Raw genomic sequence first — 53,302 nt, 5'->3', positions numbered from 1 at the left:
ACGAGGGTTTGCCGGAACTGGCCTATCCCTTTCACGATCGCGACGTCGTCGTCACCTCCTGCGGGCGCCTCTGCCTCCACCGCAAGAGAATCAATATCTCCCTGGTGTTGGCCGGCCAGAAGCTCGGCATCAAGGAGGTCGACGAGGGCATTTGGCTCGTCAGCTTCATGCACTATGATCTTGGATATTTCGACCTGGAGCAGAAGACCCTGCAGCCCCTCGACAACCCGTTCGGCACGAGGTTGTCACCCATCTCTTAGGTACGATGCGTTACCCATCTCTTCGGGCTGGACATTCGGATAGACTGGCGGAAGGGGTGGGATTCGAACCCACGGTACCCTTGCGGGCACGCCGGTTTTCAAGACCGGTGCCTTAAACCACTCGGCCACCCTTCCCTCGTAACAATCCCAGGGAGTTAGCTTAGCTTCGGACTGAGCGCAACGCGAACTTGGACCCAATTTGGACCTATCGGTACGATGCCCGCGGTCTGTTACCGATTGCCGATTCGCGTCCACAGATGAGGGCACCCGGGCTAAACCGCAGCCTAGGGCCTATTTCGGCAGGCATTCCACGTTGTAGGCGATGATGATCTGAGCTGGATCCGCTTTACCCAGGCTCTTGAGATCCTCCAAGCCGCTTCGGAGCTTGGCGCCCGCCTCGCTCAAGCTTCCTTCAAGCGTGACTTTGGCCTTCCGGCACCTCTCTTCGTTGGAAAACTCCTGGAAGACAACTGTCGGAAGGAGTCGCCATTCCGCCTTGTCGTTCGTCGCGGCAGGACTGATCGAGTAGGAAAAGACATACATCAGCACCCACATCGCTTTTACTCCAGCTTTGGCCGGCTCGATCCGTGCGCACCTGGATGGTCGCGCCTGGACGCACCTCAGCAGGCTATTGCTGCCACCCCGCCTTACTTGGAGGGCGCGCGATCAAGCCGCGATCGCTGCGCCCTCATGCGCTTGATCTCTTGACGCAGGTCTTCACTCTTTTCGTCACGCTGCTCTCCGCTCGATTTGATCTGATCATCTTGACGCAACTTTTCGAGAGCTTTCTCGACCGAGAGTTTGTTCGTTCCGGCCATAACCGACCTCACTTGCGCTTCTGCGTTCATCAATAGGGATAGGAGGGATTACCCTGCGGGCAGGTCCCTCCGCGATCGCCGGTGTTGTCAGACCTTCGGACTGAACATGCCTCCCGCCGCCTTCATCGCAGACTCGCTCATGGCCCGGCCCTGGTCGGTCAGCGAGCGCATCTGGTCCTGGAAGAAATCGGCTTGAAGCTCGAGCGCATCCTGCATGTCCTTTGCGTTGATCAGCTTGTCGCCGAGATCGAAAGTTGCGGTGACATTGTGCTGCATGAAGGCGCAGAACTCCTTCGCCTGGTTCGCGACCGGCAGCGGCGACGAGCCGAGAGCACGCTCCAGCAATTCGAAATAGTCCGAATTGGCCTTGCGCAGCCGACCGAGCGCCTCGCTCAGTGACGCACGCATGCTCTCGGCGGACACATTGATTTCGGCCATGATGTCGCTCCTTTCAGACGGTTTCGCTCATGCGGGAAGTCCTCCGAACCAGGCGCCGAAATAGCCGGCATAGAGCGCCGGCCGTTCGAGATTCATCGAGTGCCCGATGCCGGGCACGATAACGAGGCGGCAATCCGGCATCGCCTCAACCATGACACGAAGGTCGGCCGGAAGAATCCAGCCGTCCCATTCGCCCCACAGCACCAGATGCGGATGCCGTAGCTGCTGCATCCGGCGCTCCAGCTCGCGGCTTTCATTCTCCCGCGTGAGATTGACGGGAGTGCCGATCCAGATTCCTTCGGAGACGCCAAAGGTCTGGTCGATGATGCGATCGAACAGGGCCTGGATCTCAGGCAGTCCTTCGCGAAAACGCGGGACCGCGTTCGGCGCCATGCTCTCGGGCACGAACAGCGAGGACGCCGCCGTTGCCATGATCGTCCGCGTCAACTCCTTGCTCGCCATCATCGCGCGGAAAAGGCCGATCTGATCGGCATTGAAGGCCATGCCGAGCGGCGTCACCGGATCGAGCGAGAACACACGGCCGAAGCGTTCCGGCTGCATCAAGAGCATGCGCGCGGCGATGATGCCGCCGGTCGAATGCGTCGCAAGATGGCAATAGCTGATCTCGAGCGTATCGAGGGCCGCCAGCATGTCCTCGGCATGCTGCTGCATGGAATAGTTGGCGTAGCCCGCGGTCGGTTTCGGCCGATCGCTGTCGCCGCAACCGCGCCAGTCGATGGCGACGACGCGCAGGCCCGTCGGAAACAGGGGCGCGGCGAGCTCGATCCAATCCTTGCTGGCGAGATTGCCGTGGATGAAGACGACGGCGACGTCGCCCCGTCCCCACTCCCGCCAGCCGAGCTGGACCTCACCTGCCTGCACCCTTCCCATGTACGGCTCTACTTGTTCAGGCCGGCGGTGGGCGCGGCTCCGGGAGGCGTCGGCGCCACCGGCAGAGCAGACACCACAGCTCCCTTGATCATGCGGTCGATGCTCGCCGGCGAAGAGGTGTCGATGCTGCCCTTGGTTACGAAATCCACGACGTCCACCGAGAACTCCACCGGATTATCGGTGTGAATAAAGTGCCCTGTTTCCGGGTAGATCTTGAGGATTGGTCGGTTGCCGGCATTGGTCATCCGCGTCATGAACGGCGAGATCACGTCGCGACCGAGATCGGTCAGCCCGTTGAAAGCGGGCGTCGGGATGAACGGCTCCTTGTCGCCGAAGGCCAGGAAGATTGGCGCCTTGATCTGCGTGAGCCGCTCGTAGAGGTTCTTCGGGTCGTCCTGCTGGAGCTCAGCCCCGATGGTATAGATGTCGAAAATGAAGACGTTGCACCATTGATCAAGCTCCTTTGGGTTGCCCCTGATGAGGCCAACGCGCTGCTCGGTGTGGAAGCGGGCATACTCACTGTCACTGTAGAAATACCCGCTCTTCGCCGCCGACACTGCGCCGGTGTTCGGGTCACGCTTCTTGAAATAGAAGAAATCGCGGACGCCCTGCTCGTCGCGCGCCTTTTCAGCGGCGAGAATGCCAGTCTGATCCCAGACCGACTTCCATTTCTCGAAGTCTCGACCGAGATCCGGGTCGAACAGTTTTGCCTTCTTGTCCTTGGCTATCGTGATGTCGCGCGGATATTCCTCGAGGCCCGAGGGGGCTTCGAGAGCCAGCGCCTGCACGGCGTCTGGCCAGGTCAGGGCATAGCCCATCACGAACTGACCGCCGAGCGAGTGGCCAAGATACACCGCCTTCTTCACGCCGAGCTGGTTGACGACGAGGTCGTAGATCACCTCGCGCATGTCCTGCATGGTGCGCGCCGGACTCTTGTCGAGATTGCCGGGCCCGGACATCCCATAATGCGGCAGGTCGGGCACGATCACGCGCACTCCGCTCCGCAGCGCATATTGCATGATGTTGCCGTAGTGGCCGCCGAAGGCGCCCTTGCCGTGGATGATGACCAGCACCTTCGGGTCTCTGTCGGTGCCGTTGTATTCATCCATGTAGCCGATCTGCCAGGATTTGCCGCTCTTGTCCTTGGCGTTGGAGAATTTGACCGGATAGGGATATGTCACAAAATCCTTCCAGAAGGATTTTTCCGGATCGATCTTCTCGGCAACACCGGGCACGCGATAGTTCTTGTCGGCGAATTTCTGCGCGCGATCGAGGCTTGCAACGTCGTCCATGAAAGCGACGAATTTCGGATCGTTCTTGCGCTGGTTGATGATCGGGAACACGCCGTAATGCGCGACCGGGCTTTCCTGCGCGATCAGGTCCGCGCCGGGCACGCGATCGACCGCCTGCTGCGCCAGCTTGAAGTTGAGCCAGAGATCGTTGGTGATGTGCATCACCAGCGTGCGCGCCTGGATGCGGCCGAGATAGGGATTAACGTTGTGGGTCTCGCCAACCCGGTTGCGCCAGACGAGATCGACCGCGTCATAGAGCTTGGCGCGATTGATGACGTTCAAACCGGCCTTCTCGTTCGGCGGATCCCAGTAGAAGATCTCGGGCTGCACGGCGCCCCAGTTCTGGGTTGTGCGAAATGCGAAGTCATAACCAGTCATGCCAAGGATCGACCAGCCGAACGCGACACCCGGCACCGGATGCTTTTCCTTCGGTAGCTTGTAATAGTCGCCCTTGGTCTCTTGCCAGACCGGATCGCCCTGGATCGCGGCCGTCATCATCTGGAACGTCCAATTGCCGACGGGATCCTCTCCATCCGACTGCGTCGTGCCCCCGATCGGCATCAAGGCGCTGACGTATTCGGGATGCATGACGCCCCAGACATAGGTCTGCGTACCGCCCATGGACACGCCCGTGACCAATGCAACACGCGCGACCTTCAGTTCGTCGCGCAGCAGACGATAGTTGGCCTGCACCATGTCGTAGTAGCTGTATTGCGGAAACTTGATGCCGAGCCCATCGGACGGCTTGCTGGCGCCCCAGGTGCCGAGCGGATCGACCATGATGACATAATAGCGGTCTGTATCGATCGGCCGTCCCGAACCGATGATCGGGACGCCCCCAGACAAGGCGGCGCCCTTGACCCACTGCTCGTACATGTCGGTGGAATCACCGGAATAATAGGAGTTGATCACGACGGCATTGGTAATCTCGCCTGCGGCGTTGCGTCGCGCGTTGCCGATGGCGATGTAGGCCGTTCGCAACTTGCCAGCGCCGAGGGACTCGAGCGTGACACCCCCCTCGCCGCCATTCTCCCACTTGGAGGGATTGGAAAGGTCGTACTTGCCGCCGAGGCGGAAGTTGGCGATCTCGTAGGTCTTCTTCAGCCCGTCATGCTGCACCTGCGACGAGCGGCGCGTGAAGGGTTGTGCAACTGCCAGAGCGGTGCCGACCAGCAGTACAATCAGGCCGACGGAGCAACGTTTCACGAAACCGGCCGCGGACATGACGGATTCCTCCCTGCGCAGTTTTTGGAACGCTAGGAAGGTCGCAACGGGGATCTTTGATCTAGCTCAATGGAATCCGCTCGCGACAGTTGAGCATCGTAGCCAGCGATGTCGGTAGTCTTGTGCGATGCCCTTTCTCAATCACGGCTCGTATCGAATACGCTACGAGCTCGATGGGCCGGCGAGAGCGCCGGCCTATGTCTTCGTCAATGGACTGACACAATATTCGGAGCTATGGGGCGCCTATCGCGAGGCGCTGCTGACACGAGGCTTTCGCGTCGCAACCTTCGATCTCCTCGGTCAAGGGGTCTCGGACAAACCGACGCTATTTATCAATCAGGACGACCAGGTTGCCGCGCTGAGGCTTCTGATTGAAGCGCTTGGCGAGGGGCCGGTCTTCCTGAGCGGCATCAGCTTCGGCGGCCTGATCGCGCTCCGTTATGCGATCGAGCATGGGCAGCGGCTGTCCAGACTGGTGCCGATGAGCTGCTTCGCCGAGCTGACGCCGCAGCTTATGCTTCTCGGCAACGCCCTACGGACCGGCCTGATCCTGGGAGGAACAGGCTATCTCCAGGATTTGCTGCTGCCTATGAACCTGTCTGACCAGTGGTTGAAGCCATTGTTGGACAAGCTCGACAGCGTCAAGCGCCAGGGCTGGCTGGTGAACGATGTCTACGCGCTGCAAAATCTGATGGAGTCCTTTCTCGACTTCCAACCGCTAACGCCGCGCCTGTCAGCGATCTCGGCTCCGACCATGATCCTCAATGGTGAGTTCGATTTTCTGACCCCGCGTCATCTGCACGAGACCCTGCGGGTTGAGATCCCGAACAGCTCGCTAGTGATCATTCCCAAGGCGTATCACGCTTTCACACTTGAGAAAGGCGCCCTGACGGCCGATCTTCTCGCGCGCTTTGCCGACGATGTGCTGGCCGGCCGCTGGCAAGGCAATCAAGCCGTATGGGTCGCGCCCGAGGAGCCCGGCGGCGAGCTGACACCGTTCCCTGACGGTTACGATCACCTGCGCGCTATCCCGGTCAAGCGAGCGCTGGCATGAGCGGATTCCTCGGCCCGCTAGACTCAGGCGCACGTGTCCCACCGGCGCAGCAGACGCGGATCGCGGCATTCCTGATCTCGGCGCATGGCGCCCTCGCCCGGCAATTCGCCTTCACGCTGCCTGTAAGTCTCGACGCGGCGTGGCAGACCGAATTGAATGCGCAGTTCTATCGCGAGACCGAGATTGTTTCGCTGCTGATGCGCGCCACAACCTGGGTGCCGGATTTGGCCCTGGGGTACATGGTTGCGTCCTGGGAGACCGCCTGGTTGCCCGCCCCGATCGACGAAATCCCGGACCGTCGCCTCGCCCAGGCGGTTCACCTTGCGACGCTTGCCCATGCCGTGCACGCCGGTATCCGGCCGGCCGCGCTGCTCCCGACCGAGGCCAATGCGCAGGATCCCTTTGTGATGGCGCTGCGGCGAATCGAGTTCGAGAGCGGCCGGCTGCTCCAGGCCCAGATTCTGTTCCTCAAGGGCACGGACCTTGCGCCGCATCGGGATGCGGTGAGTGCTATCCTCGAGCAACGACATGCCAGCGTTCGCAAGCTGTGGCGCGAAACACTAGCGAACATCGGTATCGAGGCATCCTGATCGGAATGACCGGGAGTCTTGACGCAGATCAAAGGAAGAGAGTCGCCCGGCGCCAACATCCGTCTTCTGACATCGTCGGCCGACCCCGGAGTATCAAGCATGAAGGCCGTTTCCGTCGAAGAAGCCGTTGCGATGATTCCGGCGGGCGCCAGCGTTATGGTGGGCGGCTTCATGGGCGTCGGGACACCGGAGCGCCTGCTCGACGAAGTCGTGCGTCAGAAGAAGACACAGCTTACCTTGATCTCCAACGACGCTGCAACGCCCGGCAAGGGCGTCGGCAAGCTGTTCGATCACGCTCTCGTGTCGAAGCTGACCGCAACGCATATCGGTCTCAATCCGAAGGCGCAGCAGCAGATGCTGGCGAACCTGATCGCCGTCGATCTGGTTCCGCAAGGCACCTTCGTCGAGCGCATCCGCGCCGGCGGATGCGGTCTCGGCGGCGTGCTGACGCCCACGGGCGTCGGGACACTGGTCGCCGAAGGCAAGCGTCAGATCGAGATCGACGGCAAGGCATTCCTGCTGGAAACGGCGCTGCGCGCCCAGTTCGCCCTCGTCCACGCCTTCCTCGCCGATTATCTCGGCAACCTCTCCTACGCGCTCACCTCGCGCAATTTCAACCCGGTCATGGCGATGGCGGCCGACACCGTCATCGTGACGGCCGAGAATATCGTGCCCGTCGGCGTGATTGCGCCCGATCACGTCGTCACCCCCGCGCCGCTCGTCGACTATCTCATCACCAACGGGTGACATCATGGATCCCCAGATCATCATCGCCCGACGGGTAGCCAAGGAGCTGAAGACCGGCAATCTCGTCAATCTCGGCATCGGCATTCCGACCTTGGTGGCAAACTACGTGCCATCAGATCTGAAGGTATTCTTCCAGTCGGAGAACGGGCTGATTGGCACAGGGCCGATTCCTGAGCAGGGCATGGCTCATCCGACGCTCACTGACGCCGGCGGGCGTCCCATCAGCGCGTTGCCGGGTGCCTCGACCTTCGACAGTGCGATGTCCTTCGGACTGATCCGCGGCGGTCATGTCGATGTCACGGTGCTCGGCGGGCTTCAGGTCGACGCGCATGGTCATCTCGCCAACTGGATGATCCCCGGTAAGATGGTGCCGGGCATGGGCGGCGCCATGGATCTCGTCAGCGGCGCCAAGCGCGTCATCGTCGCCATGCAGCACGCGGCCAAGGGCAAGTCGAAGATCGTGGCAAAATGCTCGCTGCCGTTGACCTCGGCGCGGCCCGTCCACCTTGTCGTGACCGACATGGCCGTGATCGGCTTCCCTGGTGGCAGGGCGACCCTCCTGGAAACGGCGCCCGGCATCAGTGTCGGAGAGGTCATGGCTGTCACCGAGGCCGAACTGGTCATTCAAGACACCGTCCCGGAAATGAGACTTTGAGCAGAACAATCATGCGCATGTTCAGCGATTTCAATGAGATCAAATCCGCTATCGGCACCGAGATCGGCGCCAGTGAATGGATCGAGATCACCCAGGCACGCATCAATCAGTTCGCCGAGGCGACCTGCGACGAACAATGGATCCATGTGGACCAGGAACGTGCCAGCAAGGAGATGCCCGGCGGCAAAACCATCGCTCATGGCCTGCTGTCACTCGCCCTGGCGCCGCTGTTCATCCGCTCTGTCATCGGCCTGAAGGGCCTTCGCAACACGCTGAACTACGGAGCTGACCGGATCAGGTACCTCGCCCCGGTGCCGGCGGGCTCAAGACTGCGCGGCCGGGTCACGGTCGCCGAAGCCGAGGACGTGCCGCCGGACGGACTGCGCGTGAACTATCACCTCGTGATCGAGATCGAGGGCGGCAAGAAGCCCGCCTGCGTCGCCGAGCTGATCGCCCTGCACTATCGCTGAACACGACATGTCGGAAACAGCCTCATGCAGCGCGTATGCGTGATCAGTCGATGATGTGATACCCGCCATCGATATATAGCACACCACCGGTGATCAGCTTGGCGCCGTCGAGTGCGAGAAAGGCGGTTGCGTTGCCGACATCGTCGATGCTGACCAGACTGCGCGACGGTGCCTTGGACTGCGCCTTGTCCATGAGTTCATCGAATTCGGGAATGCCTGACGCGGCGCGGGTCGCAAGCGGTCCCGGCGAGATCGCGTGCACACGGATGCCTTTCGGACCCAATTCAGCGGCGGCATAGCGAACCGAGGCTTCGAGCGCTGCCTTCGCCACGCCCATGATGTTGTAGTTCTCCACCACCATCTGGCTGCCGTAATAGGTCATTGTGAACATCGTGCCGCCGTTCTTCATCAGAGGCTCGGCAAGATGCGCCATCCGGAGGAACGACCAGCAGGAGACGTCCATGGTCTTCAGAAAGCCGTCGCGGCCAACGTCGACGACGCGGCCGTGCAGCGCCTCCTTGGGTGAAAAGGCGATGGAATGCAGCAAGAAATCGAGCTGTCCCCACTCCGACTTGATGCGCTCGAACACGGCTTCGGTCTGACCTTCGACCATAACGTCGAGCGGCACGAAGATCGGCGCTTCCAGCGCCTGCGCCAGCGGCTCGACATGCTTCTTGGCGCGGTCATTCAGATAGGTGACGGCGAGATCAGCGCCGAGCGCCCGAAAAGCCCTGGCGCAACCCCATGCGATTGACTGATCGTTGGCGATACCGACCACCAGGCCCTTCTTGCCTTTAAGGGCGACCTTGCTGTCCGGAAATATTGGAATCATGACACCCTCTTATGTCTGGTGTTACGCGAATGGCCGTTCATCAGCAGCGACAACGTGTGCTGCGCGATCATCAACTCCTCGTCCGTCGGGATGACATAGACAGGAATGAGACTGTTCTTCCCCGAGATGAGACTCGAATGGCGGGCGTTCTCGGCCTCATCGAGTGTCACGCCGAGCCAGCGGAGCTGCTCTGCCACACGCGCGCGGATGCCGCTCGAGTTTTCGCCGATGCCGGCTGTGAAGACGAAGGCATCAAGGCCCTGAAGCGCGGCGGCAAGCATGCCGGCATTGAGGCCGACGCGATAGGCGAAGTAATCGACTGCGAGCCTTGCTTGCGGATCGGTGCTCGCCTCAAGCTCGCGCATGTCGTTGCTGACGCCGGAGAGACCTTTCAAGCCGCAGTCGCGATAGAGGAACTCCTGCACTTTCGCAGCTGCCATTCCTTTTTCCGAAATCAGATACAGCACGACGCCCGGATCGAGCTGGCCGGGGCGTGTGCCCATCGGCAGCCCGTCGAGCGCGGTGAATCCCATCGTGCTCTCGACGCTCAGTCCGTCCTTCATGGCGCACATCGAGGCACCGCTGCCGAGATGGGCGACGATCACCCGGCGCTTTGCGATATCGGGCGCGATCTGCGGCAGGCTCCTGGAGATGTATTCATAAGAGAGTCCGTGGAAACCGTAACGCCGCACGCCTTCGGCGTGGAGCTGGTGCGGGATGGCGTAATGATCGGCCAGTGGACCATGCGTGCGATGAAATGCAGTGTCGAAACATGCGACCTGTGGCACCGTCGGGAAGTTGGCGAGGATCGAACGGATCGGGGCCAGATTGTGCGGCTGGTGCAATGGGGCCAACGCAACGAACCGCTCTAGCCGCGACACCACACCATGATCGACCAGAACCGGCCGCTCATAGTCCGGCCCACCGTGGACCACGCGGTGCCCAACGGCGAGAGGATTGACACGAACCTCACTCCGCAGCCACTCGCCTGCCACGCTCATTGCCGCCGGAACGTCAGGAATCGCCTCGATCGGATAGGCCCGGTCGGCCATGGGATCGCCGCCAGCGCCGTTCGCGCGCAGACGTGGACGGCTACCGATACCCTCCACCTGGCCCTTGATCATCCGAAGAAGCCGCCCTTCGCCCTCGACGACGAAGACCTGGAACTTGACGCTTGATGAGCCGGCGTTGACGACGAGGATGGTATCCATAGCCGTCACGCCGCAACTGTCGGCGCCTTTTGGCGCCGCGCGTAAGCGTAGAGCGCAGCCACCGCACAGGAGGCCATCCGTGCCCGCGGAGAATCCGCGCGCGAGGTCAGGACGACGGGCACCCGGGCGCCGAGCACGATGCCGGCGCCGTCCGCCTTGGCGAAATACGCCAGGTTCTTGGCCAGCATATTGCCCGACTCCAGATCCGGAACCATGAGGATCTGGGCCCTGCCGGCAACTTCGGACGTGATGCCCTTGATCCGCGCAGCCTCGGGGTCAATGGCATTGTCGAAGGCCAACGGACCGTCGAGCAAGCCGCCGGCAATCTGGCCGCGATCGGCCATCTTGCAGAGCGCTGCGGCCTCGATCGTCGAGGGGATTTTCGACGTCACCGTCTCGACCGCCGACAGGATTGCAACCCGCGGAGTCTGGCCGAAGCCGGCTTGGTTGAAGAGATCGATCGCGTTCTGGATGATGTCACGCTTGGCGTCGAGATCGGGGAAGATGTTGATGGCGGCATCCGTCACAAAGATGGTCTCGGCATAGGCGGGTACGTCCATGACGAAGACATGGCTGATACGCCGGTCGGTCCGCAGGCCGCCAACCTTGGCCGTCACCGCTCGCATCAGCTCGTCGGTATGGAGACTGCCTTTCATCAGCAGCTCGCCCCGCGCGGCATGGATTAGCTCGACACCCTTGGCCGCGGCATCATCGCTATGAGCGGCATCGACGATCTCGAAGCCGGATACGTCGAGATCGAATCTGGCGGCGGTATCCTTGATCTTCCGCTCCGGTCCAACCAGGATTGGCCGAATGATGCCGGCGCTCGCGCTATCGACGGCGCCGCGCAGCGAGGTTTCGTCACAGGGGTGCACGACCACGGTCGGTGTCGGCGGCGCGGCCCTCGCCGCCGCTATCAAGCGATCATACTTGCTGCCGGATTGAACGTCGGTTGCCTCAGTCAACATCCTGTCACTCCCGCTTCCGCCAATGCGCGTCACGACGCTTTGGCCTTGGGGTCGAAAGGGGCGACGTTTGACATCCACTCTTTTTCCCCTTCTAGCCCAAACAACTCGGCAACTTGCTTCAGGCGGTTAGCGCGCTCGCCGGTAAGGTCCTCGCTCGCCGATAGCACCTCGCGCATCGCAACGAAGGCCGCGCGGCGCTGGTTCATGTCGTCAGGCAACAGCTTGGGGATGGCCGCGAGTGAGGCACCGCGATCGAGCAGCAGCATAAAGAACTGCTCGCGCACCAGCATCTTGAACTCGGCGAGCGTCATCCGTGGGCCGGCATGGTCACGCCGGACCCGCCGCAGCGCCTCGATGCTGCGTTCGTCGACCATGCCACGCGCCGAGCCGACATAGAGCAGCGCCCGGATCGCCGCCTCGCGCAGGCCGCCCTCCTCGATCTGTGACTTCAGCTCGGCAATTCGCTTGGCGAGCATGGCCTGATGCTCGGCGGACATCTCGCGGCGGCGGGACGGTACCGAGTTAGGGTCAATGCCTATGGCGGCCTGAAGCAGCGGCGAGCCATAGACGTTTAGGAAGACGGTCTCGCTCAGCGCTTCCTGCGCATCACGCCAGCTATCCAGCGCATGGACGATCTGCTTGGACATCTGCTCCTGGAACGCCAGGAACGGATTGTCTTTCGATACCGGCTTGCGCTTATCCTCGACTCGATCGGCAGCCGCCTTGATCGTGGACATCCAGGGATTTTGGCTGCTGAAGAGCTCATATTGCAGTCGGAGCGGGTGCATGTTGCGCGCCGATTCCGCTAGCTGCGGCGTCACCATGCCCTTCACGAAGGGGCGCAAGAACTTCTGATAGGCCGCGAGATTGAGCTCCGAAACGCGCTTGGCAGCAGCAAATCGCCGCTCATCCTCTGGAGAATTGCCGCCCATCGCTCGGATGTCGTCCAGCGTCCGTGCTTCGCAACGCATCACCCATTGCCCTGCCGCAAGATCGGCGTTGAGTGTCTCGTTACCGCGGGCTTCGAAAGTGGCCTCATAGAGCCCAGGCGGCAGCACGTCGATAAGGTCAATATTGCTGGAGAATTCCGCGTGCTCCTTCTTGGCCACCCCCCCGGACACGAAGATGCCGAGATGACCGATGCTCTCATGAACGGTATACACGATGGTTTGGCCGTAGGCCCTGATCTCGTCGACACTGGAATAGCAGTCCAGGATCCAGCCCAGCGCCTGCTGCGGCGGGGTGACGTTGTCACCCTGGGAGCAGAAAACGACGATCGGCGAGCGGATGTTGCGCAGATCGACTTTCTGCCCGTCTGACATCTCGATCCGGCCTGCGGCAAGATTGTTGCCTATGAACAGCTCATCGACGATGAACTGGATCTCTTCGGCATTGAGGTTGACGTGCCCGCCCCACCAGCGCTCGAAGTCGAGGTAACGTTCCGCCTCGGAATCGACCTTGGAATAGACGTTGTACTGCTTGGTCCAGAGCGTATTCGAGGGGTTCTGGTTCTCGAAATGCTGTACCAGCCAGGCACCGTCGAACTTGCCAGCACCGAGATCACTCGTCAGCGCCGTGAGCCAGCTTCCGCCCAACAGGCCGCCAGAATAGCGCATCGGATATTTGCCGTGCACGCCTGCCCAATAGGCGAGCGGCGCGCCGGCGATGATAAGAGGGCCAAATAGCTCAGGTCGCAGCGATGCCAAAATCATGACGGCCCACCCGGCCTGGCAATTGCCGATCACGCAGGGCTTGCCGTCCGCTTCCGGATGGCGGTCGATGACGATCTCGATGAATTTCGCTTCCGCGCGCGCGATGCGCTCGATGGTCTGGCCGGGCACGGGCTCAGGCAGGAACCCGATGAAGTAGCAGGGATGTCCCGCTCTCATCGCGACGCCAATCTCGCTGTCCGCCTTGAAGCCGCCGATTCCGGGACCGTGGCCGGCGCGCGGATCGACCACGACGAATGGCCGCCGGCTCATGTCGATTTCGATGTCCTTGGGCGGAACGATGCGCACCAGCGCATAGTTGACCGGCTCATCAAGCTTCCGGCCATCCGTGATCAATTCAGCGGCATATTGCAGGACATGCGGCGCGGTTTGCGCGACATGCTCGCGATACTGATCGCCGCGCTGGCGCATGATGTCCAAAAAGAGGACGCTGCGCTGTCCTGCATCGACCATGTATTCCACGGCCGAAGCGACTAACCCAGACAGCGGGCCATCGGGGAGCTTCAGATTTTCAATCGCCATGTTCGACCTCGTCGTCGTGCAAGGCATTCAAGAGGCGCCGCCATCGCCGAGACGTTGATTTAAGTCAACGGTCAGCGACAAGCTGCGCAGGCGGCACGGCCCGGTCGATGCGGATCCAGGCCGCTGCGAGTTCCCAGGCGACCGAGAGAATGATCGGTCCGATGAACAGACCGATGATCCCATGCGCGAGCGTGCCACCGATTACTCCGATCAGGATGACGAGCGCCGGCGTGGAGAGGCCCCGTCCCATGACCAGCGGCTTCAGGATGTTGTCGAGAAGACCGACGATGACGAGAAATACCGTCAGGAGCAGCGCCGTGGTGACGTCCTTGTCCATCCAGATCCAGATGACGACCGGAATCAGGACGATCGCCGCACCGAGCTGCACGATCGACAACAGCAGAACAATGACGGCGAGCAGCCCCGCGCTCGGGATGGCCGCCAGCTTGAATCCGATGCCGGCGAGCAGCGCCTGAATAATGGCGACGCCGATGACGCCTTGCGACACCGCCCGGATGGTCCCAGCCGCCAGCTCGAGGAAATGTTCGCCCTGTTCCGGCACGATTCGGAACAGGAAGCCGCGGATCGCACTGACGAGCTGCGGACCATATGGAAAGAGAAATCCGGCGACCAGCACCGACATCAGGAATTTCAGCGTGCCGAGGCCGGCGCTGCCTGCGAATGACAGCATCATGCCGGCAATCGGCTTCAGATATGGCGCAACCTCGCGCACGGCCGCGCGGATGTTGGTGTAGGCCTGATTCCAGAGATCGTAGAGCTGCGGCCCGACCACCGGCCAGTCCTTGATCCGCTCCGGCGCCGCCTGCAGCACGAGATCGCCGCTGCCGAGTTGCCCTGCGAGCTCCCTGACCCCCTCAACCGCACTGAGGCCGAGCCAGGCCGCCGGACCGATGACGATGCCGAGCATGATGAAGGTGAGGAGCACCGCCGCTGTCCGCGGGCGGCCGCCCAGACATTTCGCGAGCCAGCTGAAGACCGGATAGAACGCCACGGCAAGCACCGCGCTCCAGGTCAAGATCGGCACGAAGGGGCGAATGATCAGGAGCGTCCACAGGATCAGCAGCGCAAGCAAGCCGAGCCGGATCACGAGCTGAACGACGTCGCTGGTGGAAAAAAGTTGGCGAAGTGTCTTCAAGGTTTGAGGCCTGCGCCCGGCTGGTTGGCTCCATGCGGAAAGCCTAGCGGCCGGACCGGGACCGCAGGCTTGATCCAAATCAACCGGCAAAGGACTGAAGGCGGCTTGATGGGACGGGTGCCGTGGTCACGAAACGGCTCAACAATTGCGACGCGAACGCATGTTGAATGCAGCAAACTACGCGCGAAACGAACAGCTCCGCGACGGTACGGCCGTGGAGATCCGTGCTCTCCGGCCAGATGACGAGGCCGCCATGCTGGCCGCGCTTGGCGAGGTGGGCACACAGTCCCTCCAGCGCCGCTTCTTCATGCTAAAACGTCATTTCTCCGAGAAGGAGCGCGCCTATTTCGTCGACGTCGACTTCAAGAACCATGTGGCGCTGGTCGCGTGCGTGGCGAATGCAGGTCGGAGCACCATCGTGGGCGGCGCGCGATATGTCGCAGCCGGGCCGGGCTGCGCCGAGACGGCCTTCATGGTGATCGACGCCTGGCAAGGACGCGGCATCGGCGGACTGCTGCTGCGTCACCTGATCAGCCTTGCCCGCGAAGCCAAGCTGAAGGAACTGACCGCGGAGGTGCTGCCGGACAACGCTGCGATGCTCAGGGTTCTTGGCAGATTTGGGTTCGAACGCGTAGAACGCCGCGAACCTGATACGGTCCATATGGTACTGACGCTGACCCGATAGAATCTCTCGGACGACGCCTCAAACTCCGCGCAAAACACTGCCGCACTCTGTCCTTTGGTGCATGTAGCTCGGCAACAAGGGCTTACCGGTTCAAAGATCCGCTCCCTTTTATACTGCGCAAAAGAAAGCGGCGCCCAGTTAGGAGCGCCGCGCGAATGTTCTTCGTGACTGCGTCAGCTCAGTACCCGCAGGACGCGCATCCCATCTGCACCGGGGCGTAATAGGAATACCCCGGCGAGACCATCTGGACGCGCTGGCGCGTGGCGTATTGCGGGGGGATGCGCTCGTACTGGACGCTCGGCGGCGCGACCATCACGGTCTGCGGGACCATCACGGTGCGGTACTGCGCGGGCGTGCGATGCGCGACGACGGAGCCCGGGGAGACCATCACGGTCTCATCGACGGTGCGGTACTGCGGCGCGACGTATTGCTGCTGATAGCAGGTCTGGCACGGCGGCGGTGCGTAGCAATTGTAGCAGCCGGCGGAGGCTGCGCCCGTCATGGAAATCGCGGCGACGGCGGTCGAGAAAACAACAGCGAGAGTACGCGACATTGCGGTGGTGCCCCAGTTGCCCAAAAATGGATTTGCGAAGGTCGCAGGCAGTATATGCCGCAAAATCCAGGGCTGCCGAACTTCGTCGGGGCATCCTTAATGCGAACGGCCAATCGCGGCCGACCGGTAAGAACTCATTGACCACGCGCATTAACGCGAAAGGCGCTCATCGGCCTCCGTCAAGCTCGAGCTTCAGCGCCTCGCCGCTCGTTCCAAAAACTCCAGCAACGAGGGATCTGTCTCCTCGAATTCGACAAAGCGGCGGCGCAGCTCGTCCGCTATTTCTGCGGTGGCATCTCGTGACCATCCTTCCGCTGTATTGAAGGCCACAACACGTGCCGGATGGAGATATTGCCCCTCGACCAAATGTCTGAGCAGGGTCGCCCGATTGGCGTCCTCCTCGGCAGTTTCACACCAGGCGCGGCCGAGCCGCCGGCCGAAATCATCGAGCACGAGATAGACGTCCCGGTCTGTCGTCATGTTCGGCACGAGCGATGGAGATTGACTCATGGCTTGCTCCGCTAATGGCATCCGGACCGTTGCGGAGGATACGGCGCGACCGCCTGGCCGGATTCGGAAAAATGGATTTCGGCTATTTTTCTTAGGATTGCACGATTAAATAAAAAAACAACGAAAATAAATAAAAATTAAATAGCAAAGTGACCACAAATACACTAAATTCACAGGGCCTGGCGGGCGAGCCCGCACGTCGGGTGCCCACTTCGCAAAGCGGCTCCCGCCTCCACCCCCCAATAGCCCACACCCCAGGAGGCGGGGGCCGTTTCTTTGCGTCCCCCGTCCCGGCTTCACATCTCTGTCCTGCAACAGCGCATCTGCGCGCTCGCGGGGGGACCGCGAGCGCTCCGGAGGATTCGATTAGGTCGAGGCGTTATTTCGGACGCCGCTTCACCTCGCGCACGGCGCCGCGCGCGGCGCTGGTGGTGAGCGCAGCGTAGGCCTGCAGCGCGGTCGAGACGTTGCGCTTGCGCGCAGCCGGCTGCCAGGCGGCATCGCCCTTCGCCTCTTCCGCGACGCGGCGCTTGGCGAGCTCGTCGTCGGAGACCTCTAGGCTGATGCTGCGGTTCGGGATGCCGATCGCGATGCGATCGCCGGTGCGCACCAGGCCGATGTTGCCGCCCTCGGCGGCTTCCGGCGAGAGATGGCCGATCGACAGGCCGGAGGAGCCGCCGGAGAAGCGGCCGTCGGTGACGAGCGCGCAGGCTTTGCCGAGGCCCATCGATTTCAGATAGCTGGTCGGATACAGCATCTCCTGCATGCCGGGGCCGCCGCGCGGGCCTTCGTAGATGATGACCACGATCTCGCCGGCGACGACCTTGCCGCCCAGGATGCCTTCAACGGCCGCATCCTGGCTTTCGAACACGCGCGCGGGGCCGGAGAATTTCAGGATCGAGGCGTCGACACCGGCGGTCTTCACGATGCAGCCGTCCTGCGCGAGGTTGCCGTAGAGCACGGCGAGGCCGCCATCCTTGCTGAAGGCGTGCTCGAGGTCGCGCACCACGCCCTTCTCGCGGTCGGCATCGAGCTCGTCGTAGCGGCGCTCCTGGCTGAAGGCGACCTGGGTCGGGATGCCGCCGGGCGAAGCGCGGAAGAAGGTGCGGACCGCTTCGCTCTTGGAGCGCTTGATGTCCCAGCGTTCCAGCGCGTCGTTCATGGTCGGCGCGTGCACCGTCGAAACCGAGGTGTCGATCAGGCCGGCGCGGTCGAGCTCGCCCAGAATGCCCATGATGCCGCCGGCACGATGCACGTCCTCGACATGCACGTCGGCGACCGACGGCGCGACCTTGCACAGCACGGGCACGCGCCGAGAAAGCCGGTCGATGTCCTTCATGGTGAATTCCACCTGCCCTTCATGGGCGGCGGCGAGCAGATGCAGCACGGTGTTGGTCGAGCCGCCCATGGCGATGTCGAGCGTCATCGCGTTCTCGAACGCCTTGAAGTTGGCGACGTTGCGCGGCAGCACCGAAGCATCGTCCTGCTCGTAATAGCGGCGGACGAGATCGACGATGGTGTGGCCGGCCTCGACGAACAGGCGCTTGCGGTCGGCATGGGTTGCCACCACCGTGCCGTTGCCGGGCAGCGCCAAGCCCAGCGCCTCGGTCAAGCAGTTCATGGAGTTGGCGGTGAACATGCCCGAGCAGGAGCCGCAGGTCGGGCACGCCGAGCGCTCGATCACCTTGACGTCGTCGTCGCTGACCTTGGAATCGGCTGCGGCGACCATGGCGTCGATGAGGTCGACGGCCTTGGTCTTGCCCTGCAGCTTGACCTTGCCAGCCTCCATCGGCCCGCCGGAAACAAACACGGCGGGGATGTTGAGCCGCAGCGCGGCCATCAGCATGCCGGGGGTGATCTTGTCGCAATTGGAGATGCAGACGAGGCCGTCGGCGCAGTGCGCGTTGGCCATGTACTCGACGCTGTCGGCGATCAGCTCGCGCGACGGCAAGCTGTAGAGCATGCCGTCATGGCCCATCGCGATGCCGTCGTCGACCGCGATGGTGTTGAACTCCTTGGCGACGCCGCCGGCCTGCTCGATCTCGCGGGCGACGAGCTGGCCGAGGTCCTTGAGATGGACGTGACCGGGCACGAATTGGGTGAAGGAATTGACGACCGCGATGATCGGCTTGCCGAAATCGGCGTCCTTCATGCCGGTCGCGCGCCAGAGGCCGCGGGCACCTGCCATGTTGCGGCCGTGGGTGGTGGTGCGGGAGCGATAGGCTGGCATGGCGGTTTCCGTCCTCGGTTTGACCGGCCGGGCGGGAAAAACAGGAGCCGCCTCAGGCCTTTCTGGCCGGATACCGCACGGGCTGGGCGGGCGCAACGGGAACTTGCCCTGAAACGGCCCAGATCGACCCCACGCAGGCCTCCCCTGCTCCCGGCGCGGGTTATTGCTGCTCGCGTCAGCGCCGGACAGGCGCAGCAGCTTAGCGCTTCGGCTTGGGCAGCATAATTCTCCCTTGGGAGGCAATGCCACCCCATTTGGTGGACCAGCCGATTTCCGAGGTCGAGGCTGGTTCAATGCTTGTCTGACCTCGGGCGCCCTGCAATGCAAACAAGGCCCCCTGGGGATCGACACATCGTGCGATCCAGCAGCCGTCAGGCAATTCGATCGGACCCTGGAGGATCCGGCCTCCGCCAGCGCTCACATGCTTCATGGCAGCACCGATGTCGTCGACATTGAAGTAATGCAGCCAGCTCGGCTGCGTTACGATCGGAAGTTTCGTGAGCATGCCGCCGATCGCCTGCCCACCCGCCGAAAACAATTGATACCAGGCCGCTGGTTCACCTTGATCCTCGGCCTTCTGCCAACCGAATAGTTCTTTGTAGAAATCGAAGATCACGGTCCGGTCGGCAGCCAGTAACTCATGCCAGCCGACACGCCCCGGCTCGTCCAGCCGGCCCGGCTTTCGTCGGCCATATGTCGGATCTTTGATCAGCCCGAACGTCGCCTCCTGCGGATCGGCAACGACTGCTATGCGGCCAATATTGGTGTCGGTCGGCGGCACAAGGATCGCGCCTCCAAGGCGCCTGATCTGCGCGGCGGTCGCGTCCAGGTCGTCGACGGCGACGTATCCCATCCACCGCGGCGTCGCCCCCAATCTTCGCCCCTCCTCCGGGATATCCATAAGTCCGCCCAGCGGAGCGCCGCCGCTACGAAGCACCGTGTAAGGCAGTTTCGGGGTCGATTCATCCTTCATGCCCCAGCCGACGGCCTTGCGGTAAAATGCGCCAGCCGCCGCGACATCCGTGGTCAGGAGTTCATACCAAGCGAAACGCCCTGATCGATCGACCACGCCGATCTCCTGTTCGAGCTTCGGTGCGCTTGCGGCACTGCACCAAGTTGCACGCGCACCAACAGCGTGGATCGTTGATGCGTTGTGTCAACCCGCCGTGCCGATGCCGTTCATGAAGATGAATACACCCTGCACGTGCGACGCCGCGCTTTTGTGCGCGAAATTGTTGCTCGCGCTATTTCCTGAGAGTAGGCTTAGCGCGGCTGGGACGCTTCTTGCAATGCTCGGAGGTTCGACCATGCGGCAGGCGAAGAAGACTTCTAAAGGGAAGAAGCGAGTAACCAAAGTCGCCGTGCCGGCGTTCGGAGCCGCAGGGTTGACGTTCTCGCTGGGGGGAGGCGCATCGGCGTCCGCCGTGCCCACATCCGACCTACAGCAATTGCCCCACTTTGGAACCGGTCAGGCAATCACCCTCGATGAAGAGGAAATGGCTGACGTCAGCTTGGCCACCTTCCATCTCTTCGACAAGGAAAACGCCGGCAGCCGCGTGCAGCTGGCATGGCGCGGATGCGGCGGTTGCCGCGGCTGCAGAGGCTGTCGCGGTTGCCGTAGTTGCCGATGTGGCGTCGGTTGCCGTTGTGCGGGTTGTGCCGTTGGCTGCGGTGTCGGCTGTGGCGTTGGTGTGGTGGGATGCGCCGTATCATGCGCGAGTTGCTGCGCATCGTGGGGCCGCTGCCGCGTGTGCTAGGCCTCGGCGCCTTCCGAATGTCAAATTCACGGGTTGATAGGTCATTGGCCGGTCTCGAGAGAGGGGCCGGCCAATTGCTTGATTTCGCTACGACGCTCGCATCGGCAACAGGATCATCGTGCTGACTCAATGACTGCAACTCGCAAGACGCGCGCTCCGCGGCAGACCCGCAAAGACATTCTCCGATTTGCACCGAACTTCACCGCCTATGTACTGCCTCCCGATGCGGTTTGCCTTTATTCCGAGGACCGCAAGTTCTTCCTGCATGGCGAGCTCTATTGTGCCTTGGCCACCGCGATCGGAAAACATGGCAAGGCTTGGTCCGAAATCATTAGCCAGCTTTCGAAGCACCTTCCGGCCAACAAGATCGACGAAGCGATCAAGCGGCTCCTTGATCGCCGATATGTCGTTGCGCAGAGCCCGAAAGCATTCGACGACACCGTCGGCGGCTTCCTGGCGAGCCTCGGCATGCCCCTTGAGATCGCGGAACAAAATCTTCGCAATTGCCCCGTCCGGATTGAGGCGATCGACGTCAAAGGCGCCAAGGAGCTGACCGCGGCGTTGAACAAGCTCGGTGTTCAAATCGCCAAGCGAGCGCCGAAGCTCACGATCACGCTGGCGAACGACTATCTCGACCGGCGACTTGCCGAGCTGAACCAGGAACGCGTGGCCGGCAAGACGCCCTGGTTGCTGGTGCAGCCGTCCGGCCCGTTTCCGCTGGTCGGGCCCGTGTTCAAACCGGGCGAGACCGCTTGCTGGACCTGCCTGTTCGATCGCATGATCCGCAACCGGGAGATCAAGGGGTTTCTTGACCGGGGACCGGCGCGTGCGGTTGCCATATCGCCGCTCGTCAGAGAAAACGTCGGCCAGACTGGAATCCATTTTGCGGCCGTCGAAATCGCGAAGGCGATTGCATCGGATTTTCGCACCGATTTGTGCGATCACATCGCAAGTTTCGACCTGACCGGCGCCGCGATCATCAAGCACTACGTGACGCGACGTCCACAATGTCCGACCTGCGGCAGCAGGAAGCTGAACAACCCGCGCCGATCACCGGCCCTGGTCGAAATTGACGAGGGCAAGAGGCTCGTCATGACCAGCGGTGGATACCGCACGGTGACGTCGCGGTCGACGGTGTCGCGCTTCCGCAAGCATGTGAGCCCGCTGACAGGGGTTGTGACCAGGCTCGAACGAATCGACGTCGATCTGCCAATGAACACCAACTACTTCGCCCAGCATAATTTCTCCGCGCCGGCCCAGAGCATCGACCAACTCAGGTCCGGATTGAGCGGCGGCAGTTTTGGCAAGGGCTCGACCGCCGAGCAAGGCGAAGCCAGCGCGCTGATGGAATCGATCGAACGCTATTCGGGAATCTTCCAGGGCGATGAGATCAGGACGACGCGTCGATTTGCCGATTTCGAGCCTGGCGACGCGCTTCTTCCCAACGATGTGCAGCTCTTCAGTGAAACGCAGTTCAAGAACAGATTTCTCCAGCAACCGGACGATCCCCATCCGGTTCCCGAGCCGTTTGATCCTTCGACGAGGACCGAGTGGTCGCCCGTCTCATCGTTGCGCGACAAACGCTTCAAATATCTGCCGACGGGCCTCCTGTACTTCTTTTATGGCGGCTTTCATACGGATTCCAACGGCTGCGCGGCCGGCAACACCCGCGACGAAGCGATTGTCCAGGGCTTCCTCGAACTGATCGAACGCGATGCCTACGCGATCTGGTGGTACAACCGGGTGCAGCGCGCCGAGGTCGACCTCGAGCAGTTCGACGATTTCTATGTCCGGGATCTCCAGACTCAATTTGCGGAAGCCGGGCGCAAGCTGTGGGTGCTCGATGTCACCACCGACCTCGGCATTCCGACTTACGTGGCAATCATGCACTGGATGCAGAATGGACACGAGCATATCGAGTTCGGTTCCGGCGCGCATTTCGACCGCCGCATCGCCCTGCTTCGCTCCCTCACCGAGCTGACCCAATTCATGTCCGTCAGCATGATGGGCGGTGCGAGCGGCGAAAAGCCGACCCTCGACGGTGTTACACCGCTGCGCCTGGAAGATTACCCGTTCCTGATACCAAGCGATCGTCCGATCGTCCCTCCAGCGCCGAGCCTCAAGCTTCACGACAACACGCGTGACCAGGCCATCGCCTGCGTCGAGATTGCCGCCCGTGCGGGTTACGATTTCCTCGTCCTCGACCAGACACGTCCCGACGTCGAGGTTCCGGTCGTCAGAGTGCTCGTTCCCGGCTTGCGTCATTTTTATCGCCGCTTCGCCCCGGGCCGCCTTTACGATGTGCCGGTGAAGCTCGGATTGTTGGACCGGCCGCGACCGGAAAGTGATCTGACGTCATTCATTCCACACACCTGAAGGCCTGCTCTTCGTGCGCGCTCCCCCGAAAAAGCCGAACAGGAAGATCGCGCCAGACATTGCTGCCCGATTGAGCCATCGCTTCTCCCTCCGGATGCAGCCGGACGGAAACATTGCCGCCTCTCTGGGCGACTATTCCGTCAACCTCGGACAATTCAGCGAGGCTGCGACGGACCGTGCGCGACACCTGAGCACCGGTCTTCCGCTCGCTTCGTTTGCGGGCAAGAGCATCCTCGCCAGGGAAATCGACGCACTGGTGCATCGCCTGGCCCGGCAGGGGCTTCTGGAATACCGCCTCTCCTCCACGCGTGACGAGCGGGACCTCGTGGTCATCGAGCCTCAAGTCCCCGACTACTGGCCGCGACGCGCGAAGCTGGGCAAGCGTGATACCGTTGTGTTGTCGCGCTTTGCCTATCTGCGCCGGCGCGGCAACGAGATGGTGCTGGAATCGCCACGCGCCGGCGCGCTGTTCCAGATTGGCGATCCCGCCATCGCCGCTACCCTTGCCGCGCTGTCGCAGCCTCGGAAGATCGGCGAGTTCAAGGCGAAGGCACGCTCCTTCGACCTTCTTCTGCTCGAACTGCTGGTCGAAAGCCAGGTTCTGCTCAAGCTCGATACGAAAGGCGGCGACGGCTTGCGAGTGGATGAAGGCGACGGCAATCTCGTTCTCTGGGATTTCCATGATCTGGTATTTCACACGCGGAGCACGGAGGGCCGGCAAGCCAATCCGGTCGGTGCCGCTTTCACCTATGCGAGCGTCGTTCCGCCGCCGCCCGCGGTGCGTCCGCGCTGGCCCGGCAGCAAGATCGACCTGCGTAAATTCCCCTCCCCGGGGCCGAACTCTCTCCTCCCGAAGCTGTTGCGGGAACGCCATTCAACACGGGATTTCGACGACAAGCATCCGGTCACGCTCCGCGAACTCGCGCAGTTCCTCGACACCACCGCGCGCGTTCTGTCCGAATGGAAGAGCGAACCGTATTTTGATGGCGGCCCCGAAGTCACCTACAGCACGAGACCCTATCCTTCGGCGGGCAGCGCGTACGAGCTGGAATTGTACCTGGCGGTCTCCAACTGCGAAGGGCTCGCGCGCGGACTCTACCACTACGATGCTGGGAGCCACGCGCTGGTTGCGATGAGCGCCTCTGCCCAACAACTCCAGGCTCTCTCGGTGGCGGCTCAGTTCGCCATGGACGCGCCTCGTCAGCCGCAAATCCTGATCACAATCGCAGCGCGCTTTGGGCGGGTCTCCTGGAAATACAGCTCAATCGCATATTCGTTGATCTTGAAGAATGTCGGCAGCCTGATTCAGACGTTCTATCTGGCGGCGACCGATATGGGCCTTGGGGGCTGCGCCATCGGGACGACCGACATCGATCTGTTCGCGAAAATGACGCAGCAGGAATTGCACATAGAAGGCCCCGTCGGTCAATTCGCGCTCGGGCGCGGCAAGAAGCCGGAGGTCCAAGGTTAGACCAAGGCCAGACCAAGACTAGACAAACGCGCGCGAAGCGACGGCAAGTCGGCGCACGGCTGAAGCCGGTCGCGCTATTGCAACGTCGGATCCAACCGGTCGCGCAGCCAGTCGCCGATCACGGAGACGGCCAGCGTGGTGACCACGATGGCGGTGGCCGGGGCCAGCATGATCCAGGGCGCCCGGGTCAGGTACTCGCGGCCGTAGCCGACCATGTTGCCGAGGCTGGTCATCGGCGGCTGCACGCCGAGGCCAAGGAAGGACAGGCCTGACTCCATCAGGATCACCTCGGGGAAGACCAGCGTGGTCGAGACGATCAGGGTCGAGGCGATGTTGGGCAGGATGTGCCGGAGGTAAATCCGGGGCGGCGTCGCGCCTAACTGGCGGACCGCGGCGGCGTAGCCTTGCGCATTGGCCGAGATGGCAAGGCCGCGGGCGATGCGGGCATAGCGCTCCCAGCCGAATAGTCCCATCAGGCCAATCAGCAGCGGCAGCGAATTGCCGAAGAAGGCGAGCACCGCGAGCGCCATGATCAGGAAGGGCATGCTGGCCTGGAAGTCGGTCAGCATCAGCACGAGCTGCTCCACCGCGCCGCGGAAATGCGCGGCGAGGAAGCCGAGCGTGGTGCCGACCACGGCCGAGATCGCGGTGGCGCCGAAGGCGATCAGCAGCGAGATGCGGATGGAGACGAGCAGCCGCGACAGCACGTCGCGGCCGAGTTCGTCGGTGCCGAGCCAATGCGCGGCATTGCCGGGCGCGGCCAAGCGGTTGCGCAAATCGAGCTGAGTGTAGCCGTAGGGCGCGATCTTCTCGGCGAAGGCGGCGATCACGAGCACCGCGACGATCCAGGTCACCGCGAGCGTGACCGAGACCGGGATCGCCGGCAGGCTGATGCGGCGGACGGCCGTGTCCTTCAGCGTCGTGTCGGTCATGCGTGGGCTCCTTTGGCGCGCAGGCGCGGATCGAGGAAGCCGTAGAGGAAGTCGACAATGAGGTTGGACGTGACCATGGTCATCGCGACCAGCAGCAGGATGCATTGCACGACGGCGAGGTCGCGGTTGGCGACGGCGACGACGAGAAGCCGCCCTACTCCCGGCCAGGCAAACACGCTCTCGACCACGACCGCGCCCGCGATCAGCGCGCCCACCATGAACCCCAAAATGGTGACGGTCGGGATCGCCGCGTTCGGCAGCGCATGCGACGTCACCACCCTGCGCCACGGCATGCCCTTGGCCGAGGCAGTGCGGATATAGGGCTGGCCCAGCACCTCCAGCATCGCGCTGCGGGTGAAGCGCGCCAGCACGGCGGCACCGCCGAGGCTCAGCGTTGCGATGGGCAGGATCGCGTGGCGCCAACTGTCCTGCCCGCCCGAGGGCAGCCAGCCGAGTTGCACGGCGAAAACCAGTACCAGCAGCAGCGCAAGGACAAAACTCGGGACGGTGAAGCCCGCGACCGCGGTCATCATGACGGCGCGGTCGATCCCCGAGCCCCGATGCAGCGCGGCGTAGATGCCGGCGGGAACGCCGAGCGCGACCTTGAAGGCAAAGGCCGGCAAGGTCAGCGCCAGCGTCGCCGGAATCCGCTCCAGCACCAGCTCGATCGCGGGTCGCCCGTCACGCATGGAGCGGCCAAGCTCGCCCTTGGCGATGGCGCCGAAGTAATCGAGATACTGAAACCAGATGGGATCATCGAGGCCCCAGGCCTTGCGGAACGCCGCGAGCACCTCGGGCGGCGCCTCCGGCCCCAGGATCATCAGCGCGGGATCGCCTGACAAGCGCAGCACGACGAAGGCGAAGGTGACGACGAGCACGATCGTCAACGCTGCACGTCCAATGCGAATGGCGAAATAGCGTCCCATCACGCCGCGTCCCGTGTCTCGGCGCCCGTGACGAGATGGCAGGCGACCTGCCTGTTGCCGCCGACGGCCGCGAGCGCCGGCACCTCGCGCGCACAGCGCGCGACCGCGTGCGGGCAGCGCGGATGGAAGGCGCAGCCTTGGGGTCGCGCGGCCGGGTTCGGAGGATCGCCTGCCAGCACGATACGGCCTGCGCTGCGGCGGCCCGGCGCAGGCGAAGCGGAGACCAGCGCCTGGGCGTAGGGATGCTCGGGACGCGCGAACAGATCGTCCGCGCTGCCGATCTCGACGATGCGGCCGAGATACATCACGGCGACGACATTGCTGATCTGCCTGACGACGCGCAGATCGTGGCTGATGAACAGCAAGGTGAGCGAGAGCTGGGCCTGGAGATCGCAAAGCAGGTTCACCACCTGCGCCTGGATCGAGACGTCGAGCGCGCTGACCGGCTCGTCGCAGACCAGGAAATCGGGCTTTGTGGCCAGCGCCCGCGCCAGCACGATGCGCTGACGCTGGCCGCCGGACAGCGCGCCCGGGTAACGCGCGCCATGCGCCGGGGTGAGCTCGACGGCGCGCAGCAATTCGCGGACACGCTCCTCGCGCGCGTCGGGCGTGCCGAGGCCGTGGATGTCCAGGGGCTCGCGGATTTGCGCCGCGACCGGCAAACGCCGGTCCAGTGCGCCCAGCGGGTCCTGGAAGATCATCTGCATGCGTGCCCGCTGCGCGCGCCAAGCCGCCGTGCCCAGCGCCGCCATCGGCTTGCCGTCGAACTTCACCTCGCCGCTATCGGGCGGCTCCAGGCCGAGCACGATACGCCCAGTGGTCGACTTGCCCGAGCCGGACTCGCCGACGAGGCCGAGTGTCTCGCCTTTGGGGATCGTCAGCGAAACGCCGTCGACGGCATGGACGGCCGTGCTGCGGCCGAACATGCCGGAGCGCATCGAATAACTGCGCGAGATCTCGGACACCTCGACGAGCGGCGGGCTCATTCGGCGGCGATCCCGAGCAATGCGCGGCGTGAGGCCTCGGCGCGGATGCAGGCAACGGTGCGGCCGTCCGCGATCGGCGCCAGGCTCGGCGCGGTATGGCCACAGGACTCGGACGCCAGCGTGCAACGCGGCGCGAAGGCGCAGCCATCAGGCATCATCGCGGGATCGGGCACGGTGCCGGGAATGGCGGTGAGACGCCGCCGCGGGCCGTCGAGCGGCGGCAGCGCGCCGATCAGGCCCTGGGCATAGGGATGCACGGGATCGGCGAACAGCTGGTTGCTGGGGGCCTGCTCGACGATGCGGCCGGCATACATCACCGCGACGCGGTCGCAATTCTCGGCGACGACGCCGAGATCGTGGCTAATCAGCACCATCGCCATGCCCATCTCGCGGCGAACCGTCGAGAGCAGCTCCAGGATCTGGGCCTGGATGGTGGCATCGAGCGCCGTGGTCGGCTCATCCGCGATGAGGAGGTCCGGATTTCCGGCGAGCGCCATCGCGATCATGATGCGCTGGACCTGGCCGCCGGAGAATTCGTGCGGATAGGCCTCCAGCCGCCGGCCTGCGTCGGGAATGCCGACGAGATCGAGCAGCCGTCGCGCTTCCGCCTTCACGGCATTGCCTTGGAGATCGCGATGCAGCGCCAGCGCTTCGCAGAGCTGCTTGCGGATGGTCAAGACCGGGTTGAGCGCGCTCGCCGGATCCTGGAAGATCATCGCGACGCGCCCGCCCCTGACCTGGTCGAGCTCGGCGGCCGGCGCGCCGAGGATCTCGCGTCCGTCGAGCCGCACCGAGCCCGAGACCTTGGCATGCCGCGGCAACAGCCCGAGCGCGGCAAGCCACGTCACCGACTTGCCCGATCCGGACTCGCCGACGAGGCCGAGAGCCTCGCCCTTGCCAAGAGCGAGATCGACACCGCGCAGGACCGGCACGCCGCTGAAGGCGACGCTCAGGCCTGCAATGCTGACCAGCGGCGACACCTCACGCCTCGAAATTGCCGGCGCGGAAATCCATCGCGAACGCCGGCGATGCCTTCCACTTGATCGACTTAGGCTTGGCCGTGAAGGTCGCGTTCTGGTGCAGCACCGTGTAGGCGGGGTCTTCGCGCTCGGCGATCTCCAGCATGCGGCGGAACGCCTTCTTGCGGGCGGCACGGTCGATCGAGGTCTCCAGGAATTCGGAAAGCTTGTTCAGCTCGACATTGGTCCACTCGCCGATCTGCTGCTGCTGACCGTTCGGGCCGTGCTGGGCGACCAGCGAGGAGACCGGATCGTTGAAGGCGGCCGAGTTCGACCAGTCGCGCACGGCGCGTGTGGGCGCGCGCTCCATGATCTGCGACCAGTTTTCCTTGGTCTCGATCTGGACGTTGAGGCCGACCGACTTCCACATTTCCACCAGCACCTGCGCGGTCGCGACCTGGTTGGTGTAGTAATTGTTGAGCAGCCGATAGGGAATCGGATCGCCCTTGTAATTGGCCTGCTTGAGCAGATCCTGCGCGAGCTTCGGATCATAGGCCGGCACGCTCCAGTCGGCGTTGAACATGTCGCCGTAGAATTCCCATTGCAGGCCGTTCGGCACGCGGGTGCGGCCGGCCCACAGGCTGTCGACGATGGCCTGGCGGTCGATCGCGTGGGTAAAGGCGCGCCTGACAAGTGGATTGGCAAGCTGGGCGTGATTCTTGTCGAACACGGTCAGGCGGTGATTGAGGATGGTGCCGCCCTGCACTTCGAACGCGGCATTCTTCTCGATGCCGGCGATCTGGTCCGGCGGGATGTCGCACGCGAACTGATATTCACCCGACAAGAGTCCGTTGATGCGGCTGGCAACCTCCGGCACTTCCAGGAAGCGGATGCGCTTGAGCGGCGGACGACCGCCCCAATATTCGTCATGCGCTTCGAGGGTCAGCGACACGTCGGGCTTGAGCTCGACGACCCTGTAGGGGCCGGTTGTGACCGGCTTGCGCGCCCAGTCGAGATAGCTCGCGGATTCGTCCCAGGCGCGGCGGTTCATGATGTCGGAGCCGTAGCGCGACAACCGGCCTTCGATCGTGACGTCGGGCGTCGCGTTGTAGAAGCGCACGGTGTATTTATCGACGGCATCGACGCGCACGAGGTCCGGCCAGATGCGGCGGGCAACGGCCGGCACGTCCGGCGGCAATTCCTTTCCCGGACGCGGCGTCGGGATCTTCTCGAAGGCCTGGATCGTCGAGCGGCTCTTGGCCTCGGTCTCGCCGAACATGCGCTCGCGGCTGAAGGTGAAGACGACGTCCTCTGCGGTCAGCTCGTCGCCGTTGTGGAATTTGACGCCCTGGCGCAGCTTCACCTCGACGGTCTGGTCGTCGATGCGGCGCCATTCGGTGGCAAGGCCGGGCACGGCCTCGAGGTTGCCGCGCCAGTTCTTGGAGATCAGGCCTTCCCAGATCGAGGAGAAGAACACGCGCTCGCCGACATTGGACTGTTCGCGCAGCACGTCGAGCACGTTCGCATTCGTCACCTTCTGCACGGCGATCGTCACCGACGGACGGTTGTCGCCCTGCGCGATGGCAAAACGCGGCAGCAGCAATGTGCCTGCGGCGGCGCCGCCGGTTTTCAGGATGGTGCGACGGGTGAATTTGCTCATGGCGGTAGCCCCAGATGATGCGGTTATTCGGCGAGACCGAGCGCGGCGAGATGGGCAGCGCCGGCGCGGACGTCGTCGTGGTTGCGGAGTTCGAGGATCAGCCGCGGGTTGGAATTCAGCCGTCCCAGGGCGCGGAGCACGGCGACCCAGGGGATGTTGCCCTCGCCCGGCGCCCAGTGCCGGTCGGCAAAGCCGTCGGTGTCCTGCAGATGCACATGGGTCAGCATGTCGCCAGCGGTCTCGACGTAATAGTCGACCGGCGGCGCGCCGGTGGAGATGTGGGCGTAGTTGGCATGTCCGGTGTCGAGCGAGACGCGGACCTTGGCGCTTTCCAGCGCCTTAGCGAGGCGCACGCGGTCGCGCGGATCCCTGTCCTCGATGTTCTCGATGACGAGCTCGCAGCCGATGGTCTCGGCGCGCGCGATCACCTCGGCAAGCGTCGCCTTGACGCGTTCGACGAGGTTGCCGCGATTGTCCGGATAGAGATCGAGATTGTTGTGGTCCCAGGTCGTGAACGGCGAATGGATCACCATCTGCGTCGCGCCCAGGAACTCGGCGGCATCGAGGCCCTGAAGCAGGCGCTTGGTCACGGCCTGGCGGATCATGGGATCGTGGCTGTCGATCTTGAAGCCCCAGAACGGCCCGTGAATGCCGAGCCGGCCGGTATGGCCCGACAGCATCTGCTTGATCTCGCCGGCCGTGCTGCGCCAATCGCTGTCGAGTAGATCGGCGCGGAAGAAATCCTGGATTTCGAGATCGCGCTGCCGATCGAGAAGCCAGTCCCGATGGGCGGGGATCGATTTGATGGACAATGCGGCGCCCAGCACCGGCTTCGACATGGCTTGCTCCTTGGCTGTCGGCGATGACAGGGAGCAGCGCTAGACCAGTTCAATGACAGGCCCGTGAAATCGCGGTTCAGCGGCGCCGAGGAGGTGTGGACATCCTGCCCCTCGCGTGCGGTAGATCAGGCAACAGCGATCAGACCACCGATGCAGAACGGGCACATGGCAAGCGGTATCTGTGTCCGTAGTGATCCGGAATGGAATCCTATCGCGATGTCACGTACATCGCGTGCATCGATCGGCGGCTACTTCCACGGGCATCACCCTCTGATCGCGCTACATGGGGTTGGGGGACCACATGGGGCGGGGGATTGAAGGCTGGGGCAAGGTGACGAGGTCCGGACTCCTAGGCACTCCGGACCGCGAAACTTTCAGATTGAACGCAGCAACGCGCCGTCCGGTTGGGGCATCCGGGCGGCGCGTTGTCGTTTCAGCGTCGGCTTTCGATCAGCGCGTTTGCGGCTCGATCGTCACCGTGCAGTCGCCCTGCCCTTGCGTCGCGACCACGATATTGCCGGCGGCCGCCCCAAGGGCGACCGGTGTGGACGAGCTGCCATCCGGCATCTGAACCGTCACGCTCAGCGAATCCATGCGCGCGGTCGAGCCGACAGTTGACGGCTCTGCCTGGGCGACATTGCCCGACGCATCACGCCGCATGATCTGACAATTCACGCTATTGCTCGTTGCGCTGCCGGCGGCTGCCACGTTCGACGAGGCCGCGCCGCCCATCTGCGCGCGGGCTCGCGACGGATCGCGCGGCACCTGGCTGACGATGCGATGCGTCCGCGGCTCCACGATGACGACGTCATCATCGGTCGCGAAATACTCGTAATCCCGATATTGGGGCTCGATCGTGACGATCTCGGGCGGCAGCCGGTAGAGACGCACGCGCGGCGGGATCGTCTCGCCGATCCGGATCGAGATGTTCAGGTTGCGCTCGGGCTGCGCCAACCGCGCACGGCTCACCGTTTCGGACATCCGCACCTGTTTCTCGGTGGTCACGCTGGTCTGCTGACCAACCTGCGTGTTGGTCTGGGTGGTCTGATTGGCTTGATTGGTTTGCGTGCCGGAAGGCGCGGTTTGCGCATTGTTGGTCGGAGCTGCGCGGTTCGTGTCCGTCGCGGTGGCCGGCCGGTTGTTCTGTTGCGCCGGCTGTTGCTCGGCCGCATTGCGCGGAGGCTGGTTCTGCTCTTTCTGGTTGGCCGCAGCTCCCGTCCGCTCGTTCTGCTGGCCAGCCGGACCGCTCTTGGATTTCTCGGACTCGGCGGTTGATTTCTGCGGCGCAGACTTGTCCTGCTTCGTCTCGGCGCTGCTCTTGCCGGTCTCGCGACCTTGTTTCGCCGTGTCGGCTTCTCGGTTGCGATCTCGCGATGGCTCGCGAGACTCCTGGGCCTGCTCTTTCACATTGGGCTGGCCGCGTTCAGCGGCGGTGCCCGGTCGTCCCTTCTCTTCCTCCGCACGGCGGCCGCCGCCCTTCTCTTCGCGGCCGGCGCCCTGCAGTCGCTCCTGGGCGCCCTGGGCGCGATCTTGGACGCGTTCTTGAGCTGCACTACCGCGCTGGGGCGCGGCGCTTTTCGCCGGTTCCTCGGTCCGTTTTGGCTCGTCTCTGCGCTCACCGGGCGCCTGGGCGTAGGCGATGCCGGACGCGAGCATGAGCCCGACGGCCGCAGTCGATAACATCAAGTGTTGACGCATGGTCCCTCTCCTCGACAATTCGCAATAACAGACGCGAACGCTCTGTGGGTGCGAAGGTTCCTGAACAGGAACGAGGGCCGATCACGCGGATTTACATCGCGTCCTTCAATGTGAGGCGGGCCGTGAATGTCACGCTGGTCTTGCCGACCAGCGCCATGCCCTCGACTTCGGCACCGTCGGCGGAGTAGTCGCCCGAGAAGCCGCAGGTGACCTCCCTGCCGCCGAACGCAAGCGTCCTGCCGACCGCTTCGGTGTGCTGATTGACGATCATGTCGCCCCGCCACTTGCCGTTCCGGAAGGTGTAGGTGCCGGTGTAGTAGAAATAGCTGTCGCCACCCATGATGCGTCCGTCGCACAGCACGACGACGCCCCTCGCCTGCCCGCGCTTACCGTCGCGCATCTCGATGTCGAAGATGTAGAGGCCGTTGACGACCCTGGCCTCCTCCGCTTCCGCTCCATCCCCTGCCGACATCAGATCATCTCCCCAACGATCCGCCGTCCCGATCAGTTCGGCACGTTCCGCTCGAGATCCTCGAGCCAGGCCGCCGCGCTCGAATCCGACGGCGCGCGCCAATCGCCGCGGGGCGACAGTGAGCCGCCCGCAGAGACCTTCGGGCCGTTCGGCATCGCCGAGCGCTTGAACTGACTGAAGGCGAAGAAGCGGCGCAGGAACACCTCGAGCCAGCGGCGGATGTCCTTGAGATCATAGGCCTTGCGCCGGTCGCTTGGGAACGCCGGCGGCCATTCGCCCTTGGCGACATCCTTCCACGCGTGCTGCGCCATGAAGGCGATCTTGGACGGACGCATGCCGAACCGCAGCGTGTAGAACAGGTTGAAATCTTGCAGCTCGTAAGGGCCGACGGATGCTTCGGTGCTCTGCGGCTTCTGGCCGGGCTCGACCGGCACCAGCTCGGGCGAGATTTCGGCGGCCAGGATCGAGCCAAGCGTCCGGTTGACGTCGTCGCTGAACTGCTTCGATGAGATCACCCAGCGGATCAGGTGCTGGATCAGTGTCTTCGGCACGCCGGCATTGACGTTGTAATGTGCCATCTGGTCGCCGACGCCATAGGTGCACCAGCCGAGCGCGAGCTCGGAGAGATCGCCGGTTCCGATCACGATGCCGCCGTGATGGTTGGCGAGCCGGAACAGGTAATCCGTACGCAGGCCCGCCTGCACGTTCTCGAAGGTGACGTCGTAGACCTTCTGGCCGTTGCCGAAGGGATGGCCGATATCCTTCAGCATCTGCGTCGCCGTGGTGCGGATATCGAGCTCCTGCCAGCTCGTCTGCAACGCCTGCATCAGCGCCAATGCATGGGACTTGCTTTCGCTGCCGGTGGCAAAGCCCGGCATGGTGTAGGCCAGGATGTTCTCACGCGGCAGGCCGAGCAGGTCGACCGCCTTGGCGGCGACGATCAATGCATGGGTGGAATCGAGCCCGCCCGAGACGCCGATCACGACGCGCTTGGTGCCGGTGGCGCGCATGCGTTGCACGAGCCCGGCGACCTGGATGTTGTAGGCTTCGTAGCAATCCTGCTCGAGCAGGCTTTCGTCGCTCGGCACGAACGGAAAGCGCTCGACCTTGCGCAGGAAGCCTATGTCGGCGGCCGGCGGCTTCAGGGCGAATGTCACTTTGCGGAAAAATGCCTCGCGCTGGCGGCGGTTGTCGTCGAACGTCCCCATCGAGGCACGTTCCTGCCTGAGCAGATCGAGATCGACGTCGGCCAGCGTGATCTGGCCGCCCTGGCGGAACCGCTCGCCCTCGGCCAGCAGCACGCCGTTCTCATAGATCGAGGTCTGGCCGTCCCAGGAAAGATCCGTGGTCGATTCCCCGGCCCCAGCGGCCGAATAGACGTACGCCGCGAGGCAGCGCGCCGATGTCGATTGGCACAGAAGCGCGCGCGAGCGCGCCCGGCCGATCGTGATCGGGCTGCCCGAGAGATTGATCAGCACGCTCGCGCCCGCAAGCGCCAGCTCCGAGGCCGGCGTCACCGGAATCCACATGTCCTCGCAGATCTCGACGCCGATGGTGAGGCCCGGAACGTCCTCAGCCGCAAACAAGAGGTCGACGCCGAACGGCGCGTGCAGCCCGCCGAACGCAATCGTCTCGCCGGCGATACCGGCGCCGGAGGCGAAATGCCGCCCTTCGTAGAATTCGCGGTAGGTCGGCAGATAGGTCTTCGGCACCACGCCGAGGATGTTGCCGCGGTGAATGACGACGGCACAATTGTAGATGCGATGACCAAAGCGCAGCGGCGCTCCGACGATCAGGACCGTCATCAGTCCCGCGGAGGCCTCGACGAGGCCTACGAGGCCGCGCTCGACCGCATCGAGCAGCGGATCCTGCTTGACCAGGTCTTCGATCGCATAGCCGGACAGGCACAGCTCGGGAAACACCGCGACCGCCACCGACTGCTCATGGCAGGCATTGGCCGCCGCCAGCACGGCCTTTGCGTTGGCCGAGGGATCGGCGACATGGGACGTGGTGACACAGGCCGCCACGCGCGCAAATCCGTGGGCGTAGATCGAGTGGAAAGTCATCGAGCGCAGTACCTTAATCTCTTCGCTGCCGAAGCCGTCAGCTCCAGACCCTATGTAGCCCATCGACCCGGTCCCGTGCAGGCCATCCGCCGTCATGCATAACGGATTTGCGTCGTGGTCTGCCCGGCCTTGGTTTGCCCAGCACCTTGGCGAGCTCAGGCGCTGCGGGCCAGCACGCCGGACAGATCGTCGCGCAGCCACGCGGCGATCCGCGGCCAGGCGTGCGCATGGGTGCGCGCGCCCATGAACAGGCCGAGGTGATTGCTCGGCTCGGACGCCGCCGCAACGAAGGCCGGCGGCGTGCCGAGGAGACCGGCGGTGGCGAGCGCCTGCGCAGCTGGCACGACCTCGTCGTCGAGCCCGGCCAGCAGGAAGACCGGCGCCTTGACGTCCCTCGGATCGACCGTGCGGCCAAGCGCAACGAAACTGCTGCCGGCGATCTGGTTCTCCCGGAAAATCCGGTTGACGATCTCCAGATAATATTTGCCCGGCAGATCGAGCGTCTCGGCGTTCCAGCGGTCGAACCGCGCGAGCAGCGCCGCGCCCTCCCCGTCCGACAGGTCTCTCTGCAACGCCGTTACGATATCGTCGCGGTTCGGCGCCTTGGACCAGAAGCGCAGCATCTCCTCGCCGCGGACATTGCCGCCGCCGCGTGCGACGAGCTGGTCGTAGACCATCTCGGGCGCGTTGCGGGTGAGCCGGCACAACGAGGATTCAATCGACATATCCACGGGAGCGCCGACCAGCACCAGCCGCCGCACCTTGGCCGGAAAGCGCGCCGCATAAAGCAGCGACAGCCAGCCGCCCTGGCACAAGCCGACCAGATCGACCGGCGCGCCGATCTCGTCGATGGCGACGTTGAGATCGCCGAGATAGCTGTCGATCGAGAGATAGCGCATATCCGGCGTCGCCGACCGCCAGTCGGTGAGATAGACCCTGTCGATGCCGCCGGTTTGCAGCGACTGCACCACACTGTGGCCGGGGGCGAAATCGGCGATCAGGGCCCGATGCAGCGCATAGGGCGCGCAGACCAGCGTCGGCTGACCGGACCGCGCCTGCGAGCAATCGCGCAGGCGCATGGTCGCGAGTTCGAGCGCGACGGTGCTCGGGGTCGTCCAGGGCAGAGTGCTATCGTCCTGCTCCGCCGGACTGCGCTCCAGCCACCAGAAGCAGCTGTCCATGGCGAGGCGCGCCGCTGCAAACGGCCACATCAGCGGATCGTCCGGGACGGGCCCCTGCGCGCCGCTCTGTTTGCCGGCCTGCTTCACCATAGCTATCTCACGATTGTCACAGGAACGCCTCGAGGCTCACGATGGAGATGCCGAGGTCGCGAAAACTCCGATGGGCCGCGGCGACCGAGCCGTCGAGATCGATGCCGCGGCAGGCGTCCTCGATGACGGCGACCTCGAACCCTGCCTTGCGGGCATCCTCCGCCGAGAAGCGGACACAGAAATCAAGCGCGAGGCCGGCGACGAACACGGTCTTCAGCTCGCGTTCGCGCAAATATCCAAGCAGGCCCGTCGGCGTCCGCTTGTCGTTCTCGAACAGCGCCGAATAGGAATCGATGCCACGGCGAAAGCCCTTGCGCACCACGAGGCCCGCCTTGACCACGTCGAGATCGCGATGGAACTCCGCGCCTGAGGTACCCTGCACGCAGTGCGCCGGCCAGAGCACCTGGGTGCCGTAGTCAAGCTCGATGGTCTGGAACGGCTGCTTGCCCGCATGGTTCGGCGCGAACGAGACGTGGTCGCGCGGATGCCAGTCCTGGGTCAGCACCATATTGGCGAATTTTTGGGCGATTCGGTTGATGGCAGGGACGACCTTCTCGCCGCCGGGAACGGCAAGCGCCCCGCCGGTGCAGAAGTCGTTCTGCACGTCGATCACCAGCAGCACGTCGCGGTCGGAAATCTTCATCGCCGGTCTCATTCGATGTGCCCGGCGCGCCGGCGCCGGACAAGTCCCCTGAGTGTCGGCCTTCCCGCGCAGCTTCGCAACCGCCCGCGCGGTGCGAAGCCCCGCGCGAATTGGTCATGGGAAGACCGCCATGATGCAACGGTTTGGCCTTGTCCGTGTTGACTAGGCGCACCCAAGGGCGGATTCTCGCACTGTCCGTGACTGCGCGGATCGGGTCGAAGGACTGGAGGACAGGGTTGTCGTGCCGCAAGGCGGCGACGGCCACGAAGTCATGAATATCGGCAAGACAGGACAGATACTTCTCGCCGATATCGGCGGCACCAATGCGCGCTTCGCGCTGATCCGGAGCGAATTGGGCCGCGGCGACCTCGGCAACGGCGACCAGACCGGACCGATCGATTATGTGAAGGTCGCCGACTTCCCGACCGTTCGGGAAGCCATCGCGGACGTGCTGGCGCGCCGGTCCGGCGGCGAGCAGCCGCAAAGAGCCGTACTGGCCGTGGCGGGTCCCGTCACCAACAACCGCTGCGTCATGACCAACAGTCCCTGGGTCATCGACGGCAACGAGCTGCAGCCGGCTCTCGGCTTCGACAGCGTCCATGTGCTCAACGATTTCGAGGTGGTGGCCTGGTCCCTACCCGCCTTGCGGCCTGCCGATCTGATCCCGCTCGGCGGACAGGATGGCCTGCCCGGAGAGCCGTGGCTGGTGGTCGGCCCCGGAACCGGCTTTGGCGTCTCCTGTCTGGTCGAACGCCATGGCGCGCGCCTCGCCGTCGTCACCGAAGCAGGACATGCGACCCTGCCGGCGGAGAACGAGCGCGAGGAACGTGTGATTGCGTGCTTGCGGCGACGCCTTGGCCACGTCTCCATCGAGCGTGGCGCGCTCTCGGGTTCCGGGCTACAAAACCTCTACGAGGCCTTGGCTGAGGTTGACGGCGCCCAAGTGCCCCACCGCGACGCTGCCGCCATCACCAAGGCCGCGCTGGAAGGCACCTGTCCCGTCAGCCGCGCGACGCTGGAGATGTTTTGCGCCATCCTTGGGTCGGTCGCCGGCAATCTCGCGGTGACGTTCGGTGCCCGCGGCGGTGTCTATGTCGCCGGCGGAATCGCGCCGCGCTTCCCCGAGTTCCTTCTCGCCTCTGCGTTCCGGGCGCGCTTCGAAGCCAAGGGGCGCTTCCAGGACTATCTGCGCAACATCCCGACCAAGCTCGTGACCAAGCCAGACGCGAGCTTCGTCGGCCTGAAGATGTTCGCCGACTCCAATCCAAACTGAAGTCGGTCGTCCTCCCCTGCTCATGGTTCCATTAATACACAGCTGATTGCCGCGCGCGCGCGGTTCCATGCAGGAACGTGCTTGCCTGCGTGTTCCGGATGAGAAACAATCCTGCCGTGTGTTTGTGTGTGGCGTAGTTGCGGGGGCGTGACATGCGTAAGCAGGATTTGGGTTTCGACTATCACCGCTATCATCGGCTGCTGAGCGAGGCGGATGACGAAGACAAGCGGCTGGCCCTGATCGACCTTCTGATCGAGGAAAAGGCACGAGACCGGCTGGCTGCCCAGCGCGCTTCCGACCGCGCGGCCATGACCGCCCACACCATTGCCAGGGTGCTGAAGAACGGCCGCAACTGAGACTTGCAATCCGGGCCGCGGCGCCCGAGAACGCGGGATCCAATTGGGATTCCGTTAAGGATGCCCCGCAATCTGACGTCAAACTTTTTGCTCTAGGGTTCCCTCACCTGATGCAATTCAGGGTCAACAAGGGGGCAATGACATGAGCATGATTTCGATCGCCGCGATGCCGGCCGTCGTCGAAACGCGTTTCGCCGATTCGTCCTTCAAGACCATCTTGCTGTTCTGCTGCACGGGCCTGGTCGCCTCGTTCGGCCTGATGGCGTACGGCGTCGACCTCAGCGCCGGCCTGATGTGAGACGCGACAAATTCTGCCGCGAAATGGCCGCCCCTGACGGGCGGCCATTTTCGTTGGGCTATCTCAGTGCGGCGTCTTCGCCGTCACCAGTGCGGCGCCTTGCCGTCACTCAGTGCGGCGCTTTGACCGGGGCTCCCGGAAACATGGAATCGATCATCGCCTTGAGCTGATCCATTGCGATCGGCTTGCGCAGGATCGGCCTGCGCCGGAGCAAGGACGGCAGCAGTTCCGGACCGTACCCCGTGGCGAACATGAACGGCTTTCCGCGACGTTCGATCAGATCGGCGACGGGATCGACGTAGACGCCCATCAGATTGATGTCGAGGATGGCCATATCGTATTGCGCGGTCATGGCGAACGCGCTCGCGTCCCGGACATTGTCCGCTTCCGCAACGACGTGGTGGCCGAGTTCCACCACCATGTCGGCGATCATCATCCGGATCAACGCCTCGTCTTCGACCAGGAAAACGGAGAGTCCGTCCGCCATATCAACCCCGCAGTCAGCTTGCCAAACTAATCATAACTCAATTGCGGAGAAGATTCACGAATTCGTGGCGGGCGCCGTTAATTCACACGCGCCCGATCCGATTCAACTTGATCAATCCAATCCTCGCTCGTGGCTCAGCCGCACCATCTCCTGAATGAAGACCTGCCTCTGCTTGTCATCGAGGCTCGAAAACAGCGGCTCAGCGGCGTCGGCGACATTGCGCTGGTCGGCGGCGCGGTCGATCAGGAACTGCGCCTCGTTGCGCATCTGCTCGATAATGTCGTCGGGCGGATCCCGCTTGGCGCGCGCAACCCGCAAGTTGAGCCGCTCTGCACCATTATGCCCAAGGTAGTGCATTGCGCTCGAGAAGCCGTACCAGTGCTTCTCCTGATCAGCCGTAAGGTTCAGCTGAGTCTTGATCCGCTCGATATAGGAATCGCTGTTGGCGACGATCTGCTCGGCGGTCTGCTGCGGCGCGCCGGTCTGGGTGAGGACGGTGACATCCTTATTGTCCTTGCCCTGCGGTGCGTTCTTGGCCTCCTTGCTCGCCTTGGCGCCCTTGCCTGCTTTGGCGCCCTTTGCATCCTTATCCTTGGCATCCTTGTCCTTGGCCGCGCCCTGTTGCTTGGCGTCTTTGCCTGCATCCTTGGCGGCCGGGGCCTGATTGCCATTGTTGTTGCCGACGCCGAGCACGCCGGTGAAAACGCCAACCACGCCGCCGATTGCACCGCCGAGCACGCCACCAACCGGGCCTGCCGCCTTGTTTCCGGCCGCCGCGCCGTCCTGAACGCCTTTGACCAAGCCTTGAGCTTGGGCCATTGCGGCTGCACCGAGCAGCAGCGTAAGCACGGCCCCCAGCGCGAGCCATCGCCGCATGTGAAGCCGCGCAGACGGCGCCGGGTTGATCATTCTCATCTCCATCGTCGATCTGACTGGCCTGTTGGGGCGGAGTCACCCGCCAACTGCAACTCTATCGTTTCCGCCGCGTCGCGGTCCAGACACAGCCGAATGCTGTCCACGCCCGAAAAGTCTTTCGCGCGAAGCGGTTATGCAGGCTTATTCGAAACTGCGGCGTAATTGCGCACGGATCGTTCCAAGCCGGTTCTCGCGAAGTGTGCGTCGCAAAACAAGCGATCGTAGCTCTCCACCGGCAGAGCGCTGCCGCGTTCGAGGACGCAACGTTAGTTCTAGGCGCGAGCCGTTCGGCTTTCTCGACAGACGCGGTCAATCATGATCTGATCGCGCTACCAATTTGCTGCGGCCTGCGTGAATTGTTCACTTGGGCCGACGGCATCAATAAGAAAATCCAACAACAAGAACTCGGAAAAGAAGTCTTAGAGGAAACTCCAACAACAAACACCCAGGCGAGGAAACGAGATGTCACGCAAGACACTGACGCGACGTCAATTTGTGGCTGCCACTGCAATGTCCTCCGCGGCGCTGATCACAGCGCCCTATGTCCGGGGCGCTTACGCCGCCGGCAAGCTCTCGATCGGCTTCTGGGACCATTGGGTGCCGGGCGCCAACAAGGCCTCAACCGATCTCGTCAATGAATGGGCCGCGAAGGAGAAGGTCGAAGTCTCCATCGACTACATCACCAGCAACAACAAGAAGATCGAGCTGACCGCCGCGGCCGAAGCCCAGGCGAAGTCCGGTCATGACATCCTTCAGATGCCGAGCTGGTGGCCGCAGGCCTATTCCGAGAATCTCGAGCCGCTCAACGACGTCATGGAGCCGCTCCTCAAGCAGAACGGTGAGGTGAACGGCACCGTCAAATATCTCGGTCAGTCGGGCGGCAAATGGCTCGCAGTGCCCGCGACACCCGGCAGCCAGATCAAGGGCCCCTGCTCCCGCATCGACCTGATGAAGAAGCATGCCGGCATCGACGTGCAGGAGATGTACCCGGCCGGCGGCCCGCCGAAGGTCGAGAACTGGACCATGGAGACCTTCCTGAAGGCAGCCGAGGCTTGCCACAAGGCCGGCGTTCCGTTCGGCATCGGTCTCGGCGAGACCACCGACAGCGTGGACACCGCCGGCGCGATCTTCCAGTCGTTCGGCGCCGAGCTCGTCAACGCCAAGGGCGATATCACGGTGAAGACCGATCAGGTTCGCCAGGCCATGGAGTTCTACAAGAAGCTGATCGCCTTCCTGCCGCCGGATGCGCCGTCCTGGGACGACGCGTCGAACAACAAATGGCTGATCTCCGGCCGCGGCGCGATGATCCTCAATCCGCCGAGCGCCTGGGCCGTCGCCAAGCGCGATGCGCCGCAGGTTGCCGAGCAGTGCTGGACGCACGGCTTCCCGTCCGGTCCGAAGGGCCGGTTTGCACCGTACCTGCCCTATTTCTGGGGTGTCTGGAGTTTTGGCAAGAACAAGGAGGCGGCCAAGAGCCTGCTTGTTCACATGTCCTCGCCGTCGTCGATCGAGAAGTTCGTCGCGGTGAGCGGCGGCTACGACCTGCCGGCCTACGCCAACATGACCAAGCTCAAGACATGGGCCGAGGAAGGACCGCCGCAGGGAACGCTGTTTCACTATCCCGACCCCTACAAGCACCAGACGCTGTCGATCGCGGCGTCGCCGGCACCGCCCAAGATCGCGCAGCAGATCTATTTCCAGGCGACGCTGACCAAGATGGCGCTGCGTTTTGCGCGGGGCGAGACGATGGATCAGGCGCTCGCCTGGGCCGAGGGCGAGTGCGAAGGCTTCATGCGGAGCTAGCCGGGTGTGCGGCGCGGTTCACGTCATCCGCGTGAGCCGCCTGCATCCGTCATCGGATTCGCATGGCCGGGAAGCCGACCCCAATGGCCGGCTTCGCGGTTGGACAGTTTGCAAAGAAGCTGGCTCAACAGCGCTGACTTAAGGGAGCTGAGATGGCCGATGTCGTCGTCGAGCAAGGTCGCGTCGCCCGTGCAAGGGGCGCGCGGAAAGGATCAAGCCTGCGCAACGCGCTCGGGCGGAAATCGACGGTGGCGTTCTTCCTGACGCTGCCGCTGATCCTTCTGATCGCCCTGCTCGTGCTCTACCCCGCCTTCTACTCGGTTTACCTCGCGACGCTGAACAAGGCGATGACGAAGTTCGTCGGCCTCAGCAACTTCACCTTCCTGTTCAAGCGCGAGACGTTCTGGATGGTGGTGCGGCAGTCCTGCATCTTCGCCATCACCGCGGTGGTCTTCAAGGCACTGATCGGTTTCATCGTCGCGCATTTCGTCCACAACATTCCGGGCAAGAAGCAGCGCAAATGGCGCGGCATGCTGCTGGTGCCCTGGGTGATTCCGCCCGCGATGAGCACGCTGGCCTGGCTGTGGCTGTTCGATCCCTCCTACAGCGCCTTCAACTACACGCTGTCCTTCTTCGGCGTCGGTCCAATCCCCTGGCTCGGCGACACTTTCTGGGCGCGCTTCTCCGTCATCCTCGTCAACGTCTGGTATGGCGCGCCGTTCTTCCTCATCATGTATCTGGCGGCGCTGAAATCCGTGCCTGATCAATTGTACGAGGCCGCGGAGATCGACGGCGCCAATTGGTGGCAGAAGATCTGGCACATCACCTTGCCGATGATGCGCAACATCATCGCCATCACCACCCTCTTCTCGCTGATCGTCACCTTCGCCAATTTCGACATCGTGCGCATCCTGACGTCGGGCGGCCCGCTGGATACGACGCATCTGTTCGCCACCTGGGCGTTCCAGGTCGGCATCCAGAGCAGCGACATTCCGCTCGGCGCCTGCGTCTCGCTGTTCATGGTGCCGATCCTGGCGGTCGCTGCGATCTTCATCCTGCGCGATGTCAACAAACGCGGAAACGAAGCCTGATGAGCACGCTCGCAATCGACAAGGCCGGACCGTCCCGCAAGGTCAAATACGGCAGCATGAGCCGCGACCGCGTCTGGGCGCTGCGCTGGTCCTATTTCTTCCTGGTGCTGTTTGCGATCTTCTTCCTGACGCCGCCGGTCTACATGCTGATCACCTCGCTCAAGAGCAGCGCGGAGATCTCGGCGGCAACCAACCCGTGGTGGGTGTTTCACCCGACGCTATCGAACTATGTCGAGCTGTTGAGCTCGAACCAGTTTCTGCGCTTCTTCTGGAATTCGTCGATAATTTCGATCATCGTGGTGATCGTGACCATGATGATCAGCATTCCCGCGGCCTTCGCGCTGGCCCGGATGAAGTTCTGGGGCTCGGCGACGCTGGCCACCGGCGTCTTCCTCACCTACCTGATTCCGGACAGCCTCCTGTTCATCCCCTTGTTCAAGGTGCTCGGGGGCGTCCAGGAGTTGACCGGCATCACGCTGCTCAACAGATGGTACGTGCTGGTGTTCATCTATCCGACGCTGACCGTGCCGTTCTGCACCTGGATCATGATCGGCTATTTCGCCTCGATCCCGAAGGAGCTGGATGAGGCGGCCCTCATCGATGGCGCCTCCTGGCTCCAGACGCTGACGCGGATCTTCATTCCCGTCGCGCTGCCCGGCCTGATCGCCGCCACCATCTTCGCCTTCACGGTGTCCTGGGCGCAGTTCCTCTATCCCCTGGTGTTCACGACGTCGGTGGATCAACTGGTGCTGCCGGTCGGCATCACCACCACGCTGATCAAGGGCGACGTGTTCAACTGGGGACAGATCATGACCGGCGCACTGCTCGGCGCTGCGCCGCCGCTGGTCATCTATGCCTTCCTGATGGACTACTACATTGCCGGCCTGACCGCCGGCGCGACAAAGGGTTGATGTCTGATGGCTGACGTTGCTTTGCGGAAGGTGGTTAAGCGTTACGACGATGTGGAAGCCGTGCGCGGCATCGATCTCGATATCGCCGACCATGAGTTCATCGTGCTGGTCGGGCCTTCCGGCTGCGGCAAGTCGACGACGCTGCGGATGATCGCAGGCCTCGAGGACATCAGCGACGGCGACATCATGATCGACGGCGACGTCGTCAACGACGTGCCGCCGAAAGACCGCGACATCGCGATGGTGTTCCAGAATTACGCACTCTATCCGCACATGACGGTCGCCGAGAACATGTCGTTCGGGCTGCGCCTGAAGCACTACCCCAAAGCCGAGATCAAGGCGCGGGTGACGGAAGCCGCCCGCCTGCTCGACATCACCGACCTGATCGACCGCAAGCCGAAGCAGCTCTCGGGCGGCCAGCGCCAGCGCGTCGCGATGGGCCGGGCCATCGTGCGCAACCCGAAAGTCTTCCTGTTCGACGAGCCGCTGTCCAATCTCGACGCCAAGCTGCGCGTGCAGATGCGGATCGAGATCAAGAAGGTGCACCAGAAGGTGCGCACCACCACTGTCTACGTCACCCACGACCAGGTCGAGGCGATGACGCTGGCCGACCGCGTCGTGGTGATGAACAAGGGAAAGATCGAGCAGATCGGCACCCCGAACGAGCTCTACCACAAGCCGGCGACGCGCTTCGTCGCCGGCTTCATCGGCTCGCCCGCGATGAACTTCATCCCGTGCCGGCTCGAGGACGTCGGCGGCACGCTCCAGATCCGGCTCACCGACCGCATCGCGTTCGCGCTGCCGCCGGCCCGCGCGGCGCGCTACAACGCGCTGCCGCGCACCGACAAGCTGCTGCTCGGCCTGCGGCCCGAGCATCTCACCGAGTCGCATGCGCATCTGGGGCCGGGCGTCGAGAGCTTCGACACCGTGCTCGACGTCACCGAGCCGATGGGAATGGAGACCCTGGTCTATTTCGGGCTCGATGGCACGCCGATCTGCGGCCGCGTCGATCCCAACGCCGGCGCCAAGGACGGGGCACCCATGCGTTTGGCGATGGACCTCAATAACATGCACCTGCTAAACGAGGCGACCGGCGTCGTGTTGTGACGCCAACCTAAGAAACTCGCGCAGGCAGGGGACGATGGCGACCAACAAGAAGAAGATTTTCGTTACACAAACTTTGTCGCAAGGGGCACGCGCCCTCCTCACCCAGCGGGACGATATCGAGCTCGTCGAGTTTGCGAACCTGATCTCGGCCATGGATTTCGAGGCCTTGCTGAAGAGCCATGCGCCGGTCCATGGCGTGGCGCTGGGCGCCACCGCCTTCGGCGAGACCGAGCTCGAGGCGTCCAAGGACATGAAGGTCGTGACCCGCATCGGTGTCGGTTACGACGCCGTCGACGTGCCCGCCCTCTCCCGCCGCAAGGTGCCGCTGATGGTCGCGGGCAGCGCCAACTCGCCCTCGGTCGCCGAGCAGGCGCTCTTCATGATGCTGACGCTGGCCAAGCGCGCGAACGAGTTGCACGCCTGCGTCAAGGACGGCAAATGGGCCGACCGGCTCGGCATGCTGCCGTTCGATCTCTACGGCAAGACCGTGCTGATCATCGGCTTCGGCCGCATCGGCAGCCGTACCGCCAAGCGGTGCCTGGCGATGGAAATGACCGTGCAGGTCTACGATCCCTACAAGCCAGCTGCCGAGATCGAGGCTGCCGGCTGCGAGCCCGTCGCTGACCTCGATGCCGCGCTGCCTCACGCCGATTTCGTCACCATCCACTGCCCGAAGACGCCGGAAACGGTCGGCCTGTTCGATGCGGCGCGGATCCGCCGGATGAAGCCGAAGTCCTATCTCATCAACACTGCGCGCGGCGGCATCGTGAAGGAAGCCGCGCTGTACGACGCCCTGGTCTCCGGCAAGCTCGCCGGCGCCGGCATCGACGTGTTCGAGGTGGAGCCGCCGCCCGTCAGCAACGCGCTGTTCGCGCTGCCCAACGTCATCATCGCCCCGCACGTCGCCGGCGTCACGGTGGAGGCGGTGAGCCGCATGAGCGAGCAGACTGCGCGTAACATCCTGAGTGTGCTGGACGGCGATCCCATCAGGCAGAACATCATCAATCAGGACGTGCTGGGCTGAACAAGCCGAAGGTGGGCGGGTTAAGCTACCCGCCTTCGGAAGGCCAGAATGCGTCCCATTTTGGTGCAGATCGAGCCCCAACTCAGCCTTAATCAAACGCGCGTAATAAGTCCGGCCGCGGCGGCAGTGGGACAGACTAGCCGGCCGCGTCGAGCTGGAGGATGGACCCTTGTCAGAGATCGACCCGACCGACCACGCGCTTGCGACTATCGCCAGCATCCTGGAGCACCCCGAGCCCGTCCTCGTCGTCCGCCACACCGAGACCGAAATCGTGGTCGCCGGCGAGCGTGAGCATCTGGCTTCCGACGAGCAGGCAGTCATCGACGAACAGCCGGCTCTCGACGAGCATCCGGTCGTCGAGGAACAGCCGCTGGTGCCGGAGCACACCGATGCCGACGGCTACAGCAAGGTCGGGCCAGGGCCCATGGTGGCGATCCGTCTGAAATGGACGGTCCATCGCAGCGATGACGACCAGTATTACGTCCACGAGACCATCGGCGAACAATCCGTACCTGTGGTGAGCGGCCCCATGACCAGCGAGGCCGCGGTACATTTCGTCGACGTCCAGCAGGACGAGGCGAACAGGCGCTTCGAGCAGCTGCGCAGCGAGATCGCCGGCCGCAGCTCGCTCGCCGATTACGAGCGCAAGGGCGAAGCCTGAGGCCGCGGGTCGAAATTCTCCACCTCTCCCCGCTGGGGAGAGGTGACATCGAGCCTCGCAACTACTTCCTTCCCAGATAATCCTTCTTCACGAGCTCGACGCCTGCATGCCGCAATAGGTCGTAGGCGGTCGTGACGTGAAAGAAGAACTGCGGGACACTGAACGTCAGCAGCAGCGCTCGCCCGGTAAAGGGCAGCTCGGTCCCGTTCTTCAGCCTGAAGAAGACATTCCGTTCCGCCGCCGCATCGATCTCCGCGCGCGGCAGGCTTTCGATGAACTCGATCGAGGTTGCGATCCGCGCCTGAAGCCCGGCCATGTCGTGCTCCAGCGCCGGCAGCGCCACCGGCTCGAGCTCCGCCAGCAAGGCCGGGGCGACCACGGCATGCCGGCAGGCCTCGCCGACCTGCTGCGCCAGATCGTACATGTTCGGGGCCAGCCGCATACCGAGCAGAACGGCCGGATTGAACTTGCGGGTCTCCGCATAGGCCACGCCCTTGTCGAGCAGCCCCGACAGGTTGCGCAAATGCGGGACGAAGAGGCCGACAGAGGCCTCGTACATCGAGATCGTCACGTCAGGATTCCCTTCAATTCCACCTCGCCAGCGACTGGCATCTGGTCTAAATCCACCCCTCAAGAGCTGCACAATGACAGCTCGCGCAGGGGTAGAAAAGAGATGATCGTTCGGATGGCTGTTCGAATCTTGGCGGCTGCGGCCGTGGCGTTGCTGGCAAACCTTTCGGCTCACGCGCAGCAGGCGCCCTCGCGCCTCGACGAGATCGTCAAGCGCGGCACCTTGCGCGTCGGCATGACCGGCGACTACAAGCCTTTCACCTATCTGGACAAGGCGACGCAGCAGTTCAGCGGCTTCGATGTCGACATGGCTGAGGAGCTCGGCAAGGCCCTCGGGGTCAAGGTCGAGTTCGTTCCAACGGCCTGGCCGAAGCTGATGAAGGATTTCGAGGCCGATCAGTTCGACGTCGCCATGGGCGGCGTGTCGGTCACGTTCGACCGGCAGAAGAAGGGCTTCTTCTCGACGCCGATCATGCGCGAGGGCAAGACGCCGATCACGCGCTGCGCCGACGTCGGCAAGTACCAGTCGCTTCCCGACATCGACAAGAAGGGCACCCGCGTGATCGTCAATCCCGGCGGCACCAACGAGCGCTTTGCGCGTGCCAACATCAAGGACGCCGAGATCGCCGTCTTCTCCGACAATACCGTGATCTTCGACGAGATCGCCAAGGGCAACGCCGATCTGATGATGACGGACGCCTCCGAGACGCGCTACCAGCAGAAGCAGCACGCCGGCGTGCTCTGCGCGGTGCATCCCGAAAAACCGTTCGACTTCTCCGAGAAAGCCTATTGGCTCCAGCGCGACATGGCGCTGAAGGCCTTCGTCGACCAATGGCTGCATATCTCGATGGAAGACGGCAGCTACAAGAAGATCTATGCAGCGTGGTTCGACTAGCAATGCGAAGGGAATTGGCAGTCGCAATCGTGCTCGGGATCAGCGGGACTCACGGCGCGCTCGCGCAGACGAAGTTCACGCCCGCGACCGGGGCGGCCTGCAAGGACGAGTCGACAGATGAACTCGGCCTGTGGACCTGCCCGGGTCCGGCCGGTTACGTGGTGAGCTTTGCCGACGAAGGCAACATCGTATCAGTCACGATTGCGCCTCGGATCGCAATCGAGAAGGTGTCCGGGCCGACCGCGCAGTGGCGCGGCGCCGGCAAGTCGTTCGGCGAAAAGGTGCAATGGATCATGCGAGCCGGCGTGCCAAGGGCCGCGGTGATCCGTACCTGGCGAACGGTCGAGGATGAGAAGGAGCTCCAGAAGCTCTCCGTGTTCGCGATCAGCGGCACAAAGGCCTGCCTCGTCGGTTCGGTCGATGTTCATACCGATAAGGCGAACGACGTAGCGCTTGCCCGCGCCCACCAAGCCGCCAATGCGGGCTGTCCGCGGAAGTAGACGCGGGCGCGCTGAATTTCCGCCGGTCGGGCGCGCCACATTGGCGCGGGGCCGCCCCGCCCAACTCCGGGCAGAGTTCGGCGTTATTGAACCAAGGTCGGCGCGCGCACGACTCATACCGAGGACAGTGATCTAGATCACTTTTGAAGATCGAACCGGGGCGTAAGCGTCGGTCCGGGGACTATCTGCTCAGGAGATGGAAATGAGGAAGCTGTTGGCCGCGGCCGCATTCCTTTTGGCGAGCACAGCTGCTCAAGCCCAGTACACTTTCGAATATGGCGGGCGCACCATCCGCATCGATCCGGACCGCGGCACGGTGCAGATTCCCGGCGTGTACGACAACACCGGCCAGGGCAAGGCCAAGAAGGCCAAGAAGAACGACGCGGGTCCGGGCCAGCAGGCGCCGCAGCAAGCCATCGTCGAGCCGCAAACGCCGGCTCAGCCAGCTCCCGCTCCTGCGCCGGTCGCCCCACCGCCAGCGGCCGCTCAGGCGCCTTCGCCTGCCCCCGCCGCCGTAGCACCCCCGCCGCTTGCTTCGCCTCCGGCCGCGACCGCCAGCAATGCGCCGGCCGAGACCGCCGTGTCGCCGCCGCCCGCGCCCCCTCCGGCCCCTGCACCGGTCCAGCAGCAGGCAGCGCCCGCCGCGCCGCCGCCGGCCCCGACCGTAGCTGCCGCACCTCCGGCTGCGGCCTCGCCCCCGCCGCCCGCTCCTGCCCCCGTTCAGGCCGCCGCCGTCGCCCCACCGGCTCCGGCAGCCGCGCCCACACGCGATCTGAGCTCGCCGCTCGGCGTCTGGCTCACCGAGGAAAAGGAAGGCAAGGTCCGCATCGAGCAATGCGGCACCAATCTGTGCGGCTATTCGGTCGACGGCAAATCGAACCAGAATGGCGAGCAGGTTCTGATCAACATGAAGCCCAGCAAGGACCAGAAATGGTCCGGCCGCATCCTCGATCCGAACTCCGGCTCGACCTACGATTCCACGATCGCGATGAAGGGCACCGACCGCCTGCGTGTGCAGGGCTGCGCCTTCGGCGGCATGTTCTGCGGCGGCCAGACCTGGACGCGCGTGAATTGAGCGGCGCCGATTGCACGTGAGCCAACATGGCGCAGCCAGGCTGACGCTTTTTCGCTCCACAACCTGCAATCGATGATCCGACTGCCGGGTTAGTCGTCATTATCCCCCGCCGGGGCCCCGGGCGTACGACCGCTCGATTCAAATGCCCCCACTGTGAACCATTTCATACTCTGCCCGCTCTCGTTGCTTCTAGTCTGGATTGATAGCCAGACCATTTGCGACCTGATTACCGCGCAGTCGGCGCCGTTTCGCCGAGATTGAGTAGACCGAAACGAGTCGTTTCTCGACCTCCTTTCGGCGCCTTTAGTTGCGTAAGCGAGCGAGGTTGTTATGGAGGAACTCCGTGCGACGCCATCGCTGGTCTCCGGTGACTGGGGCCCCGGCTTATTGATGTCGGAGGAGAGCATACGACGCCATGTGATCGGCGCGCTCCGAAGTCGACAGACAAGCTTGACGACCGCGCTGCAGCCTCTGGTCGACGAGCAAGCGCGGATGCTGGTTTCGGAGTTTGGTTTCGACGCTCAGACCGTCGGCAAAATCCTGCAATCGCAAAACACCATGCTGAGCGTATTGTCGGATCGGTATGACGCGCTCGATGAAGCCGCACATTACAGCGAGCTTCCCTTCGTCGAACTGGCGAACGACGGCCGCATCGTCTATTCGAACGCGGCGTTCGACAAGCTCATTCCCGGCAGGCGCGGCGCGGCTTTCTCCGGGTTGTTTGGATCCCGTGCAGCTGATGTGTGCATGGCCCTCCGGGCAAATCACAACACGAGTTTGCGCGCAGACATCCAGACCGACGAAGCGGTTCGTCAGGTCAGAGTCGAGATCGGCCCGCTGCGCGACGAAGATGGAAAGCCGGGCAATTACGCACTCCTGCTTGACCAGAGCGCTGAACAGAGCCGCCTCGATGCCTTGCAGGATGGCGTGCTCCGCACCGACCTGACAGGCAAGATCCGGTTCGCGAACGAGCGCGCGGTGCAGGTTCTGGGCTTTTCGGAATTAGAACTCAAGGAGATGTCGCTCTCCCTCGTATTCGGATCCGAGGACGAGGGAACGACGAACCTGTTCGCCGAATGGATCACCAAGCAGACGGGCTTCTCGAGCTTCGTCAGGCTCCGCCCGAAAGACGGTCGTTCTGTTCTGGCAAGGGTTACCGGAACGCCCTACATGGAAGCCCCGAACAGCTCGGCAGGGTTATTGGTGCTGTTCGCCCCTCTTGCCGAAGATCGCGCCCGTCGCGAACTCAAGACGATTTTGGCCGAGCATGATGATCCACAGAAGATCATCGAGGCAACGCTCCAGGCCATCGGCAAGGTCATCCCATTCGAAATGAGCACGTTCGGGGTCTACAACGATCTCAACGATTATTGGCGAGCGGTCACTGTCTTTCCAAGACCCGGCTGGGAGTGGAGCACGCGTTGGTTCAAGGTGCCGCCCGGCGTGATCGATTGGCTCGAGCAGGGCAAGACGTGGGACAATAATTTGGCCGCGTTCGTCGAGCGCCTCAATCCGGAGGAAATGGACAACCCGGTGAGCAAGGCCATCATCGCCGACGAATTCGAGTCGATGATCGTATTGCCGATTCGCAAAGCCGGAGGCCGGTTTGGAAGTTCGCTGGCTCTGCTGTCCCGCAAGCACAAATACACGACCTCGGACCTGCGCACGCTGCAAAATCTCGGCATCGAGGAGATATTGCAGGCCGCAGACGCCGCGATGGAGCATGCCCAGGCGCGCGCCTTGCGCAAACTCAAGGACGATCTGAACAAGGCCGCAAGCGCACGCGCCATCGCTGAACTGCTGGCCACAGGCACCACGAAGTGCCTGGGCTGGGAGTATGTCGGCGTGTTCCGGGTCGATCGCCGCCGCAGCAAGTTCGTGCTGGTCGCCGAGCACGTCAAGAACGACCGAAACCTGCTCGTGAAAGCGCCCGACCGCAAGGCCGAATACACCCAGGAGCTGTCCAGCGGCATGCTCGGCAGCTGCCTGGCCGAGCGGAGCATTCTGGTTGTTCCTGACATCAGCGATACCGAGCGGAACTACGGCTTCATCAAAACCGCACCCGATCAGCGATCCGCCATGACAGTTCCCCTGTTCGTGAATGGCAAGATCGAACTGATTCTGGACATGGAGTCATCGGAGCTCAACGCGTTCCGTGGGCCTGATCAGGACGCGGCAAGTGGCCTCGCCGCTGACTGCGAACAGATCTTTGCGGCTCGCTGGCACGAAGCGATTGAGCACGCGCTCATGGATAGAATCGAGCAGGCGGCCGTCATCGTGGACGCCGTTGGGACGATCTGCCACATGAATGGTGCAGCCGAGAACATCTTCGGCCGGGCGCGTGACAAGAAGCTCTCGTCATTTGGCGCCCGGAACGAAGATTCCATGCAACTGTCGGAATGCGGGATCCAGCACCGCCTTCACATCCATCTGACGATCGGCGACGCACCGCGCACCGAGCTGACGACTCTCGCAAATCGCGAGCCGTTGAATGACGACTATGGTCATCAACTCTGGCTGTTCACCAGCCTTGCCGACCAAAGCCGGGAAAGCGACTGGGGTTATCTGGAAGAGACCGTCACGGCCGTCGCACGCGAGACCCGCGCCCCACTGTTGATGGCCGATGGCCTGCTGCGCGGCGCCGCATCGCTGCTGAGCAAACCAGAGCTCATGAGAGATTGCGCCGAGCTGCTCGAGCAGGCCGCCAACCACCTGCTGAGGGCCGACCTGACTTTCGAACGTCTGTCCGATCGTCTGACCGTTCAGCAGACGCCGCAGGAAGCCCCCGAGCAATTCGACGTATTGGAAGTGCTTTATCACGAGGTCGAAGGCCTTCCCGTCGAGGATCGTGATTCAATCCACGTCGTCGACGAGATTGCGATGCGTCGTCCGGTGCTTGTCAAGGGATGGACGAAGAGGTTGAGCTTTGCGTTTCGCTCTGCCCTCAGCTCCCTCCTGCTGTTGCGCATCACGCCGAACGACAGGTTGACCGTGACGATCGCGGAACGGCCGCCGCATCGTCTCTCGGTGTCCATGCGCTTACCCGCGACAATTGCCGACGCTCTGGCACCGTCGGCGGCGGACCCGATCGAGCAGAGCCAGCACCGAGCACGGCAGATGGCCAGCGTCGCGGTCGAGGCTATTCGCAAGGCTGCCGAGCAGCACGACGGCGATCTGACCGAGCTGGACGGCGCGGGATTCGAGTTCAACCTGCCATTGTGCGTGCAGGAGGCACCGGTATGACAGCAAAGATTGCCATAGCCACCGCCGAACCAAACATGTTCGAAACCCTACGGGGACATCTGCTCGCGGCAGGAGTGGCCCTGGAGGACTTGTACGACAAGCCTTTGATGACCCCGGACCAGACGAGCGAGTGGCTCATCGCGAATGAGACTGAATTGCTCGTGCTCGACGCCCGGCTGCCGACCGACCCCAGCGCCGTAT

Annotated in this window: 52 protein-coding genes, 1 tRNA gene and 1 pseudogene (1 of these 54 cut by a window edge); 23 read left to right on the top strand and 31 right to left on the bottom strand. The window is 63.4% G+C overall.

From position 1 onward, the window contains the following. Positions 1-260: pseudogene (locus GA0061098_RS26940) on the top strand (IS481 family transposase); the annotation flags it as partial. A gap of 45 nt (positions 261-305) precedes the next feature. Here GA0061098_RS26940 and GA0061098_RS26935 read toward each other — a convergent pair. The 6 genes from GA0061098_RS26935 to GA0061098_RS26910 form a co-directional block, all read right to left on the bottom strand. Further along, positions 306-395: transfer RNA gene (locus GA0061098_RS26935), tRNA-Ser, on the bottom strand. Between the two features lie 156 nt (positions 396-551). Further along, on the bottom strand, positions 552-815 hold the full coding sequence (locus GA0061098_RS26930) for a hypothetical protein (protein WP_060736755.1): 264 nt from the start codon (positions 813-815) through the stop codon (positions 552-554). 92 nt (positions 816-907) lie between these two features. Then, positions 908-1,078: a hypothetical protein gene (locus tag GA0061098_RS45195; protein WP_165637625.1), complete on the bottom strand. Its 171-nt coding sequence runs from the start codon at positions 1,076-1,078 to the stop codon at positions 908-910. A gap of 87 nt (positions 1,079-1,165) precedes the next feature. Then, positions 1,166-1,516 (bottom strand): phasin, encoded by a 351-nt coding sequence (locus GA0061098_RS26920; protein WP_091963676.1) that lies wholly within the window; start codon positions 1,514-1,516, stop codon positions 1,166-1,168. A gap of 27 nt (positions 1,517-1,543) precedes the next feature. Next, positions 1,544-2,407, bottom strand: a complete 864-nt coding sequence (locus GA0061098_RS26915; RefSeq protein WP_091963673.1) for an alpha/beta fold hydrolase — start codon at positions 2,405-2,407, stop codon at positions 1,544-1,546. An 8-nt stretch (positions 2,408-2,415) separates the two neighbouring features. Beyond that, positions 2,416-4,923: an alpha/beta hydrolase gene (locus tag GA0061098_RS26910; protein ID WP_091963670.1), complete on the bottom strand. Its 2,508-nt coding sequence runs from the start codon at positions 4,921-4,923 to the stop codon at positions 2,416-2,418. A 127-nt stretch (positions 4,924-5,050) separates the two neighbouring features. Here GA0061098_RS26910 and GA0061098_RS26905 point away from each other — a divergent pair, with 127 nt between their 5' ends. The 5 genes from GA0061098_RS26905 (at position 5,051) to GA0061098_RS26885 (ending at position 8,439) form a co-directional block, all read left to right on the top strand. Then, complete coding sequence (locus GA0061098_RS26905; RefSeq protein ID WP_091963667.1) at positions 5,051-5,977, top strand: alpha/beta fold hydrolase; 927 nt, start codon at positions 5,051-5,053, stop codon at positions 5,975-5,977. Next, positions 5,974-6,567, top strand: coding sequence for a hypothetical protein (locus tag GA0061098_RS26900; RefSeq protein WP_091963663.1), 594 nt, complete (start codon positions 5,974-5,976; stop codon positions 6,565-6,567). Before GA0061098_RS26905 ends, GA0061098_RS26900 begins: the two co-directional genes overlap by 4 nt. A 99-nt stretch (positions 6,568-6,666) precedes the next feature. Beyond that, positions 6,667-7,314: a CoA transferase subunit A gene (locus GA0061098_RS26895; RefSeq protein WP_091963658.1), complete on the top strand. Its 648-nt coding sequence runs from the start codon at positions 6,667-6,669 to the stop codon at positions 7,312-7,314. 4 nt (positions 7,315-7,318) lie between these two features. Beyond that, the gene (locus GA0061098_RS26890) at positions 7,319-7,969 is read left to right on the top strand and encodes a 3-oxoacid CoA-transferase subunit B (protein ID WP_091963656.1); all 651 of its coding nucleotides are present in this window, start codon (positions 7,319-7,321) and stop codon (positions 7,967-7,969) included. 11 nt (positions 7,970-7,980) lie between these two features. After that, positions 7,981-8,439 carry a MaoC family dehydratase gene (locus GA0061098_RS26885; protein WP_091963653.1) on the top strand — a complete coding sequence of 153 codons (459 nt, stop codon included), beginning with the start codon at positions 7,981-7,983 and terminating at the stop codon, positions 8,437-8,439. Positions 8,440-8,482: 43 nt separating this feature from the next. On the opposite strand, the gene fabI is transcribed toward GA0061098_RS26885, so the two are convergent. The 5 genes from fabI to GA0061098_RS26860 form a co-directional block, all read right to left on the bottom strand. Next, a complete protein-coding gene (fabI, locus tag GA0061098_RS26880) occupies positions 8,483-9,271 on the bottom strand; it encodes an enoyl-ACP reductase FabI (RefSeq protein ID WP_091963651.1) in 789 nt (262 codons plus the stop codon). Beyond that, positions 9,268-10,482, bottom strand: a complete 1,215-nt coding sequence (locus GA0061098_RS26875) for an acetate/propionate family kinase (protein ID WP_091963648.1) — start codon at positions 10,480-10,482, stop codon at positions 9,268-9,270. Before GA0061098_RS26875 ends, fabI begins: the two co-directional genes overlap by 4 nt. A 5-nt stretch (positions 10,483-10,487) precedes the next feature. Beyond that, on the bottom strand, positions 10,488-11,450 hold the full coding sequence (locus GA0061098_RS26870; protein ID WP_091963645.1) for a phosphate acetyltransferase: 963 nt from the start codon (positions 11,448-11,450) through the stop codon (positions 10,488-10,490). Between the two features lie 29 nt (positions 11,451-11,479). Then, positions 11,480-13,702 carry a DUF3141 domain-containing protein gene (locus GA0061098_RS26865; protein ID WP_091963642.1) on the bottom strand — a complete coding sequence of 741 codons (2,223 nt, stop codon included), beginning with the start codon at positions 13,700-13,702 and terminating at the stop codon, positions 11,480-11,482. A 64-nt stretch (positions 13,703-13,766) separates the two neighbouring features. Then, the gene (locus GA0061098_RS26860; RefSeq protein WP_091963639.1) at positions 13,767-14,858 is read right to left on the bottom strand and encodes an AI-2E family transporter; all 1,092 of its coding nucleotides are present in this window, start codon (positions 14,856-14,858) and stop codon (positions 13,767-13,769) included. Between the two features lie 160 nt (positions 14,859-15,018). Here GA0061098_RS26860 and GA0061098_RS26855 point away from each other — a divergent pair, with 160 nt between their 5' ends. Next, positions 15,019-15,543 (top strand): GNAT family N-acetyltransferase, encoded by a 525-nt coding sequence (locus GA0061098_RS26855; protein WP_091963636.1) that lies wholly within the window; start codon positions 15,019-15,021, stop codon positions 15,541-15,543. A gap of 178 nt (positions 15,544-15,721) precedes the next feature. On the opposite strand, the gene GA0061098_RS26850 is transcribed toward GA0061098_RS26855, so the two are convergent. The 6 genes from GA0061098_RS26850 to GA0061098_RS46285 form a co-directional block, all read right to left on the bottom strand. Beyond that, positions 15,722-16,045 (bottom strand): hypothetical protein, encoded by a 324-nt coding sequence (locus GA0061098_RS26850; RefSeq protein WP_091963737.1) that lies wholly within the window; start codon positions 16,043-16,045, stop codon positions 15,722-15,724. Between the two features lie 243 nt (positions 16,046-16,288). Further along, positions 16,289-16,627, bottom strand: coding sequence for a hypothetical protein (locus GA0061098_RS26845; protein WP_245323604.1), 339 nt, complete (start codon positions 16,625-16,627; stop codon positions 16,289-16,291). A gap of 358 nt (positions 16,628-16,985) precedes the next feature. Next, complete coding sequence (gene ilvD / locus GA0061098_RS26840) at positions 16,986-18,836, bottom strand: dihydroxy-acid dehydratase (RefSeq protein ID WP_091963633.1); 1,851 nt, start codon at positions 18,834-18,836, stop codon at positions 16,986-16,988. 199 nt (positions 18,837-19,035) lie between these two features. Beyond that, positions 19,036-19,905, bottom strand: a complete 870-nt coding sequence (locus GA0061098_RS26835) for a VOC family protein (RefSeq protein ID WP_104466015.1) — start codon at positions 19,903-19,905, stop codon at positions 19,036-19,038. A gap of 87 nt (positions 19,906-19,992) precedes the next feature. Next, positions 19,993-20,268: a hypothetical protein gene (locus GA0061098_RS45190; protein WP_161500082.1), complete on the bottom strand. Its 276-nt coding sequence runs from the start codon at positions 20,266-20,268 to the stop codon at positions 19,993-19,995. A gap of 451 nt (positions 20,269-20,719) precedes the next feature. Then, on the bottom strand, positions 20,720-21,175 hold the full coding sequence (locus tag GA0061098_RS46285; RefSeq protein ID WP_245323599.1) for a hypothetical protein: 456 nt from the start codon (positions 21,173-21,175) through the stop codon (positions 20,720-20,722). 84 nt (positions 21,176-21,259) lie between these two features. On the opposite strand from GA0061098_RS46285, the gene GA0061098_RS26825 reads away from it, so the two are divergent. Then, entirely contained in the window at positions 21,260-22,969 is a 1,710-nt protein-coding gene (locus GA0061098_RS26825; protein WP_245323596.1) for a TOMM precursor leader peptide-binding protein, read from the top strand. A 94-nt stretch (positions 22,970-23,063) separates the two neighbouring features. Then, entirely contained in the window at positions 23,064-24,440 is a 1,377-nt protein-coding gene (locus tag GA0061098_RS26820) for a SagB/ThcOx family dehydrogenase (protein WP_165637628.1), read from the top strand. A 74-nt stretch (positions 24,441-24,514) separates the two neighbouring features. Here the strand turns inward: GA0061098_RS26820 and GA0061098_RS26815 are convergent, their stop codons facing one another. The 11 genes from GA0061098_RS26815 to pncA form a co-directional block, all read right to left on the bottom strand. Beyond that, positions 24,515-25,372, bottom strand: coding sequence for an ABC transporter permease (locus GA0061098_RS26815; RefSeq protein ID WP_091963619.1), 858 nt, complete (start codon positions 25,370-25,372; stop codon positions 24,515-24,517). Further along, positions 25,369-26,298 (bottom strand): ABC transporter permease, encoded by a 930-nt coding sequence (locus GA0061098_RS26810; protein WP_165637624.1) that lies wholly within the window; start codon positions 26,296-26,298, stop codon positions 25,369-25,371. Before GA0061098_RS26810 ends, GA0061098_RS26815 begins: the two co-directional genes overlap by 4 nt. Further along, the gene (locus GA0061098_RS26805) at positions 26,298-27,284 is read right to left on the bottom strand and encodes an ABC transporter ATP-binding protein (protein ID WP_091963614.1); all 987 of its coding nucleotides are present in this window, start codon (positions 27,282-27,284) and stop codon (positions 26,298-26,300) included. The genes GA0061098_RS26810 and GA0061098_RS26805 overlap by 1 nt, the downstream gene beginning before the upstream one ends. Further along, the gene (locus tag GA0061098_RS26800; RefSeq protein ID WP_091963611.1) at positions 27,281-28,264 is read right to left on the bottom strand and encodes an ABC transporter ATP-binding protein; all 984 of its coding nucleotides are present in this window, start codon (positions 28,262-28,264) and stop codon (positions 27,281-27,283) included. The genes GA0061098_RS26805 and GA0061098_RS26800 overlap by 4 nt, the downstream gene beginning before the upstream one ends. Before the next feature lies 1 nt (position 28,265). Then, positions 28,266-29,903 (bottom strand): ABC transporter substrate-binding protein, encoded by a 1,638-nt coding sequence (locus tag GA0061098_RS26795; RefSeq protein ID WP_091963608.1) that lies wholly within the window; start codon positions 29,901-29,903, stop codon positions 28,266-28,268. A gap of 23 nt (positions 29,904-29,926) precedes the next feature. After that, complete coding sequence (locus GA0061098_RS26790; protein ID WP_091963605.1) at positions 29,927-30,742, bottom strand: sugar phosphate isomerase/epimerase family protein; 816 nt, start codon at positions 30,740-30,742, stop codon at positions 29,927-29,929. Between the two features lie 450 nt (positions 30,743-31,192). Then, entirely contained in the window at positions 31,193-32,398 is a 1,206-nt protein-coding gene (locus GA0061098_RS26785) for a DUF1236 domain-containing protein (protein WP_245323594.1), read from the bottom strand. A gap of 133 nt (positions 32,399-32,531) precedes the next feature. Next, entirely contained in the window at positions 32,532-32,912 is a 381-nt protein-coding gene (locus tag GA0061098_RS26780) for a GrlR family regulatory protein (RefSeq protein WP_165637623.1), read from the bottom strand. A gap of 32 nt (positions 32,913-32,944) precedes the next feature. Then, positions 32,945-34,978, bottom strand: a complete 2,034-nt coding sequence (locus GA0061098_RS26775; RefSeq protein WP_091963601.1) for an NAD(+) synthase — start codon at positions 34,976-34,978, stop codon at positions 32,945-32,947. A 155-nt stretch (positions 34,979-35,133) separates the two neighbouring features. Next, on the bottom strand, positions 35,134-36,249 hold the full coding sequence (locus tag GA0061098_RS26770) for an alpha/beta fold hydrolase (RefSeq protein ID WP_091963598.1): 1,116 nt from the start codon (positions 36,247-36,249) through the stop codon (positions 35,134-35,136). Between the two features lie 16 nt (positions 36,250-36,265). After that, the gene (pncA, locus tag GA0061098_RS26765; RefSeq protein WP_091963595.1) at positions 36,266-36,904 is read right to left on the bottom strand and encodes a bifunctional nicotinamidase/pyrazinamidase; all 639 of its coding nucleotides are present in this window, start codon (positions 36,902-36,904) and stop codon (positions 36,266-36,268) included. Between the two features lie 259 nt (positions 36,905-37,163). Here pncA and glk point away from each other — a divergent pair, with 259 nt between their 5' ends. The 3 genes from glk (at position 37,164) to GA0061098_RS45185 (ending at position 38,819) form a co-directional block, all read left to right on the top strand. Then, on the top strand, positions 37,164-38,165 hold the full coding sequence (glk, locus tag GA0061098_RS26760) for a glucokinase (RefSeq protein ID WP_091963729.1): 1,002 nt from the start codon (positions 37,164-37,166) through the stop codon (positions 38,163-38,165). A gap of 152 nt (positions 38,166-38,317) precedes the next feature. Continuing rightward, positions 38,318-38,521: a hypothetical protein gene (locus GA0061098_RS26755; protein WP_028136378.1), complete on the top strand. Its 204-nt coding sequence runs from the start codon at positions 38,318-38,320 to the stop codon at positions 38,519-38,521. Between the two features lie 142 nt (positions 38,522-38,663). Continuing rightward, positions 38,664-38,819 carry a hypothetical protein gene (locus GA0061098_RS45185; protein WP_165637622.1) on the top strand — a complete coding sequence of 52 codons (156 nt, stop codon included), beginning with the start codon at positions 38,664-38,666 and terminating at the stop codon, positions 38,817-38,819. Positions 38,820-38,928: 109 nt separating this feature from the next. On the opposite strand, the gene GA0061098_RS26750 is transcribed toward GA0061098_RS45185, so the two are convergent. Beyond that, on the bottom strand, positions 38,929-39,306 hold the full coding sequence (locus GA0061098_RS26750) for a response regulator (protein ID WP_028144593.1): 378 nt from the start codon (positions 39,304-39,306) through the stop codon (positions 38,929-38,931). 111 nt (positions 39,307-39,417) lie between these two features. After that, entirely contained in the window at positions 39,418-40,215 is a 798-nt protein-coding gene (locus GA0061098_RS26745) for a Spy/CpxP family protein refolding chaperone (protein WP_091963727.1), read from the bottom strand. 468 nt (positions 40,216-40,683) lie between these two features. On the opposite strand from GA0061098_RS26745, the gene GA0061098_RS26740 reads away from it, so the two are divergent. The 6 genes from GA0061098_RS26740 (at position 40,684) to GA0061098_RS45180 (ending at position 46,818) form a co-directional block, all read left to right on the top strand. Next, a complete protein-coding gene (locus GA0061098_RS26740; RefSeq protein WP_091963592.1) occupies positions 40,684-42,024 on the top strand; it encodes an ABC transporter substrate-binding protein in 1,341 nt (446 codons plus the stop codon). Positions 42,025-42,176: 152 nt separating this feature from the next. After that, positions 42,177-43,115 (top strand): carbohydrate ABC transporter permease, encoded by a 939-nt coding sequence (locus tag GA0061098_RS26735; protein WP_091963588.1) that lies wholly within the window; start codon positions 42,177-42,179, stop codon positions 43,113-43,115. Next, on the top strand, positions 43,115-44,026 hold the full coding sequence (locus tag GA0061098_RS26730; protein WP_091963585.1) for a carbohydrate ABC transporter permease: 912 nt from the start codon (positions 43,115-43,117) through the stop codon (positions 44,024-44,026). The genes GA0061098_RS26735 and GA0061098_RS26730 overlap by 1 nt, the downstream gene beginning before the upstream one ends. A 6-nt stretch (positions 44,027-44,032) precedes the next feature. After that, a complete protein-coding gene (locus GA0061098_RS26725) occupies positions 44,033-45,133 on the top strand; it encodes an ABC transporter ATP-binding protein (RefSeq protein WP_091963583.1) in 1,101 nt (366 codons plus the stop codon). 34 nt (positions 45,134-45,167) lie between these two features. Next, the gene (locus tag GA0061098_RS26720) at positions 45,168-46,157 is read left to right on the top strand and encodes a hydroxyacid dehydrogenase (protein WP_091963580.1); all 990 of its coding nucleotides are present in this window, start codon (positions 45,168-45,170) and stop codon (positions 46,155-46,157) included. 169 nt (positions 46,158-46,326) lie between these two features. Continuing rightward, on the top strand, positions 46,327-46,818 hold the full coding sequence (locus GA0061098_RS45180) for a hypothetical protein (RefSeq protein ID WP_165637621.1): 492 nt from the start codon (positions 46,327-46,329) through the stop codon (positions 46,816-46,818). A gap of 61 nt (positions 46,819-46,879) precedes the next feature. On the opposite strand, the gene GA0061098_RS26710 is transcribed toward GA0061098_RS45180, so the two are convergent. After that, positions 46,880-47,377: a DUF1993 domain-containing protein gene (locus GA0061098_RS26710; RefSeq protein WP_028144585.1), complete on the bottom strand. Its 498-nt coding sequence runs from the start codon at positions 47,375-47,377 to the stop codon at positions 46,880-46,882. 126 nt (positions 47,378-47,503) lie between these two features. On the opposite strand from GA0061098_RS26710, the gene GA0061098_RS26705 reads away from it, so the two are divergent. The 5 genes from GA0061098_RS26705 to GA0061098_RS26685 all read left to right on the top strand — a co-directional run. Continuing rightward, positions 47,504-48,283, top strand: a complete 780-nt coding sequence (locus tag GA0061098_RS26705) for a transporter substrate-binding domain-containing protein (RefSeq protein WP_091963574.1) — start codon at positions 47,504-47,506, stop codon at positions 48,281-48,283. A 14-nt stretch (positions 48,284-48,297) separates the two neighbouring features. Next, on the top strand, positions 48,298-48,783 hold the full coding sequence (locus GA0061098_RS26700) for a hypothetical protein (RefSeq protein WP_091963721.1): 486 nt from the start codon (positions 48,298-48,300) through the stop codon (positions 48,781-48,783). Positions 48,784-48,985: 202 nt separating this feature from the next. After that, the gene (locus GA0061098_RS26695) at positions 48,986-49,858 is read left to right on the top strand and encodes a DUF2147 domain-containing protein (RefSeq protein ID WP_091963571.1); all 873 of its coding nucleotides are present in this window, start codon (positions 48,986-48,988) and stop codon (positions 49,856-49,858) included. 330 nt (positions 49,859-50,188) lie between these two features. Continuing rightward, positions 50,189-53,101 carry a PAS domain-containing protein gene (locus tag GA0061098_RS26690; RefSeq protein WP_091963568.1) on the top strand — a complete coding sequence of 971 codons (2,913 nt, stop codon included), beginning with the start codon at positions 50,189-50,191 and terminating at the stop codon, positions 53,099-53,101. Beyond that, on the top strand, positions 53,098-53,302 hold the beginning of the coding sequence (locus GA0061098_RS26685) for a CHAT domain-containing protein (protein ID WP_165637619.1). 1,373 nt of this gene lie beyond the right edge of the window; 205 of the gene's 1,578 nt are visible here — the first part of the coding sequence; it begins with the start codon at positions 53,098-53,100; the stop codon falls past the right edge of the window. The genes GA0061098_RS26690 and GA0061098_RS26685 overlap by 4 nt, the downstream gene beginning before the upstream one ends.

This window comes from Bradyrhizobium shewense (genome assembly GCF_900094605.1).
Taxonomy (GTDB): Bacteria; Pseudomonadota; Alphaproteobacteria; order Rhizobiales; family Xanthobacteraceae; genus Bradyrhizobium; species Bradyrhizobium shewense.
Note: the sequence above shows the minus strand (reverse complement) of the source record. Positions and strands in the feature narration are given on the sequence as shown.

What these genes read in the sequence shown, in the direction of transcription:
- GA0061098_RS26930 (WP_060736755.1), bottom strand. Translation starts at nt 815, where the DNA reads ATGTGGGTGCTGATGTATGTCTTTTCCTACTCGATCAGTCCTGCCGCG.
- GA0061098_RS45195 (WP_165637625.1), bottom strand. Translation starts at nt 1,078, where the DNA reads ATGGCCGGAACGAACAAACTCTCGGTCGAGAAAGCTCTCGAAAAGTTG.
- GA0061098_RS26920 (WP_091963676.1), bottom strand. Translation starts at nt 1,516, where the DNA reads ATGGCCGAAATCAATGTGTCCGCCGAGAGCATGCGTGCGTCACTGAGC.
- GA0061098_RS26915 (WP_091963673.1), bottom strand. Translation starts at nt 2,407, where the DNA reads ATGGGAAGGGTGCAGGCAGGTGAGGTCCAGCTCGGCTGGCGGGAGTGG.
- GA0061098_RS26910 (WP_091963670.1), bottom strand. Translation starts at nt 4,923, where the DNA reads ATGTCCGCGGCCGGTTTCGTGAAACGTTGCTCCGTCGGCCTGATTGTA.
- GA0061098_RS26905 (WP_091963667.1), top strand. Translation starts at nt 5,051, where the DNA reads ATGCCCTTTCTCAATCACGGCTCGTATCGAATACGCTACGAGCTCGAT.
- GA0061098_RS26900 (WP_091963663.1), top strand. Translation starts at nt 5,974, where the DNA reads ATGAGCGGATTCCTCGGCCCGCTAGACTCAGGCGCACGTGTCCCACCG.
- GA0061098_RS26895 (WP_091963658.1), top strand. Translation starts at nt 6,667, where the DNA reads ATGAAGGCCGTTTCCGTCGAAGAAGCCGTTGCGATGATTCCGGCGGGC.
- GA0061098_RS26890 (WP_091963656.1), top strand. Translation starts at nt 7,319, where the DNA reads ATGGATCCCCAGATCATCATCGCCCGACGGGTAGCCAAGGAGCTGAAG.
- GA0061098_RS26885 (WP_091963653.1), top strand. Translation starts at nt 7,981, where the DNA reads ATGCGCATGTTCAGCGATTTCAATGAGATCAAATCCGCTATCGGCACC.
- fabI (WP_091963651.1), bottom strand. Translation starts at nt 9,271, where the DNA reads ATGATTCCAATATTTCCGGACAGCAAGGTCGCCCTTAAAGGCAAGAAG.
- GA0061098_RS26875 (WP_091963648.1), bottom strand. Translation starts at nt 10,482, where the DNA reads ATGGATACCATCCTCGTCGTCAACGCCGGCTCATCAAGCGTCAAGTTC.
- GA0061098_RS26870 (WP_091963645.1), bottom strand. Translation starts at nt 11,450, where the DNA reads ATGTTGACTGAGGCAACCGACGTTCAATCCGGCAGCAAGTATGATCGC.
- GA0061098_RS26865 (WP_091963642.1), bottom strand. Translation starts at nt 13,702, where the DNA reads ATGGCGATTGAAAATCTGAAGCTCCCCGATGGCCCGCTGTCTGGGTTA.
- GA0061098_RS26855 (WP_091963636.1), top strand. Translation starts at nt 15,019, where the DNA reads ATGTTGAATGCAGCAAACTACGCGCGAAACGAACAGCTCCGCGACGGT.
- GA0061098_RS26850 (WP_091963737.1), bottom strand. Translation starts at nt 16,045, where the DNA reads ATGACGGGCGCAGCCTCCGCCGGCTGCTACAATTGCTACGCACCGCCG.
- GA0061098_RS26845 (WP_245323604.1), bottom strand. Translation starts at nt 16,627, where the DNA reads ATGCCATTAGCGGAGCAAGCCATGAGTCAATCTCCATCGCTCGTGCCG.
- ilvD (WP_091963633.1), bottom strand. Translation starts at nt 18,836, where the DNA reads ATGCCAGCCTATCGCTCCCGCACCACCACCCACGGCCGCAACATGGCA.
- GA0061098_RS26820 (WP_165637628.1), top strand. Translation starts at nt 23,064, where the DNA reads ATGCAGCCGGACGGAAACATTGCCGCCTCTCTGGGCGACTATTCCGTC.
- GA0061098_RS26815 (WP_091963619.1), bottom strand. Translation starts at nt 25,372, where the DNA reads ATGACCGACACGACGCTGAAGGACACGGCCGTCCGCCGCATCAGCCTG.
- GA0061098_RS26810 (WP_165637624.1), bottom strand. Translation starts at nt 26,298, where the DNA reads ATGGGACGCTATTTCGCCATTCGCATTGGACGTGCAGCGTTGACGATC.
- GA0061098_RS26805 (WP_091963614.1), bottom strand. Translation starts at nt 27,284, where the DNA reads ATGAGCCCGCCGCTCGTCGAGGTGTCCGAGATCTCGCGCAGTTATTCG.
- GA0061098_RS26795 (WP_091963608.1), bottom strand. Translation starts at nt 29,903, where the DNA reads ATGAGCAAATTCACCCGTCGCACCATCCTGAAAACCGGCGGCGCCGCC.
- GA0061098_RS26790 (WP_091963605.1), bottom strand. Translation starts at nt 30,742, where the DNA reads ATGTCGAAGCCGGTGCTGGGCGCCGCATTGTCCATCAAATCGATCCCC.
- GA0061098_RS26785 (WP_245323594.1), bottom strand. Translation starts at nt 32,398, where the DNA reads ATGCTCGCGTCCGGCATCGCCTACGCCCAGGCGCCCGGTGAGCGCAGA.
- GA0061098_RS26780 (WP_165637623.1), bottom strand. Translation starts at nt 32,912, where the DNA reads ATGTCGGCAGGGGATGGAGCGGAAGCGGAGGAGGCCAGGGTCGTCAAC.
- GA0061098_RS26775 (WP_091963601.1), bottom strand. Translation starts at nt 34,978, where the DNA reads ATGACTTTCCACTCGATCTACGCCCACGGATTTGCGCGCGTGGCGGCC.
- GA0061098_RS26770 (WP_091963598.1), bottom strand. Translation starts at nt 36,249, where the DNA reads ATGGTGAAGCAGGCCGGCAAACAGAGCGGCGCGCAGGGGCCCGTCCCG.
- pncA (WP_091963595.1), bottom strand. Translation starts at nt 36,904, where the DNA reads ATGAGACCGGCGATGAAGATTTCCGACCGCGACGTGCTGCTGGTGATC.
- glk (WP_091963729.1), top strand. Translation starts at nt 37,164, where the DNA reads ATGAATATCGGCAAGACAGGACAGATACTTCTCGCCGATATCGGCGGC.
- GA0061098_RS26755 (WP_028136378.1), top strand. Translation starts at nt 38,318, where the DNA reads ATGCGTAAGCAGGATTTGGGTTTCGACTATCACCGCTATCATCGGCTG.
- GA0061098_RS45185 (WP_165637622.1), top strand. Translation starts at nt 38,664, where the DNA reads ATGAGCATGATTTCGATCGCCGCGATGCCGGCCGTCGTCGAAACGCGT.
- GA0061098_RS26750 (WP_028144593.1), bottom strand. Translation starts at nt 39,306, where the DNA reads ATGGCGGACGGACTCTCCGTTTTCCTGGTCGAAGACGAGGCGTTGATC.
- GA0061098_RS26745 (WP_091963727.1), bottom strand. Translation starts at nt 40,215, where the DNA reads ATGATCAACCCGGCGCCGTCTGCGCGGCTTCACATGCGGCGATGGCTC.
- GA0061098_RS26740 (WP_091963592.1), top strand. Translation starts at nt 40,684, where the DNA reads ATGTCACGCAAGACACTGACGCGACGTCAATTTGTGGCTGCCACTGCA.
- GA0061098_RS26735 (WP_091963588.1), top strand. Translation starts at nt 42,177, where the DNA reads ATGGCCGATGTCGTCGTCGAGCAAGGTCGCGTCGCCCGTGCAAGGGGC.
- GA0061098_RS26730 (WP_091963585.1), top strand. Translation starts at nt 43,115, where the DNA reads ATGAGCACGCTCGCAATCGACAAGGCCGGACCGTCCCGCAAGGTCAAA.
- GA0061098_RS26725 (WP_091963583.1), top strand. Translation starts at nt 44,033, where the DNA reads ATGGCTGACGTTGCTTTGCGGAAGGTGGTTAAGCGTTACGACGATGTG.
- GA0061098_RS26720 (WP_091963580.1), top strand. Translation starts at nt 45,168, where the DNA reads ATGGCGACCAACAAGAAGAAGATTTTCGTTACACAAACTTTGTCGCAA.
- GA0061098_RS26710 (WP_028144585.1), bottom strand. Translation starts at nt 47,377, where the DNA reads ATGTACGAGGCCTCTGTCGGCCTCTTCGTCCCGCATTTGCGCAACCTG.
- GA0061098_RS26705 (WP_091963574.1), top strand. Translation starts at nt 47,504, where the DNA reads ATGGCTGTTCGAATCTTGGCGGCTGCGGCCGTGGCGTTGCTGGCAAAC.
- GA0061098_RS26695 (WP_091963571.1), top strand. Translation starts at nt 48,986, where the DNA reads ATGAGGAAGCTGTTGGCCGCGGCCGCATTCCTTTTGGCGAGCACAGCT.
- GA0061098_RS26690 (WP_091963568.1), top strand. Translation starts at nt 50,189, where the DNA reads ATGGAGGAACTCCGTGCGACGCCATCGCTGGTCTCCGGTGACTGGGGC.